The organism is Stenotrophomonas sp. PUT21 (assembly GCF_052232875.1).
Classification (GTDB): Bacteria; Pseudomonadota; Gammaproteobacteria; order Xanthomonadales; family Xanthomonadaceae; genus Stenotrophomonas; species Stenotrophomonas maltophilia_N.
On sequence record NZ_CP197645.1, the window covers coordinates 2,321,908 to 2,379,220 of the forward strand.

Annotated in this window: 47 protein-coding genes and 1 pseudogene (2 of these 48 running past the window's edge); 21 read left to right on the forward strand and 27 right to left on the reverse strand. The window is 65.8% G+C overall.

What is annotated here, in order from left to right:
* Positions 1–1,478 carry the 3' portion of a TonB-dependent receptor family protein gene (locus tag ACTT2I_RS10725; RefSeq protein WP_421099437.1) on the forward strand. Its footprint begins 655 nt before the window's first position, so only the last 1,478 of its 2,133 coding nucleotides appear in the window; its start codon lies beyond the left edge, outside the window; it ends in the stop codon at positions 1,476–1,478.
* Positions 1,479–1,500: 22 nt separating this feature from the next.
* Here the strand turns inward: ACTT2I_RS10725 and ACTT2I_RS10730 are convergent, their stop codons facing one another.
* The 3 genes from ACTT2I_RS10730 to ACTT2I_RS10740 are packed head-to-tail and all read right to left on the reverse strand — an operon-like array spanning position 1,501 to position 3,282.
* Positions 1,501–1,884 carry a hypothetical protein gene (locus ACTT2I_RS10730; protein ID WP_088434152.1) on the reverse strand — a complete coding sequence of 128 codons (384 nt, stop codon included), beginning with the start codon at positions 1,882–1,884 and terminating at the stop codon, positions 1,501–1,503.
* Positions 1,885–1,886: 2 nt separating this feature from the next.
* Positions 1,887–2,672: an SGNH/GDSL hydrolase family protein gene (locus tag ACTT2I_RS10735; protein ID WP_421099436.1), complete on the reverse strand. Its 786-nt coding sequence runs from the start codon at positions 2,670–2,672 to the stop codon at positions 1,887–1,889.
* A gap of 34 nt (positions 2,673–2,706) precedes the next feature.
* Complete coding sequence (locus ACTT2I_RS10740; protein WP_293979966.1) at positions 2,707–3,282, reverse strand: TetR/AcrR family transcriptional regulator; 576 nt, start codon at positions 3,280–3,282, stop codon at positions 2,707–2,709.
* 81 nt (positions 3,283–3,363) lie between these two features.
* On the opposite strand from ACTT2I_RS10740, the gene ACTT2I_RS10745 reads away from it, so the two are divergent.
* Positions 3,364–3,903: an acyl-CoA thioesterase gene (locus ACTT2I_RS10745; protein WP_088434154.1), complete on the forward strand. Its 540-nt coding sequence runs from the start codon at positions 3,364–3,366 to the stop codon at positions 3,901–3,903.
* A 32-nt stretch (positions 3,904–3,935) separates the two neighbouring features.
* Here ACTT2I_RS10745 and ACTT2I_RS10750 read toward each other — a convergent pair whose 3' ends face one another.
* The 4 genes from ACTT2I_RS10750 to ACTT2I_RS10765 all read right to left on the reverse strand — a co-directional run bounded on the left by ACTT2I_RS10750 (position 3,936) and on the right by ACTT2I_RS10765 (position 8,100).
* Positions 3,936–4,607, reverse strand: coding sequence for an HAD family hydrolase (locus tag ACTT2I_RS10750; RefSeq protein ID WP_421099435.1), 672 nt, complete (start codon positions 4,605–4,607; stop codon positions 3,936–3,938).
* Positions 4,608–4,621: 14 nt separating this feature from the next.
* On the reverse strand, positions 4,622–4,954 hold the full coding sequence (locus tag ACTT2I_RS10755; RefSeq protein ID WP_421099434.1) for a hypothetical protein: 333 nt from the start codon (positions 4,952–4,954) through the stop codon (positions 4,622–4,624).
* Positions 4,955–5,044: 90 nt separating this feature from the next.
* Entirely contained in the window at positions 5,045–5,491 is a 447-nt protein-coding gene (locus ACTT2I_RS10760; RefSeq protein ID WP_421099433.1) for a hypothetical protein, read from the reverse strand.
* Positions 5,492–5,628: 137 nt separating this feature from the next.
* Positions 5,629–8,100, reverse strand: coding sequence for a S9 family peptidase (locus ACTT2I_RS10765; RefSeq protein WP_421099432.1), 2,472 nt, complete (start codon positions 8,098–8,100; stop codon positions 5,629–5,631).
* A 184-nt stretch (positions 8,101–8,284) separates the two neighbouring features.
* On the opposite strand from ACTT2I_RS10765, the gene ACTT2I_RS10770 reads away from it, so the two are divergent.
* Entirely contained in the window at positions 8,285–9,061 is a 777-nt protein-coding gene (locus ACTT2I_RS10770) for a HipA family kinase (RefSeq protein ID WP_421099431.1), read from the forward strand.
* A complete protein-coding gene (locus tag ACTT2I_RS10775) occupies positions 9,039–9,431 on the forward strand; it encodes a DUF3037 domain-containing protein (protein WP_088434160.1) in 393 nt (130 codons plus the stop codon). Before ACTT2I_RS10770 ends, ACTT2I_RS10775 begins: the two co-directional genes overlap by 23 nt.
* A 29-nt stretch (positions 9,432–9,460) precedes the next feature.
* Here ACTT2I_RS10775 and ACTT2I_RS10780 read toward each other — a convergent pair whose 3' ends face one another.
* From ACTT2I_RS10780 to ligA, 8 genes are all read right to left on the reverse strand, one after another.
* Complete coding sequence (locus ACTT2I_RS10780) at positions 9,461–9,910, reverse strand: REP-associated tyrosine transposase (RefSeq protein ID WP_421099429.1); 450 nt, start codon at positions 9,908–9,910, stop codon at positions 9,461–9,463.
* Positions 9,911–10,070: 160 nt separating this feature from the next.
* Positions 10,071–12,563, reverse strand: a complete 2,493-nt coding sequence (locus ACTT2I_RS10785; RefSeq protein ID WP_421099428.1) for a membrane-bound PQQ-dependent dehydrogenase, glucose/quinate/shikimate family — start codon at positions 12,561–12,563, stop codon at positions 10,071–10,073.
* 202 nt (positions 12,564–12,765) lie between these two features.
* Positions 12,766–15,465, reverse strand: a complete 2,700-nt coding sequence (gene gyrA, locus ACTT2I_RS10790) for a DNA gyrase subunit A (RefSeq protein WP_088434163.1) — start codon at positions 15,463–15,465, stop codon at positions 12,766–12,768.
* Between the two features lie 247 nt (positions 15,466–15,712).
* Entirely contained in the window at positions 15,713–16,774 is a 1,062-nt protein-coding gene (gene mtnA / locus ACTT2I_RS10795; RefSeq protein WP_259261615.1) for an S-methyl-5-thioribose-1-phosphate isomerase, read from the reverse strand.
* 43 nt (positions 16,775–16,817) lie between these two features.
* Entirely contained in the window at positions 16,818–17,540 is a 723-nt protein-coding gene (locus ACTT2I_RS10800) for a DUF3011 domain-containing protein (RefSeq protein WP_421099427.1), read from the reverse strand.
* Between the two features lie 109 nt (positions 17,541–17,649).
* Positions 17,650–18,594 (reverse strand): EF-P lysine aminoacylase EpmA, encoded by a 945-nt coding sequence (epmA, locus tag ACTT2I_RS10805; protein WP_421099426.1) that lies wholly within the window; start codon positions 18,592–18,594, stop codon positions 17,650–17,652.
* Complete coding sequence (locus ACTT2I_RS10810) at positions 18,591–19,076, reverse strand: GNAT family N-acetyltransferase (RefSeq protein WP_088434167.1); 486 nt, start codon at positions 19,074–19,076, stop codon at positions 18,591–18,593. Before ACTT2I_RS10810 ends, epmA begins: the two co-directional genes overlap by 4 nt.
* A gap of 14 nt (positions 19,077–19,090) precedes the next feature.
* Positions 19,091–21,586, reverse strand: a complete 2,496-nt coding sequence (ligA, locus tag ACTT2I_RS10815; RefSeq protein ID WP_421099466.1) for an NAD-dependent DNA ligase LigA — start codon at positions 21,584–21,586, stop codon at positions 19,091–19,093.
* Between the two features lie 121 nt (positions 21,587–21,707).
* Here ligA and ACTT2I_RS10820 point away from each other — a divergent pair, with 121 nt between their 5' ends.
* Complete coding sequence (locus tag ACTT2I_RS10820) at positions 21,708–22,823, forward strand: pyridoxal phosphate-dependent aminotransferase (protein WP_421099425.1); 1,116 nt, start codon at positions 21,708–21,710, stop codon at positions 22,821–22,823.
* Positions 22,824–22,850: 27 nt separating this feature from the next.
* Here ACTT2I_RS10820 and zipA read toward each other — a convergent pair whose 3' ends face one another.
* From zipA to ACTT2I_RS10850, 6 genes are all read right to left on the reverse strand, one after another.
* A complete protein-coding gene (zipA, locus tag ACTT2I_RS10825; protein ID WP_088434170.1) occupies positions 22,851–23,588 on the reverse strand; it encodes a cell division protein ZipA in 738 nt (245 codons plus the stop codon).
* Positions 23,589–23,634: 46 nt separating this feature from the next.
* On the reverse strand, positions 23,635–27,138 hold the full coding sequence (gene smc / locus ACTT2I_RS10830; protein ID WP_421099424.1) for a chromosome segregation protein SMC: 3,504 nt from the start codon (positions 27,136–27,138) through the stop codon (positions 23,635–23,637).
* A gap of 926 nt (positions 27,139–28,064) precedes the next feature.
* Positions 28,065–28,517, reverse strand: a complete 453-nt coding sequence (gene rplI / locus ACTT2I_RS10835; RefSeq protein ID WP_019184347.1) for a 50S ribosomal protein L9 — start codon at positions 28,515–28,517, stop codon at positions 28,065–28,067.
* Positions 28,518–28,672: 155 nt separating this feature from the next.
* Positions 28,673–28,903 (reverse strand): 30S ribosomal protein S18, encoded by a 231-nt coding sequence (rpsR, locus tag ACTT2I_RS10840; protein ID WP_002804494.1) that lies wholly within the window; start codon positions 28,901–28,903, stop codon positions 28,673–28,675.
* Between the two features lie 11 nt (positions 28,904–28,914).
* Positions 28,915–29,355, reverse strand: a complete 441-nt coding sequence (rpsF, locus tag ACTT2I_RS10845; RefSeq protein ID WP_088434172.1) for a 30S ribosomal protein S6 — start codon at positions 29,353–29,355, stop codon at positions 28,915–28,917.
* A gap of 168 nt (positions 29,356–29,523) precedes the next feature.
* The gene (locus tag ACTT2I_RS10850) at positions 29,524–29,862 is read right to left on the reverse strand and encodes a HesB/IscA family protein (protein WP_019184349.1); all 339 of its coding nucleotides are present in this window, start codon (positions 29,860–29,862) and stop codon (positions 29,524–29,526) included.
* 186 nt (positions 29,863–30,048) lie between these two features.
* Between ACTT2I_RS10850 and asnS the strand changes: the two genes are divergently transcribed.
* From asnS to ACTT2I_RS10880, 6 genes are all read left to right on the forward strand, one after another.
* Positions 30,049–31,443, forward strand: coding sequence for an asparagine--tRNA ligase (gene asnS / locus ACTT2I_RS10855; RefSeq protein ID WP_088434174.1), 1,395 nt, complete (start codon positions 30,049–30,051; stop codon positions 31,441–31,443).
* Between the two features lie 23 nt (positions 31,444–31,466).
* A complete protein-coding gene (locus ACTT2I_RS10860) occupies positions 31,467–31,772 on the forward strand; it encodes a hypothetical protein (protein WP_293979665.1) in 306 nt (101 codons plus the stop codon).
* The gene (locus ACTT2I_RS10865) at positions 31,769–32,083 is read left to right on the forward strand and encodes a hypothetical protein (protein ID WP_088434176.1); all 315 of its coding nucleotides are present in this window, start codon (positions 31,769–31,771) and stop codon (positions 32,081–32,083) included. Before ACTT2I_RS10860 ends, ACTT2I_RS10865 begins: the two co-directional genes overlap by 4 nt.
* A gap of 6 nt (positions 32,084–32,089) precedes the next feature.
* Complete coding sequence (locus ACTT2I_RS10870) at positions 32,090–32,728, forward strand: FMN-binding negative transcriptional regulator (RefSeq protein WP_421099422.1); 639 nt, start codon at positions 32,090–32,092, stop codon at positions 32,726–32,728.
* 73 nt (positions 32,729–32,801) lie between these two features.
* Entirely contained in the window at positions 32,802–33,464 is a 663-nt protein-coding gene (gene can, locus ACTT2I_RS10875) for a carbonate dehydratase (RefSeq protein ID WP_088434178.1), read from the forward strand.
* Between the two features lie 24 nt (positions 33,465–33,488).
* Positions 33,489–34,016, forward strand: coding sequence for a 3-hydroxyanthranilate 3,4-dioxygenase (locus tag ACTT2I_RS10880; protein ID WP_088434179.1), 528 nt, complete (start codon positions 33,489–33,491; stop codon positions 34,014–34,016).
* A 985-nt stretch (positions 34,017–35,001) separates the two neighbouring features.
* On the opposite strand, the gene ACTT2I_RS10885 is transcribed toward ACTT2I_RS10880, so the two are convergent.
* Positions 35,002–36,143, reverse strand: a protein-coding gene (locus ACTT2I_RS10885; RefSeq protein ID WP_087986239.1) for an IS3-like element ISStma9 family transposase whose coding sequence is annotated in 2 segments (ribosomal slippage) — positions 35,002–35,906 and positions 35,906–36,143 — 1,143 coding nt in all. Because the reading frame shifts where the segments join, the coding sequence is not laid out codon by codon here.
* A gap of 180 nt (positions 36,144–36,323) precedes the next feature.
* On the opposite strand from ACTT2I_RS10885, the gene kynU reads away from it, so the two are divergent.
* The 5 genes from kynU (at position 36,324) to ACTT2I_RS10910 (ending at position 41,765) form a co-directional block, all read left to right on the forward strand.
* Complete coding sequence (gene kynU / locus ACTT2I_RS10890; RefSeq protein ID WP_421099386.1) at positions 36,324–37,601, forward strand: kynureninase; 1,278 nt, start codon at positions 36,324–36,326, stop codon at positions 37,599–37,601.
* A 31-nt stretch (positions 37,602–37,632) separates the two neighbouring features.
* Positions 37,633–39,000 carry an FAD-dependent oxidoreductase gene (locus tag ACTT2I_RS10895; protein ID WP_421099385.1) on the forward strand — a complete coding sequence of 456 codons (1,368 nt, stop codon included), beginning with the start codon at positions 37,633–37,635 and terminating at the stop codon, positions 38,998–39,000.
* Positions 39,000–40,439 (forward strand): exodeoxyribonuclease I, encoded by a 1,440-nt coding sequence (gene sbcB / locus ACTT2I_RS10900; protein ID WP_421099384.1) that lies wholly within the window; start codon positions 39,000–39,002, stop codon positions 40,437–40,439. Before ACTT2I_RS10895 ends, sbcB begins: the two co-directional genes overlap by 1 nt.
* Positions 40,436–41,122 carry a DUF2461 domain-containing protein gene (locus ACTT2I_RS10905; RefSeq protein WP_421099383.1) on the forward strand — a complete coding sequence of 229 codons (687 nt, stop codon included), beginning with the start codon at positions 40,436–40,438 and terminating at the stop codon, positions 41,120–41,122. Before sbcB ends, ACTT2I_RS10905 begins: the two co-directional genes overlap by 4 nt.
* 61 nt (positions 41,123–41,183) lie before the next feature.
* Positions 41,184–41,765 (forward strand): DUF2939 domain-containing protein, encoded by a 582-nt coding sequence (locus tag ACTT2I_RS10910; RefSeq protein WP_293979732.1) that lies wholly within the window; start codon positions 41,184–41,186, stop codon positions 41,763–41,765.
* A 72-nt stretch (positions 41,766–41,837) separates the two neighbouring features.
* Here ACTT2I_RS10910 and ACTT2I_RS10915 read toward each other — a convergent pair whose 3' ends face one another.
* From ACTT2I_RS10915 to ACTT2I_RS10925, 3 genes and pseudogenes are all read right to left on the reverse strand, one after another.
* Entirely contained in the window at positions 41,838–42,785 is a 948-nt protein-coding gene (locus ACTT2I_RS10915; protein ID WP_088434636.1) for a 5'-nucleotidase, read from the reverse strand.
* Between the two features lie 79 nt (positions 42,786–42,864).
* Entirely contained in the window at positions 42,865–43,635 is a 771-nt protein-coding gene (locus tag ACTT2I_RS10920) for an NAD kinase (RefSeq protein ID WP_088434637.1), read from the reverse strand.
* A gap of 278 nt (positions 43,636–43,913) precedes the next feature.
* A pseudogene (locus ACTT2I_RS10925) lies at positions 43,914–48,809 on the reverse strand (NAD-glutamate dehydrogenase); the annotation flags it as partial.
* A 374-nt stretch (positions 48,810–49,183) separates the two neighbouring features.
* Between ACTT2I_RS10925 and ACTT2I_RS10930 the strand changes: the two are divergent.
* The 3 genes from ACTT2I_RS10930 to ACTT2I_RS10940 are packed head-to-tail and all read left to right on the forward strand — an operon-like array spanning position 49,184 to position 54,279.
* Positions 49,184–49,813, forward strand: coding sequence for a TetR/AcrR family transcriptional regulator (locus ACTT2I_RS10930; protein WP_088434639.1), 630 nt, complete (start codon positions 49,184–49,186; stop codon positions 49,811–49,813).
* Positions 49,813–51,090: an efflux RND transporter periplasmic adaptor subunit gene (locus ACTT2I_RS10935; protein WP_443096674.1), complete on the forward strand. Its 1,278-nt coding sequence runs from the start codon at positions 49,813–49,815 to the stop codon at positions 51,088–51,090. The genes ACTT2I_RS10930 and ACTT2I_RS10935 overlap by 1 nt, the downstream gene beginning before the upstream one ends.
* 15 nt (positions 51,091–51,105) lie before the next feature.
* Positions 51,106–54,279, forward strand: a complete 3,174-nt coding sequence (locus ACTT2I_RS10940) for a multidrug efflux RND transporter permease subunit (RefSeq protein ID WP_088434641.1) — start codon at positions 51,106–51,108, stop codon at positions 54,277–54,279.
* Between the two features lie 242 nt (positions 54,280–54,521).
* Here the strand turns inward: ACTT2I_RS10940 and ACTT2I_RS10945 are convergent, their stop codons facing one another.
* Positions 54,522–54,815, reverse strand: coding sequence for a hypothetical protein (locus ACTT2I_RS10945; protein WP_088434642.1), 294 nt, complete (start codon positions 54,813–54,815; stop codon positions 54,522–54,524).
* Between the two features lie 152 nt (positions 54,816–54,967).
* Positions 54,968–56,152 (reverse strand): acyl-CoA dehydrogenase family protein, encoded by a 1,185-nt coding sequence (locus ACTT2I_RS10950; protein ID WP_421099421.1) that lies wholly within the window; start codon positions 56,150–56,152, stop codon positions 54,968–54,970.
* 112 nt (positions 56,153–56,264) lie between these two features.
* Here ACTT2I_RS10950 and ACTT2I_RS10955 point away from each other — a divergent pair, with 112 nt between their 5' ends.
* Both ACTT2I_RS10955 and ACTT2I_RS10960 read left to right on the forward strand, forming a co-directional pair.
* On the forward strand, positions 56,265–57,194 hold the full coding sequence (locus ACTT2I_RS10955) for an ArsR/SmtB family transcription factor (protein WP_046274305.1): 930 nt from the start codon (positions 56,265–56,267) through the stop codon (positions 57,192–57,194).
* Between the two features lie 9 nt (positions 57,195–57,203).
* A protein-coding gene (locus ACTT2I_RS10960) for a homocysteine S-methyltransferase family protein (protein WP_293982235.1) crosses the window boundary here: on the forward strand, positions 57,204–57,313 show its 5' portion. Its footprint extends 997 nt past the window's final position; only the first 110 of its 1,107 coding nucleotides appear in the window; the start codon lies at positions 57,204–57,206; its stop codon lies off the right edge, out of view.

Genomic DNA, 57,313 nt, shown 5'->3' on the forward strand with positions numbered 1-57,313 from the left:
ACGACGGCTATCAGCAACACGCCGCCGGCAAGGGCAAGGGTGCGGTGGCCAACATCGGCTGGCAGCTCACGCCGGATCTGGAGACGCGCTTTTTCCTGCGCTACCGCGAGACCGATCACGAAACCCCGGGGCGCCTGACTCGCGCGCAGATCCGCAACGACCCACGCGCGGCGAACCCGGCCAACCTGGCCATCGACGCCCGCCGCCCGCAGCCGGGCAGCACGTGGATCGGCAATACCACCACCTACACCATCGATGCAGATTCGTCGCTGCAGGCCGGCCTCGTGTACCACAAGTACCCGATGGACTTGAACGAGAGCCTGTACCGCCAGCAGCTGGACTACGCCAACCTCAACGGCACGCTGGACTACCGCCGCCGGCACGCGCTGTTCGGGCACGACAGCGTGACCACGCTCGGCCTGCGTGTGACCCACGATCTGGACGCGAACGTGCGCGAGACGCTGCGCTTTTCCAGCAACGGATACGCGGCCGGCACGCACACCCGTGACTTTGAGCATTACGGCACCGACAGCGTGCTGCACCTCGGCAATGATCTGGCGCTGAGCGACACGCTGCGCCTGCAGACCGGCATGGCGTTGATCCACACCCGCCGCGATGTGCAGGTCACCTGGCCGGCCACGCCGGAACGGCTGTCCGAGCGCCAATGGGACTATGCACCGCGGCTGGGCTTCACCTGGCAGCAGACACCGCAGACGCAGTGGTTCGGCAACCTGAGCCGCTCGGTGGAGCCGGCGCACCCGTGGTCGATGATCTGGGGTTCCAACCAGTACTTCGCCGCCGGCAACGGCGCCTCGACCGGCCGCCAGCGCGCGCCGGTGCAGCTGGACAACCAGACCGCGACCACGCTGGAACTGGGTGCGCGCGGCGACAGCGCGCTCGGCCGCTGGGAGCTGACCGGTTATTACGCGCGCCTCAACCACGAACTGCTCACCGTGGAAGTGCGGCCGGTGCCGAACCTGTTTATTGCCGAATCCAACGCCAGCCCGACCGTGCACCGCGGCATCGAAGCCGGCCTGGACAGTGCACTGTGGCAGGGTGTCGGCGGGCGGCTGTCATTGCGCCAGGCGTACACCTTCAGCGACTTCCGCTACCGCGATGATGTGCGCTTCGGCAGCAACCGCCTGCCCGGCCTGCCGCGCCACTACTACCAGGCCGAACTGCGCTACGACCACCCGGCTGGCTTCTACGCCGGGCTGAACACCGAGTACGCGTCGAAGATGTTCGTGGACTACGCCAACAGCTACAGCGCCGAGAGCCACGTAATCTTCGGCACCCGCGTCGGCTACGACGCCCCCGGCGGCCGCTGGCAGGCCTGGGCCGAGCTGCGCAACCTGACCGACCGCCACTATGCCGCCACGGTCACCCCGGGCTACGACGATGCGGGCAAGGATGTCGCGCGTTCGACGCCCGGTGATGGGCGCGGTGTTTATGCCGGTGTGCGTTGGCGCTTTGACTGAGGGCCGCGGACGGCGCGGTGCCTCACACCACCGCGCCGATCTGGAACATCGGCAGATACAGCCCGAACACCGTCACCAGCGCCCCGCCCAGCATCGCCAGCACGCCCAGCAAGGCCGCCAGGTGCGGCCGATAGAGCCCCCCCGGACCGCGCCGCCACTGCACCAGCACCAGCACCGGCGCGAACCAGATCCATCCATAGCCGTGGCTCAGCGCGCGCGTGATCCATGGCAACACCACGCCGAAGCTGGTGAATACCTCCTGGAACTGCGGGACCACGAACAGGCCGATGGCGGTCATCACGATCGCGGTGAGGCCACTGCTCAACAGGCCCACCGCCAGCAGGCCGTAGCCCCGGGAGGCCGCAGGACGCGCGGCACGTGCGGCTACCGCATAGGGATTGCTCATGGTCAGCGCGCCTGCGCCCGCGCGATGGCCGCCTCAGCCAACGGCACCATCTTCGTGTAGCCGGCTGGGGTGGGATGCACGCCGTCGGCGGCCAGGTCCGGGTCGAGGCCCCCGTCTTTGTTGGTCATGGCGGTGTGGTAATCCAGATAAACCACCCCCTGCTGCTCCGCATAGGCACGCAATGCCCGGTTGAGCGCCGTCACCTTGCCGGCGGGCTGCACGCCGGGTTGCCACGGGTAATCGCTGACCGGCAGCACCGAGGCCAGCACGATGCGGATGTTGTGGGCCTGTGCCAGTTCCACCATCGCGTGCAGGTTGTCCTCGATCATCGCCTGCGTGGTGGGTCCGGTGTTGCCGGCGATATCGTTGGTGCCGGCCAGGATCACCACCACGGCCGGCTTCAACGCAATGACATCCTGCTGGAAACGTACCAGCATCTGCGCCGTGGTCTGCCCGGAGATGCCGCGGTTGACGTAGGGCTTGCCGGGGAAGAAACCGGCGCTGCCGGTGGGCCCCCACCCTTCGGTGATGGAGTCGCCGTAGAACACCACGCGCTTCGTTCCGGGCGCGTCGGGCGCCAGCGCGGCGTTCTCGGCGCGGTAGCGCTGCAGCTGCGGCCAGTCGAGCAGGCGCTGCTGCATCTGCGTGATCTGCGCGGGGGTCGCCTTGTCGGCGGGCACCTGATACAGCGGGTTGGTCGCAGGCGACTCCTGTGCGTGTGCATTCGGCTGCAGGGCACACGCGGCAAACGTCACGGCAAGCACGGTGGAACGGATCAAGGCGGTCAAAGCGCGGCACTCCGGTTGCGGCACGCCGACAGTCTCAGCGATCGGCGACCAGGGATTCAAGCTGCGCTGCGACGCGGTCGAAGGGGCCGATGTCGCGCGTCGCGCGGCTCATCGCCACGGCGCCTTCGATGCTGGCGATGATCATGGTGGCAATGCCTCTGGCCTGTTCGGGCAGACGGCCGGCGCGGGTCAACGCCTCCGTCAGCCGCGCCTCCCAGCGCGCGAAGACATCGGCCGCCGCTCGCTGCGCATCATCGGGGGCATCGTCGATCGGCTCTTCCACTGCTGCGGCGAGCACCGGGCAACCCACATGGAAGTCCGAGCGGATCAGGCGCTCGCGCCACGCCGCCAGGAACAAGGACAGCCCGTCCGGCGCGGTGCCCTGCAGGCAGGTGTCAAGCAACGCATCCACCTTGGCGCCCGCCAGGGTCGTGGCCTCGGCCAGCACCTGCTGCTTGCCACCCGGAAAGTGGTGGTACGTCGAACCGAACGGCGCCTGCGCACGCTTGGCCACTTCGCGCACGCTGGAGGCATTGAGGCCATAGGTAGCCAGCATTTCCGCTGCCGCAGCGACCACGCGTTGCGGGGCATCGGAAGGGCGTGCACTCATGGCCGGACTCCTTGCTAAGACAGATGTCATAGATTAGCGTATTTGTATTATGACAACTGTTATAGATGAGCGCCCCTGCCCATGAATCTCTGGTTCCGCCTCCTGATCCTGCTGCTGTCCTCGCCCTTCCGCTCCAGGCTGACCGCCCCGTTGGCGGTGTCGCGACTGAACTTCCGGGTGCTGCCCAATGACATCGATAGCAACCTGCACATGACCAATGGTCGCTACTGGACGATCTTCGATCTGGGCCGGCTGGATCTGGTGTTCCGGATGGGCCTGGGCCGGGTGGCGTGGCGCTCGAAGTGGGCCCCGATCGTCAGCGGGGGCAGCATCCAGTTCCGGCGCGAACTCAAGCCGTTCCAGCGCTTCGTGCTGGAAACGCGGCTGGCCGGCTGGGTCGGCACGCGCATCATCATGGAGCAGCGGGTGCTGGTCGGCGACGAGGAAAAGGTCGCCACGCGTGCCCTGTTGATCACCGGCATCTACGATCGTCGGCACCGCCGGTTCGTTTCCACCGATCAGATGATGGAGGCCATAGGCGCGCCCATCGTGCCTTCGCCGGAACTGAGCAAGGCCGCGCAGGCGTTGCTGGCGGCGGAAGTGGCGATGAAAGAGGACTGAGGCCCGCGCTGGTCGCGCAGTGACGGGAGCGCTCAGGCGTTGCGCCAGGGAAGGATCTGCGCCTTGGTCATCATCGTCTGTTCGATCAGGCGCAGGCATTTCTCCCCCGGGCTGACCAGATACCACTGCTCACTGTTGCGCAGCAGCGGCAGATCGGCGCGATGATCGGTATAGGCCATGCGCCACGGCGGCGGATAACCGCGTTCGGTCAGCATCGGAATCTTGTTCTCGCCAAGACAATGGCGCTCGCTGACCCACCCGCCCAGAAACGGCCGCAATGTCGAGGCGACCAGCGGCACGTCCTGCAGCCCTTCGCGTTCAAGCAGCGCGCGTGCCAGGGGCTCCCAACAGCCGGTGGCGATGACGACCTGGTCGCCCTGGGCGAGATGATGGCGCAGGCGCTCCACGCCAGGCGCCAGGAACACCGGCTCCGGTCCGCCGAACACCTCCTCGGCGTGCGCAACCGCCAGGGCGACCAGCACATCACGGCGGCGCCCGAACGTGGCCATCCAGACCGCGAAGCGCACCGGCCGCCGCCGCGTGCGCGGCAGTGCCCAGAGCGGCATCAGCACGGGCAGTGCCAGCAGCACCCCGGCGATCCGCCATGGCTGGCGTCGCAACAGCGTTTTGAAGAACCGGCTGGCGGTCTCCCAGCGGGTCAGCGTCAGATCGAAATCAAAGACCACCACACTACGTTCGGACATCCGTGTCACTCCGTTCAGAAGACGCCCTGCACCTGCAGGTTGCCATCATCGGTGGGCGTCAGTACCAGCCCGTAAGCCTCGCTCCTGCGGCTGAATCCTACCGAGCAGATCGCGTCCCAGCCTTGCCCGCAATCCACCTCGGGATGCGCGGCGAACACGGGATCGCCGTCGTTGTCCGGTGCGGAAGCGACCCAGCCGGCCTTCATGAGCAGCGCCTTGGCCTGCGCGTACGGCATGCCGACGGTGATGCCGATGGCGGTCCACGACGGTGGCAACTGGGGCGTTTCCGCCGCGTGGAGGTGGCCAGCAGACAAGAGCAGCAACAACGCCAGGAACACGGATTTCATCGGCATCACATCAAGGGTGGGACTGCACAGCATAGAACGCGCGAGCGCCCACATGCTGGCAGTGGGATGGAGACTCTCACACGCCACGTCTCACCGGCCACCAGGAAGAAAACCCACCACCGCCACGACCAGGCAGACCAGCCCGCCGGCGAACGGCAGATACGTTGCCCACACCGGCGCCCCCTGGCCAACCGCGAAGGCGAACAACGCCTCCCGTACGCTTCGACCGGTCAGGAACGGAATGATGACCAGCGCCAGCAGGGGCAGCAACGATGCGAGCCCGAAGCCGATCAATACCGGACGATGATCGTTGTTGGCAAATCCCCCCAGCGGGTACAGAGCCACGCCAGTCAACAATCCGACGAAGAGCAGGATGTTGGCGGTCCAGATCGTGGTGCGGTGGCGGCGCCGCAGCGCGGCCCGGGACCAGCCACGGTAGTGCGTCTGCAATCCCCTCGCCCAGTACACCACCAGCCACGTTGCGATCACGCCGCCCGTGACACCGCCTACCGTCGGTCCCCAGGCGGGGATATCCATGTTCACGTCCTTGTGCCTTTTCTTGGCAGTGTAAGGCCGGGCCCGGTCGCGCATGCAAAAACGGCCGCCCATGGGGGCGGCCGTTGGTCTGATGCCAGGGGCTGCCGAATGACAGCCCGGGCTAGTGACGTATCACCTCAGCGCTTGGCAGGCGGCGCATTCTTCACATAGGTATCGAACCAATTGAGCATTTCCGACACCAGCTGCTCGTTGGATTCCAGAGCGGTGTACCAGTGCGGTTCGTGCGGCAGCATCACCAGGCGTGTGGTGCCGCCATTGCCACGGATCGCCTGGAACAGCTTGCGCGACTGGAACGGCTCGGTGCCCGGGTTGGCATCATCCTCACCGTGGACCAGCAGCAGCGGCAGCTTGATCTTGTCGGCGTAGAAGAACGGCGACGCCTTGAGATACACGTCCTGCGCCTGCCACACCGAGCGGCGTTCGTTCTGGAAACCAAACGGGGTGAAGGTCTTGTTGTACGAGCCGCTGGTGGCGACGCCGGCCTTGAACAGATCGGTATGCGCGATCAGGTTGGCGGTCATCAGCCCACCATGGCTGTGACCGGTGACACCGATCCGGTTACGGTCGACCACGCCCAGGTCCACCGCCTTGTCCACCGCGGCCTTGGCATCGGCTTCAAGCTGTTCCAGATACGTGTTGTAGGCGGTTTTCGGGTCACCGACGATCGGGAACGAGGCGTTGTCGATGATCGCGTAACCGGCCAGCAGCATCAGCCGGTACGGCGCCAGGCGGGTGAAAGTCTGCTGCGAACCGGACACCTGTCCTGCCTGCGCCGCGTTGGCGAAGTCGGCCGGGTAGGCGTACAGGATCGCCGGCACGCGCTGGCCCTCCTTGTACCCCGGCGGGGTGTACAGGGTGAACGACAGGTCCACGCCGTCGGCACGCTTGTAGGTGACCAGGCGCTTCTGGATCTGGCGCACTTCCGGCGTTGGATCCACCAGGTGGGTCAACGCGGCCGGCTTGGAAACGACCTGCGCTTCGCCCGGCTTGGCGTCGGCGACGTCCTCGCCAAGCAGGCGCACGAACGCATTCGGCGCATCGGTCACCGACTGGTGCCACGTGAGGAGGTGGCCTGGGATGGCGCTGAAGCCTATGAACTGCTCGTAGGCATCGGCATCGCTGCGGAAAAGACGCTCCGTCTTCAAGCTACGGAGGCTGAGCGCATCCAGGAAGGGACGATCACCCTGCGGCGACGCCCCCTGCCCGCGCAGGAAGACCGTGTTGCCTTCCTGACGCACCACGTAGGCGCCGTTGGGCAGGCGCTGGTACACGAAGTTGCCCGGATCTTCGTACAGCTCATCGCTGGAGAGATCCCACAACAGGCGGCCTTCCTGCCTGGGGTTGTCGACGTTGACGATGCGGGTCTGGCGCCAGTGGCGGTTTTCGTCGTTCTCGTCGAGGAAGGCAACGTCCGGCTGCGCGGTCCAAGCCAGGCCTTCGAAGCGCTGCGCGGTGCGGGCGATCTCGGTGGGCTTGGCGGTGAACGGGGCTTTGAGCATCAGCACGCGATCGCGATGCGGAACGGTGACTTTCCAGTCGCCCTTGTCCAGGGCTTCGGCATAAACCAGCGTGGCCGGATCGGTGGCGCGCCAATCGAAATCGCGCGGGCCTTCCGGCACGCCATGCACCGGCACACGGTCGGCCAGCGGCAGGCTGGCGATCGGCGTGCTGCGGCCCGTGGCGATATCCAGCACGGCCACGTCATTGGCGAAACGCTGGTAGGTCACTGCATGCGAGAACGGTGCCTTGAGTGTTCTGGTCAGCACATGCACGCCATCCGGAGCGGCCCCGATGCTGTCCAGCAGCGCCGGGGCACCGACGGTGCGCACGGTGTTGGAGGCGGTATCCACCACCGCCAGCTGCGACTGGCCGTAATAGGCGAACAGCGCTTCATCGTAGGCACTGGTCAGCGTATCGCGGGCTTCGTAGGTGCTGCTTTCGCCGGCCGTGCCCAGCGACTCCTGGATGTCCGGGCCGATCGCGCCCTCGGCGCTCGGCGCCGGCCCCTGCTGTGCCGGGACCAGCTTGACCAGCAGCTGCTGGCTGCCACCGAGCCACTGCACGGTGCTGCCGAAAATCGGATTGAGCGCCACGTTGGGCACCTGGCGGACCTGGCCGGTCGCTGCATCGCCGATCCACAGCTGCACGCTGTCATCGACCACGTTCTGGAACGCGAAGCGCTGGCCGTCGGCCGACCACTGCGCCATGCCGGCGCACCCGCTGGGCAGGGCCACCTTGGTGGAACGGCCGCTGGCGGTATCGACGACGGTGAAGTCGCCCACGCACGGCGGAATGCCGTAGCCACCGGGGGTGTCGTGGCGGCTGCGGTTCTTCGGCTCCAGGCGCACACCGGCCAGCTTCAGATAGGGCTGGGCGACGCGGGTGATCGACGGATAGGTCTGCGTGGTGGTCAGCAGCAGGCGCTGGCCGGTCGGGTCGACACTGGGTGTCGGCGGCGGCGGTGCCTTGAGCACTTTGAGCAGGCTCTGCGGCGGTGTGGCGTAGCCAGCAAAGGCCGGTGCGGCAAACAGCAGGCCGAGGGTGGCAACGGCAACAGCCGCAGCCAGCGAGGTACGACGAATCAGCATCCTTATCCCCTTGCAGTGTCAACGAGTGCCCGCACAGGGGCATGACCGGAATCTAGCACCGCCGGGACCGGCGCGAATGGGCCGGAAGGGCCAACCGCCCGACACTGCAAAGCCAGGCCCTCCACCGTGCCGGGTAGCGCCCCCTTACGCGTCACGCCCGGCCTTGGCCCGGCTAGAATGCCCCATGCGAACCGTGCACGCCCTCCGATATGTCACCCCGCTGCGCGAAGGCGGCTCTCTGCCCGCCGTGGTCGAGACCGACGACGACGGCATGGTGGTGCTCAAATTCCGTGGGGCCGGCCAAGGGCCGAAGGCCCTGATCGCCGAGCTGATCGCCGGCGAGATCGCGCGGACGCTGGGCCTGCCGATCCCCGAGATCGTGTTCGTCGAGCTGGACCGCGAGTTCGCCCGGACCGAACCGGACCCGGAAATCCAGGATCTGATCCGCGCCAGCGAGGGCCTGAACCTGGGCAGTGATTACCTGCCCGGGGCGATCAACTACGACCCGGCCGCCATGCAGCCCGATGCCGAGCTGGCCTCGAAGATCGTGTGGTTCGATGCGTTCACCAGCAACGTGGACCGCACCGCGCGCAATCCGAACCTGATGGTCTGGCATCGCAAGCTGTACCTGATCGACCATGGTGCGGCAATGTACTTCCATCACGACTGGGCCAGTGCCGGGGAGGCCTGCAGTAAGCCGTTCGTGCTGATCCGCGATCACGTGCTGCTGCCGTTTGCCACGCAGATCGCCGAGGTGGATGCCGGCATGGCGGTGATGCTGCCGGATGCGGAGATCGAGCGGATCGTCGGGCTGGTGCCGGACGGCTGGCTGGTGGACGAACCCGCCTTCGACAGCCCGGCGGCCTACCGCCAGGCGTATATCGATTATCTGCAGCACCGCCTTCGCCTACGCGCGGCTTTTGTACAGGAGGCCGTCCGTGCCCACACTGCACACGTATGACTATGCGGTGATCCGCGTGGTGCCACGCGTGGAACGCGAGGAATTCATCAACGTCGGCGTCATCGTGTCCTGCCCGGGCGCCAAGCATCTGGAAGCGGCGATCGAGCTGGACCTGGAACGGCTGCGCGCCTTCGCGCCATCGCTGGATATCGAAGGCCTGCAGCCGTGGCTGGATGCGATCGTGGCGATCTGCCGCGGTGACGCGAACGCCGGCCCCATCGCGCAGCTGCCTGCGCGTGCACGTTTCCATTTTCTGACCGCCAGGCGCAGCTCGGTGGTGCAGATGTCGAGCACGCATGTGGGCCGCACCGCGGATCCGTCAGGTGTGGTGGAACATCTGATGCGCAAGATGGTGCGGGTACCGGCATAGCGCCGTCGATCCTGCGCCGGCGTACCGGCTCACACCGGCCAGCGGCACCACGAAAACGGGTAGCTGTGCAGACCACGCGCCAACCCCGCACGCATGGGCGTGGACAGGATGTCGGTGGCGCAGGCGAGCAGTTGGCGCTCGTCGCACTGGGACTGGTCGTGACACCCGGGTTGCCAGATCCGGCCCTGGGTTGCGTTGCGTTGATGGAGCGCGTGCGCCGACCGCGATTTCAGCGACCTGACCACGCTGAAGAGGCGATGCTTATGGAGCCGGAACAGCCAGTGCAACCGGTCTGGCAGGACCACCCAAGCCAGCGATTCCGTGCGGTTTTCCGCATCCGAGGCACGCAGCCAGCGCACCACTTCCTGCGCGTTGGCGTGATGGTTGAAGAGGGGGGAATGATGCGTGGTGACGGTGGTGACGACGTAGCAGGCATTTGGCAGCGGACATCGTCCGTCTTGAACAGATGAACTAGGCATCCGCCCATCATGGCAGTGCATGCCGACGCGCTTAAGCAGGAGAAAACGCGGCCGCCTGTCAGATTTTTGCGTCAGGCGTTGTAGTCGCCTGACCAGCAGCCGGGCAGCGCCCGGCGCTGTGTCGGTGGCAGCGGGGGCCGCAAGAACCGCGGCCCTGCCCTCACCCTTTGGGCAGCGCGTAAGCGATCACGTAATCGCCGGCCGGGGTCTCCATGAAGTGGTGGCCGCCGGCCATGATGACCACGTACTGGCGCCCACCAAATTCATAGATCATCGGGTTGGCCTGGCCGCCCGCAGGAAGCTTGGCATGCCAGAGTTCCTTGCCGGTCTTCAGGTCGATGGCACGCAGCAGATCATCGGTGGCCGCCGCAATGAAGATCAGGCCGCTGGCCGTCACTACCGAGCCACCGTTGTTGGGCGTACCGATCTCGATCGGCAGGCCGGAGCGGATGCCGAACGGCCCATTGCCGCGGGCGCTGCCGAACGGGCGGTCCCACAGGGTCTTGCCGGTACGCAGGTCGACCGCGCGGATGCCACCGTAGGGCGGCTGCTTGCACAGCAGCTTGGTGAACGGCAGGCGCCAGCCGGCGTTGACGTCGATGGCGTATGGCGTGCCCACCTGCGGATCGCCCGCACCTTCGGCCCCGCCCTTGTCGGCGGTGATCTCCTCGCGCGGCACCCAGCCCAGCTTGTCCGCCTTGGCGCGTGGCACCAGCCGATTGTAGTTGGGCATGTCGTTATAGTTGGCCACGATCACGCCACGGCGCGGATCCACGGCCACGCTGCCCCAGTCCGAGCCCCCGTTGTAGCCGGGATACTCGATGGAATGACGGTCCGCGGTCGGCGGTGTGTAGAAGCCTTCGTAACTGGCCTTGCGGAACTGGATACGGCACACCAGCTGGTCGATCGGGGTCATGCCCCACATGTCGCGCTCGGTCAGGTCCGGCTTGCGCAGTGTGTGATACAGCGAGAACAGTTGGGTCGGCGAGCGCTGCTCCGGCTCGACACCACCGGTGGGCACCTTACGTTCCTCGGCCGGGGTCAGCAGCTTGCCGGTGCGACGGTCGAGAATATACATATCGCCCTGCTTGGTCGGCAGCAGCAGCGCCGGCACCTTGCCAGCGGCGGTCGGGTAGTCGATCAGGGTCGCCTGCGAGCCCATGTCGTAGTCCCAGACGTCCTTGCGCACGGCCTGGAAATGCCAGGCCGGCTTGCCGGTGTTGACGTCGATCGCCACCAGCGAGGTGGCGTACCTGTTTTCGTTTTCGGTGCGCGAACCACTCCAGTAATCGCCGGCCGAGTTGCCCATCGGCAGGTAGACCAGGCCGAGTTCGTCGTCGCCGGTCGCGGTGGTCCACATGTTCGGGGTGCCACGGGTATAGGTCTCACCCGGCGGCGGTGCGCCGTTGCGCTCCGGGCGGACCATGTCCCAGGCCCAGCGCAGCTTGCCGGTAACGGCATCGTAGGCCTGGATCGCGCCCGACGGGGCGTCGCGGCGCTGGCCATCCAGCACCTGGTGGCCGGTCACGATCACGCCCTGTACGATCGCCGGCGGCGAGGTGATGGAGACATAGCCGGCCGGGCTGTCGCCCATGCCGACGGTGATATCGACCTGGCCGTTGTTGCCGAAGCCCAGGCACGGCTTGCCGGTGGCGGCATCGACCGCGATCAGGCGACCATCCAGGGTGCCTTCGATGATGCGCGCCGCACAGGCGCCGCGTGGCACCTGGGTCAGCACCGGCACGCCACTGGGCACGGCCAGGTCCGCAGCCACGTCGTTCAGCGCGGTGTCCTGCGCGGTGGCCGGCACCTCGTAGTAGGAGACGCCACGGCAGGCGGCCGTGTACGGAATGGACTTGTCCTTGATCTTCGGGTCGTAGCGCCAGCGCTCGCTGCCATCGGCGGCGTTGAGCGCGACCAGCTGATTGCGCGCGGTGCACAGGTAGAGGCTGTCGCCGACTTTCAGCGGCGTGGTTTCCGCACCCCAGCGCTTCTCGGGCAGGTCACCGGTGCGGAACAACCAGGCCTGCTCAAGCTTGGCCACGTTGTCCGGGGTGATCTGCTGCAGCGGCGAGAAACGCGTGGCGGCATTGTTGCGGCCATAGGCGGCCCAGTCGCCATCCACCGGGCGGTCGGCCGGCTGCAGGGGCGCATCGGCGGTCGGTGTCAGGCCGGTGCTGGTCATCGGTTCCGGGAAGGCGCCTTCGGCCGCCGTAACACCGTGCGGCACGAAAGCCAAGGTGAAGGCCGCCACGAATACAAGCGCGAGTACTCCGGCGATGCCGCGCGAGACCTTGCGCGAGACCGGACGATCCAGCGTGGGCAACAACAGCGACAAGACGAAGCCGATGGCCACGATCAATCCCAGCCGCGGCACCCAGCGCCAGTAATTGCTGCCCGACTCCCACCATGTCCACAGCAGCGTGCCGACGAACACCAGGGCGAACCACAGCGCGCCGCTGTAACGGCCCCGCCACAGCTGCACGCCGGAGATCAGCAGGCCGATACCGGCCAGCACGTAGTACCAGGAACCCCCGAGGCTGGCGAGCCAGGCGCCGCCTGCGGTGAATACAACGCCCAGCAACAGAATGACAATTGCCAGCACAGCCACCAGCCAATGGCGACGGTGGCGGGTCTGCGTCGTGGTGGACATCGGTTTCTCCTGAAGCGCGAAGATCGCCGACGTTGCTGCCGGCCCCGCGGCTCTTATCCCACCGGGGTCGTGAACGTTGCGCGTTCTTTGCGGGGGTCGCCAACCTCGGCACAGCCGACGATGAAACCCGGCAAGCCCCTGCCCTCCAACGAAAAACGCCGGCATGTGCCGGCGTTCTCCGTGTGACTCCCACTGGCGGAGCTTACGCCTCCGGCGGTGCCACCACCGGACTGGCCTCGACGGCCGCCGGTGCATCTTCTTCCACACCCTCGTCCAGCGAGGCATCCATGCGTTCGACCGCCTGGAGCTTCTCTTCCTTGGACAGACGGATCAGCGTCACGCCCTGGGTGTTGCGGCCGACGCGCGAGATCTCCGAACCGCGGGTGCGCACCAGGGTGCCGCCATCGGAAATCAGCAGCACTTCGTCGCGCGGCCCCATCAGCACCGCACGCACCAGCTTGCCGTTGCGTTCGGTGGTCTGGATGCCGATCACGCCCTGCGTGCCACGGCCCTTGCGCGGATAATCCGGCAGCGGGGTACGCTTGCCGTAGCCGTTCTCGGTCGCGGTCAGGATGTACAGCGCGTTGTCGTCGTCAGCCCCGTTCTCGATCACGGCATCGCCGCTGTCGATCACGGTCTCGTCGGCCTGGCTCTCATCCTCGTTCTCGTCTTCGCTGCCGCCAGCACTCTCGGCCACGATCAGACTGACCACTTCCTCGCCCTTGGGCATCTTGATGCCGCGCACGCCGGTAGCAGTACGGCCCATCGAGCGGACCTTGTCCTCACCGAAGCGCACGGTCTTGCCGTTAGACGCGAACAGCAGGATGTCGCGTTCGCCATCGGTCAGGCCGACGCCGACCAGCGCATCGCCCTCATCGAGGTTGATCGCGATCTTGCCGCGCGCCAGGCGGAAGGCAAACTCGCTGAGCGGGGTCTTCTTGACGGTACCGTTGCGGGTAGCGAAGAACACGAACTGGCCTTCGGCGTACTCGCGGACCGGCAGCACGGCCTGCACCCGCTCACCGGCTTCCAGCGGAATCCAGTTGATGATCGGGCGGCCACGGGCATTTGAGCCGGCCTCCGGCAACTGATGCACCGGCAGCCAGAACACCTTGCCCGAACTGGTGAAGGTCAGCAGCGTGTCATGCGTGTTGACCAGCCACAGCTGTTCGATGAAATCCTCTTCCTTGGTCGACGCCGCGCTGCGGCCACGGCCACCGCGGCGCTGGGCCCGGTAAGCGCTGACCGGCTGGCGCTTGGCATAGCCGGCGTGCGACAGGGTGACCACCACGTCTTCCGGGGCGATCAGGTCGAGGATGTCCAGGTCTTCTTCGCTGTGGCGGATCTCGGTGCGGCGGTCGTCACCGAACTCGGTGCGCACGTTGATCAGCTCTTCGCGGATGACCTGCAGCAGACGGTCGGGATCTTCCAGGATTTCGATCAGCCCGGCGATCACTTCCAGCAGCTGCTTGTACTCATCGGTCAGGCGGTCCTGCTCCAGCCCGGTCAGGCGGTGCAGGCGCATTTCCAGGATCTGGGTCGCCTGGATCTCGGTCAGCTGGTAGCCGCCCTCGAGCAGGCCCACACCCTTGGGCAGATCATCCGGACGCGAGGCTTCGGCACCGGCGGCGCCCAGCATCGAACCGACCAGGCCCGGCTCCCACAGGCGGGCGAGCATGCGTTCGCGCGCTTCGGTGGGGTTCGGCGAGGTCTTGATCAGTTCGATCATCTCGTCGATGTTGGCCAGCGCGACGGTCAGGCCTTCCAGCACGTGCGCACGCGCACGCGCCTTGCGCAGCTCGAACACGGTACGGCGGGTGACCACTTCGCGGCGGTGACGCACGAAGGCCTCGAGCATCTGCTTGAGGTTCATCAACTGCGGGCGGCCATCGACCAGCGCCACCATGTTGATGCCGAACACCGACTCCATCTGGGTCTGCTGGTAGAGGTTGTTCAACACAACTTCCGCCGACTCGCCGCGCTTGATCTCGATGAAGATGCGCATCCCGTCCTTGTCGGACTCATCGCGCAGTTCGCTGATGCCTTCGAGCTTCTTTTCCTTGACCAGCTCGGCGATCTTCTCGATCAACCGGGCCTTGTTCACCTGGTACGGGATCTCGGTGACGATGATCGATTCGCGGCCGTTGTCAGCCACTTCGACCTCGGCCTTGGCGCGGATGCGCACACGACCACGGCCGGTCCGGTACCCGGCGACGATGCCGGCGGTGCCGTTGATGATGCCCGCGGTCGGGAAATCCGGACCCGGGATGTACTCCATCAGGCCGTCGACGTCGATCTCGGGGTTGTCGATCAGCGCAATGCAGGCATTGATGGACTCGGTCAGGTTGTGCGGCGGGATGTTGGTCGCCATGCCCACCGCGATACCGGCCGAACCATTGACCAGCAGGTTCGGGAACCGGGTCGGCATGACCGTCGGCTCCAGTTCCTTTTCGTCGTAGTTGGGCTGGAAATCGACCGTTTCCTTCTCGATGTCCGCCATCAGCTCATGGGTGAGCCTGGACATGCGGGCTTCGGTGTATCGCATTGCCGCGGCGGAGTCGCCGTCGACCGAACCGAAGTTACCCTGGCCATCGACCAGCATGTAACGCAGCGAGAACGGCTGCGCCAGACGCACCAGCGTGTCGTACACCGACTGATCGCCATGCGGGTGGTACTTACCGATGACGTCACCGACGATACGCGCCGACTTGAAGTAAGGCTTGTTGGCGTGCGCGTTGAGTTCACTCATCGCGAACAGCACGCGGCGATGCACCGGCTTGAGGCCATCGCGCGCATCCGGGAGTGCGCGCCCCACGATCACGCTCATCGCGTAATCGAGGTAACTCTTGCGCATCTCGTCTTCCAGGTTGACCTGGATGATTTCCTTGGCGGTTTCTGCCATTCGGGTTCCGTTGTCTGGTAGCGGTCCAGTCCGTCACGACCGCCCTTTCGGGGCGGTTGCGCCGGAATCTCGATTAACCGTTGGATTCTACCACAGCGGGCTGTTTTCCGCCCGCTTTTACGGGGGTTTTACCGGCAAGAATCAGGAACTTACGGGGGCGTTGCCAGCCAGCGGGCGGCAAGGCCCCGGGTATCCCGCGGCGAGCCCCCTGGGCAAGGGGACAGCCACAACGTGCCGGTGCCGTGGCTCAGCCGAAGGCGGCCTGCATATTGGCCACGGTCGGGTTCAGGATCACCCCGCGCTCGGTCACGATGGCATCGATCAGGCTGCCCGGGGTGACGTCGAACACCGGGTTCCAGGCGGCGATGCCCTCGGCCACGGTGCGGGTGCCGCCCACGCCATACAGCTCGCCCGGGTCGCGCTGCTCGATCTCGATCTGCTCGCCGTCGGCAGTGTCCATGTCCACCGTGGAGGACGGGGCCACGACCATGAACTTCACACCGTGGTGGCGGGCCGCGATGGCCAGCTGGTAGGTGCCGATCTTGTTGGCGGTATCGCCGTTGGCACAGATGCGGTCCGCACCCACGATCACCCACTGCACCGCGCCGGTCTTCATCAGGTGCGAGGCGGCCGAATCGGCGATCAGGGTGGCATCGATACCATCCTGCTGCAGCTCCCACACGGTCAGGCGAGCGCCCTGCAGCCACGGCCGGGTCTCGCCGGCGAACACACGGGCGATGCGGTGCTGGGCCATGCCGGCGCGGATGACGCCCAGCGCGGTACCGAAGCCTGCGGTGGCCAGCGAGCCGGTGTTGCAGTGAGTGAGCACGCCACTGCCTGCCTCGATCAGGCCGGCACCCAGCGCGCCCATGTGGCGGTTGGCCGCCAGGTCTTCCTCGGCGATCGCCTGGGCCTCGGCGGCCAGCACCTGCTGCCAGTCGGCACCGGCCGGGGCCAGCGCGCGGCGCATGCGGGCCAGCGCCCAGGCCAGGTTCACGGCGGTCGGGCGCGACGCGTTGAGGCGCTGCAGGGCCGGTTCGAGCTTCAGCAGCGCCTGTGCACCATCGTCGGCTTGGACCTCGTTGGCCGCCAGCACCACGCCCCAGGCGGCGGCAATGCCGATCGCCGGTGCGCCGCGCACGGTCAGCGCATGGATGGCCTCGGCCACCGCATCGCTGTCGCGGCACTCCACGTGCTCGACGATGAACGGCAGTTTGCGCTGGTCGAGCAGCTGCAGGCTCTCGCCGGTCCACAGGATCGGGCGGATATGGTCGTAACGGGCGTAATCGATATCGGTGGATGCGTTCATCGGGCCATTGTAACGGGGCGCCGATGCAGGCGGAATCGCGTGCTCAGTTGACCGCGAACTCGGCCCGGCAACCCTTGTCCACCCACACCCCGCGGCTGTCCCAGCCCCAACTGCTGCCCTGCTCGCAGGGCGTGCCCGACAGCTGCTTGTTGAGGGTGACACCGTGGGTGATGCCGGCGCCACAGAAGCGGCGCTGGCGCGACTTGGATTCGCAGACCAGGATCCGTGGCACGTTGAGGAAGCCACTGCCATCGGCGGCACCGACCTCGAACTCGCCCTGGCAACCGCGGGTCACCCAGATCTCGTTGCGGCGGTAGCCCCAGCTGTGGCCTTCGCGGCACGGCAGCGAGGTGAGCTGGCGCAGCAGGCGGACCGGTGCGCCCTGCAGCACGACCGGGCAGTTCTGCGGACGGCCATTGGATTCGCAGCGCACCACGCGGCGCGTGCGACGTTCCCCCTCGGCGCGCGACGCGGCCGCCGCGCTGCGCGCGCGGAACTCGGCGCGGCAGCCCAGGGTCACCCACACGCCGGAGCGATCGGTGCCCCACTCCGACCCGCGAACGCAGCTGTTGTCGGAGAGCTGGCGGATCAGATCGACGCCGCCTTCGGTCGGCACATCGCAATGCACCCACTCCATGTCGCGCGATTCGCACCGCACGACCTGACCGGCATAGCCGCCCGCCTGCGCGACGGCCGTTTCAGGCATCAGCGCAGTCCACAGCAACACCGGCCACAAGGGCATTCCCGCGCCTACCCACCGCTTCATCAACTCGATCCCTGCCACGCCTGAACGATCACCCGACCACCTTCGGACATCCGGTGTGATCAGAGCATCATCATGCAGGCCGCGCAAGACGCGAATGCGTCAAAACGCCTCAGGCGTGGGCGAAATCGAAGGCCAGCACATCGGCGATCCGGCCGGTGCGGTTCATCGCCATCAGCAGACGGTCCACACCCACTGCGACACCGGCGCAATCGGGCAGGCCCGGCAAGGCCGCAAGCAGGTGTTCATCCAGCGGTGGCAGGACATCGCCACGTGCCGTGCGGACGGCGTGGTCGCGGTCGAAACGCGCGCGCTGTTCAGTCGCATCGTTCAGTTCGTGATAACCGTTGGCCAACTCCACGCTGCCCAGATACAGCTCGAAACGCTCGGCCAGCGGTGGTGTACCGGGACGGATCCGCGCCAACGCTGCCTGGGTAGCCGGCCAGTCATGCACGACCGTCATGGTGTCGTGATGGAAGTGCGGCTGGATGCAGTGAGTCATCAGCAGATCGAGCCAGTCGTCGCGGGTGAGCCCGTCGGCATCGATGCGGACCGCGGCCAGTGGCGCCTGCAGTTCTTCCAGGCTGGCCTGGAACGGGTCCAGCCCGACGTGCTGCTGGTAAAGACCACGGTAATCGATGACCTCCAGCGTCGCCTCGCGCTGGACCAGCTGCAGCGCGGCGCGCACCAGCGCGGCCGTCTCGTCGATCAGGCGATGATGGTCCCAACCGACCCGGTACCACTCCAGCATGGTGAACTCGGGATTGTGGCGACCACCGGCTTCGCCATTGCGGAACACGCGGCCCAGTTCGTAGCAGTCTCCGACCCCGGCCGCGAGCAGCCGCTTGAGCGGAAACTCCGGCGAGGTACGCAGCCAGCGTTGCGGCGTGCCGGCATCGACGTGCCCACTGAAGCGGGTATGGAAGCTGTCGATGTTCGGCTCGGTATTTCCCGCGGCGGACAGGATCGGCGTTTCCACTTCCAGCACATCGCGCGTGGCGAAGAAGCTGCGGATCAGCGCATTGAGCGCGGCGCGCTGGCGCAGCGCGGCAATCATGCGCGCGCGTCCTTCAGGCGCTGGGCCAGTGGCAGGGTCAGCAGATCGCGGGTGTCATCCACATAGCCGGTGGCCAGGTACAGGCGCCGTGCCAATTCGTTGTGGTGGTTCACTTCCAGGCGCATGCGTTCCACGCCCCGCGCATTGGCCCGCTGCTCCAGAATGGCCAGCGCCTGCTTGCCGCGCCCCCGCCCGCGCGCGGCATGGCTGAGGTACAACTCATCGAGCAGCGCGAAGTGACCGCCCTGCTCCAGGCTGAAGCCCATCGCCAACGCGCCGTAGCCCACCACAGCGCCGGCCTCGTCCAGCCACAACAGCACTTCGCCATTGCGCGGATCTTCCAGCAGCGCTGCCAACGCATGGCGCACACGGGTGTCTTCAAAATCGAGTTTGTCTTCGGCGTAGAAATCACGCATCAGCCCGATCAGCAACTCGGTGTCGGCCACGGTGGCAAGGCGGAAATCGAGGGGAACGGTGTGCATGCGGTCTCTCTTGTTCAATGCTGCGCGAGGAAGGCGATCAGCTGGTCTTCGTCCCAGACCGGCACGCCCAGCTCCTGTGCCTTGGTCAACTTGGAACCGGCTTCCGCACCGGCGACCACGAACGAGGTCTTCTTCGACACGCTGCCGGCCACCTTGGCACCGAGCGCTTCCAGCCGCGCCTTGGCCTCGTCGCGATTCATCTGCGTCAGCGTGCCGGTCAGCACGGCGGTCTGGCCATCCAGGGGCCCTGCGACCTGGTCGGCCTGCTCCGGCGCCAGTGCCAGCAGCTTCTGGCGGTACGCCTCGGCCTTGAGCAGCATCGGGCCGTGGCCCTCGCTGTCCAGCCAGTCCGCAAGGCCCATCGCGACCTCGTTGGGCAGACCGGCGGCCACGAAACGCACCGGCTCGGCATCCAGCACCGAGGCGGCATCCGGCAGCATCGCCACCAGCTTCTCGGCGCGCAGACGGGTGATGCCCGGAATCTCCGCTTCCACCAGCAACTGCGCGAAATCCAGTCCGTCGCGCAGCTTGGCGATCGGCGGATGCACATCGCTGATGCGCACCTGGCCAACCTGCAACAGGGCGTCGATCGCCTCCTGGTTGCCGGCCTGCTCGAAGAAGTGGCCCAGCGAGCGCGCGACTTCACCGCCGATGTCCGGCACGCGCTTGAACAGCGGCCACGGCAGATGGCGGATCAGCTCGAGATCGCCGAACCAGGTCGCCAGGGCCTTGGCGGTGCTCTCACCGACATGCTCGATGCCCAGCGCGAACAACAGGCGCTCCAGCGTGGTGGTGCGGCTGGCGTCGATTGCGGCGATCAGGTTGTCGGCCCACTTGGTCGCGATCTTCTTCGTGTTCCAGGCGAACGTGGCCGGCATCGCCAGCGCCTGCGCGCGCCACGCCTCGTCGCTGCCATCGAGCTTCAGGATGGCCCTCAGATAGTCGCCACTGCCTTCCGGCGGCAGGTGCAGGCCGATCTGGCTGGCCAGCGCCTCGGGCGATTCGGCATCCAGCACCAGCTTGAGCTGCAGCAGTTGATCCCGCTGCAGGCGGTACAGGTCGGCCACGCCGCGCACGATGCCGGCGTCGACCAGGGTTTCGATGTATTTGCCGCCCAGGCCGTCGATATCCATGGCACGGCGCGAGGCGAAATGCGCGATCGCTTCCTTGCGCTGCGCCGGGCAGCTCAGTTCACCCGAGCAGCGCCAGGCCGCTTCGCCCTCTTCGCGGACGATCTCCGAGCCGCACACGGGGCACTGCGAAGGCATCTGCCACGGCGTGGTGCCGGCGGGACGACGGTCGGGGATCACGCTGACCACTTCCGGGATCACATCGCCGGCGCGGCGCACGATTACCGTATCGCCCACGCGCACATCCAGACGCGCGATCTGATCGGCATTGTGCAGCGTCGCGTTGGACACGATCACACCGGCCACGGCCACCGGCGCCAGACGCGCCACCGGCGTGGCCGCACCGGTGCGGCCGATCTGGATCTCGATCGCCTCCACCGTGGTGGTCTGTTCCTGCGCGGGGAACTTGTGCGCGATCGCCCAGCGCGGCGAATTGGAAATCGTTCCCAGCTGATCCTGCTCGGCCCGATCATCGACCTTGTAGACCACACCATCAATGTCAAAACCTAGGGACTCACGGCGAGCTTTCATCTCAGCGTAATAGACTGCCAGGCCTCGTCTGCCGTGAACAACAGTAACAAAATCACTTACTGGGAACCCCCAACGTCTGAGCTTTCCTAGTACTTCGTGGTGGGCCAAAACGCTCCAGTCGTCACTGTCCCGGAAAAAATCTTGCTCGAATTCAACAACGCCCACGCCATATGCAAAGAATGAAAGCGGTCGTCTTGCAACTTGGTACGGATCCAGAAGTCGAAGCGACCCTGATGCCGCATTTCTTGGATTAGCAAATATCCTATCTTCATCTCGGCGCGCGGCTTCATTGAATTCATTGAACCCTTTGTGCGACATGTAGATTTCGCCACGAACCTCGAGCACAGTCGGCAGTCCCTCAGAAGTGATCTTCTTCGGGATTTCAGAGATCATCTTTACGTTAGCCGTTACGTCTTCCCCGATCCCAGCCTTTCCTCTAGTAGCTGCACGAATCAAGCTTCCTTTTTTGTATGTAAGACTAATTGCAAGCCCGTCCACCTTCGGCTCGGCGCAAAATTTCGGCGAGAGGTCGCCTGTTTCTCGCCTGACCCTATCGACAAAGTCGTCGACGTCTTGATCAGAAAAGGCATTTGCCAGAGAGAGCATTGGAACTTCGTGCACAACGCGTGGGAATGATCGAGACAACCCTCCCCCGACGGTATGCGACGGAGAGTCAGGACTATCGAGCTCGGCATGAGTCCGTTCAAGCTCTTCAAGCTCCCGCATTAGTCTGTCGTACTCATCATCTGACATGACCAGCTCCTCAAGCGCGTAGTACGCTTCGCGAGCGCGAACGAGCTCATCACGGAGCTCTTGAATTCGGATTTTTGGTTGGCTAGTCATGTCTATCTATGCTGGGCGCGCGGCGGCGGCATTTTACCCCCAAGCGCATCACAGGATGGTGTTGAGGGCTATAGTTTGGCCATCGGATGCCTAGTCCAGAGCGCACTCACACCTAGGGGATCTACCTGTGAATCTCGCCGCGTCCCGTCGCTCCTTCCTGCAGCTGGCCGGTACCGGCCTGGCCTTGTCCGGCCTCGGCATGGTGCCCACCTCGGCCGCACCTGCGCGCGCCTTTCCCCACGCCGGTGGACCGGTGCTGCTGAACTTCAACGAATGCCCGTATGGGCCATCGCCCGCCGCGCAGGCCGCGGCGCGCGACATCGTCGCCGGCAGCGGGCGGTATCTGTTTGCTCTGGCCAGCGAGCTGCGCGACCTGTTTGCCCAACAGGAAGGCATCGGCAAGGATCACGTGCGTTTCTACCCCGGTTCGAGCGAACCGCTGAACCGGGCGGCCGTCGTATGGACCTCGGCGACAGCCGGGCTGGTCGTCGCTGACCCCACCTTCGAAGCGCTGGGTGATCTTGCTGCTGCGCGCGGGACCACCGTGGCCAAGGTGCCCTTGCGTGCGGACGGTGCGCACGACGTGCGCGCAATGGCCGCTGCCGCCGCGCGGGTCAACGCCGGGCTGCTGTATCTCTGCAATCCCAACAATCCCACTGGCTCGATCACGTCCGCCACCGACATCGCCTGGCTACTGGCCAACAAGCCTGCGCAGACCCGGGTACTGGTCGATGAGGCCTATCTGCAATACAGCGATCAGCGCTCGGTGATTGCGCAGGTGACGCAGCGCGACGATGTGATTGTGCTGCGCACCTTCTCCAAGCTCTACGGCATGGCCGGCCTGCGCCTGGGCGTGGCGGCCGCGCATCCGGACCGGCTGAAAGAACTTGCCAGCCTGGGCGACAACCCGCTGCCGGTCACCGCCCTGGCGGCGGGAGTGGCGAGCCTGCGTGAACCGGGATTGATCGCGCAGCGCAAGGCGGAGAATGCAGCGGTGCGGCAGGACACCATCGGCTGGCTGGGCAAGCGCGGCTTTACCTGCATTCCCTCGGAAGCGAACTGTTTCGTGGTCGATGTGCAGCGCGATGGCGCCGCCTTCTCCGCCGCGATGGCCAAGCACGGCGTGGTGATCGGCCGCAGCTGGCCGATCTGGCCGCAGCGGGTGCGCGTGACGGTCGGCACTGCAGCCGAGATGGCGCGGTTCCGTGCGGCCTTCGACGCGGTGGTCAGCCACACCGGGTAGAGCCGACCGTTGGTCGGCTCCCCTTGATCACCAGCGCGGAGCTTTGGTGAGCGGCGGGGCCTGGTGCTGGCGGTCGTAGGCACGCAGCTCGTCACGGATGTGCGCGATGCGCTGGCGGCCGAGGGCGTTGCGGCTGTCGTCCAGCACCACGCCATCGAGCAGCTCGCCCATGCGCTGCACGGTCGGCAGCATCTTTTCCCAGGCGTCCAGCGCGGTGAGCGGCGCCGGCAAGGTCAGGAAGAAGGCGATCGCCGGCGTTTCCATCTCGCGGATGTTGGCCATGTCGAAACTGCCCGGCTTCATGATGCTGGCCATCGAGAAGATCGGGCCGCGCTCGGGGTGGCCTTCGACCAGGCGGTGGAAGACATTCATGTGGCCGAACACCAGGCCGGTCTTCTCCGCAGCGACGACGATGTCTTCGCCACGCAGCTGCTCGCCCGCACGCGCGGCGACGAACAGCGAGACGATCTTGTCGAAATCCTGGGTGGCACGCTTGCCCAGGTCGCTGGCCGGCGCGGCGTCCACGTCCGGCAGGCCCAGCTCGGGCTGGGTCACGCCGTCTTCGCCGACGACGGGGGCAGCGCCATCGGCCGGGCTCTCGCCCTCGCCCAGCACGGGCTCGCGGCGCTGGCCGTTGGTGCCTTCAGCACCTTCGACGCGGCGGCCCTGCACTTTCTTTTTCGGACGGCCAAACAGGAAGATCGCAGCGATCAACAGCAGGCCGGCGGCCAGGATGCCGATGCGGAGCAGTGCCATGTCGGACATTCGGGGGGTCTCCGGCTAAATCATTCAGGTACTTAAGGATGGCACGTCAGGCCGCGCCCGCCAATCGTGCGGCTTCCTCCAGGTCGACACTGACCAGTCGGCTGACGCCCGGTTCGCGCATGGTCACGCCGGAAAGCTGGTGGGCGGCTTCCATCGTGGCCTTGTTGTGGCTCACAAACAGGAACTGAACTTTCTCGCTCATTTCCTTGACCATGTTGGCCAGGCGGCCGACGTTGGCTTCATCCAACGGCGCGTCCACTTCGTCCAACAGGCAGAACGGGGCCGGGTTGAGCTGGAAGATCGCAAACACCAGCGCCACCGCGGTCATCGCCTTCTCGCCACCGGACAGCAGCGAAATGCTCGACACCCGCTTGCCCGGCGGCCGCGCCATGATCGCAACACCGGTGTCGAGCAGGTCTTCACCTGTCAGCTCCAGGTAGGCGTGGCCGCCACCGAACAGACGCGGATACAGCTGCTGCACGCCGGCGTTGACGCGGTCGAAGGTGTCCTTGAAGCGGCCGCGGGTTTCGCGGTCGATCTTGCGGATGGCATCTTCCAGCGTTTCCAGCGCGGTGGTGAGGTCGGTGTTCTGCGCATCCAGGTACTCCGAGCGCTGCGAGGCCTCGCCGTATTCCTGGATGGCGGCCAGGTTGACCGGCTCCAGCCGGCGCATGCGGCCATCGATCTGATGTACGGCCTGCTCCCAGTCGGTGACACGCGCATCTTCGGGCAGGCCGTTGATCACGTCCTGCAGTACGAAACCGGCCTTCTCCACCGAGGCCGACAGCTGGTCGGCACTGAGCACCAGCGCCTGCTGGTCCAGCTTGCGCTGGGAAATCCGCTCGCGTTGCGCCAGCGCCTGTTCGTCGCGCTGGTGGCGGGTCTGTTCGAAGGTGCGCAGCTCGGCATCGATGCCATCCAACAGCGTGCGCGCCTCACCCAGCACACGGTCGGCGCGCACGCGCTCACCCAATGCGTTCTGGTGTTCGGCTTCGAGTGTCTTGACTGGCGAATCGCCCTCGTCCAGCTGCGAATGCAGTTCGCCCAGGCGCGTATCCAGCTGCCCACGCTGCGTGCTCATGCGTTCCAGCGCCTGGCTCAGCGAGGCGATCTGCGCGCGTTGCGATTCCAGGGTCAGCGCCAGCGAATGCGCCGCTTCGCGCACGTTGCGGGCCTGGTCCCGGGCCTGGTCGCGCGCATCTGTCAGCTGGCGGCGTTCGCCTTCCAGCGCGGCGCGGACCGATTCCAGGTCGCCCATGCTGGTGACCGCATCGTCCAGGCGCGAGCGTGCTTCGCGCACCTGCTCGCGACCGGCATCCAGCGTTTCCAGCAGCTGCACCAGTTCGCCTTCGATGCGATCGATGCGGGTGCGTGCGGCTTCCACCTTGCCCTGCTGGCTCTGCAGCTGGCCACCGAGCTCGGAGACACTGCGATGGGCCAGGTACAGCTGGCGCTGCGCGTCTTCGCGCTGCTGCTCACCCGCCAGCAACTGGTCACGGAAGCCGGCCAACTGCTGTTCCAGGGCCGCTTCGCGATCCTGCAGCGTTTCAATCTGCTCGCGCAGGGTGACGATCTCGCGCTCACGCAGCAGCGCGCCCTGCTTGGCCGCGCCCGAGCGCGACACACGCACCCAGCCCTCGCCCAGCCGCTCGCCACCGCGGGTGATGACCGAGTCGCCCTCGCCCAGCGTGGCCTGCAGTGCGCGCGCGCCCTCGAGATCCTCGGTGGCATGCAGGCGTGCCAGCAGGCGACGGATCGCCGTCGGGCCCTGCACTTTCGCGGCCAGCGAGGTCGGCGCGACAATCAGCGCATCCTGCTCGGCCGAGACCAGCGCGATGCGGCCTTCGCCGAGTTCGCCCAGCGCGTCCACCAGCGACTCCGGCGCATCGACCAGCACACCCTCGATCAGCTGACCGAGCGCGCTTTCCACGGCGTTTTCCCAGCCGCTCTCCACGGTCAGGCGCTCGCCAACACGCGCGCCGGAGTCCAGCCCGCGCGCCTTCAGCCATGCCACCGCGGCGCCCTGCTCCTGGCCCAGCGCGGCCTGCTGCAGCGTTTCCAGCGACGACAACCGGCCCCGGGCGGCCTGAGCCTGCTTGCGGATCTCGGCCAGCTCGGTCTGCCCGGCGCGCTGGCGATCCTGCAGCCCCGCCACGGCGTGCTTGCGTTCTTCCACCTGCTCGTTGAGCGTGTCCAGCGAGGCCTTCTGGGTCTCGTGCTGGAGGTGCAGTTCTTCGAACACCTCGGCCAGTGCGTCCAGGTCCAGCCCGGCGCGCTCGGCCTGCAACGACTCGCGGCGGCGGTCGGCTTCGAGCACCTGGCGATCCAGATAGTCCACACGGGTGCGCTCGACTTCGCCGGCGCGTGATGCCTCCGAAGTGCTGCGGGTGTGGCTTTCCCAACGCTGCTGCCAATCGGCCAGACGGGCCTCGGCATCGCGCAGGGCTTCCTGCTTGATCTCGTTCTCTTCCTGCAGCCGCTCCAGGCGCGGCTCGGCATCGTCCACCGCCTCGCGCAGCACCATCAGCTTGGCCTCATCGCCACTGATGTGCTGGCCCAGGTCGGCCAACGCCTGCTGCGCTTCATCGCGCGCCTTGTTCAAGCGCTGCGACATCTCGCGCTGATGCTGGATCTGCTGCTCCAGGCGCGCCAGCGTGCTGCCGACCTGGTAGACCTCGGCCTGCGCGGTGTTGAGCGCATCGGACGCCTCTTCGCGGCGCAGGCGACTGGTTTCGATACGCGCTTCGGCATCGCGCTGTTCGGCGATCAGCTGCTGCAGGCGAGTCTCCTCGCGCGACAGTGCTTCGCGCAGGCCGCCCAGGCGGCCATCCAGGCCGCGGTATTCCAGCGCCTTCCACTCTGCGTCCTTGACCTTGCGCTCTTCCTGCAGCCCCTGGTACTGCTCGGCCTGGCGCGCTTGGCGCTTGAGGTGCTCGAGCTGTTTGCCAATCTCCTCGCGCAGGTCGTTGAGGCGGTCGAGGTTCTCGCGGGTATGCCGGATGCGGGTCTCGGTTTCCTTGCGGCGCTCCTTGTACTTGGAGATGCCGGCGGCTTCTTCCAGATACACGCGCAGGTCTTCAGGCCGCGCCTCGATGATCTTGCTGATCATGCCCTGCTCGATGATCGAGTAGCTGCGCGGCCCCAGGCCGGTGCCGAGGAACAGATCAGTGATGTCGCGGCGGCGGCACTTGGTGCCATTGAGGTAGTAGTTGCTGCTGCCGTCACGGCTGACGGTGCGCTTGACCGAGATCTCGTTGAACGAGGCGTACTCGCCGGTGATGGTGTGGTCGGTGTTGTCGAAGATCAGCTCGACGGCGGCCTGCGAGACGGGCTTGCGGGCGGAGGAGCCGGAGAAGATGACGTCGGTCAGCGAGTCGCCACGGAGGCGGCTGGCGGAGCTTTCGCCCATGACCCAGCGCACGGCGTCGATGATGTTCGATTTGCCACAGCCATTGGGGCCCACCACGCCGGTCATGTTGGTCGGCAGGTGCAGCGTGGTCGGATCGACGAAGGATTTGAATCCGGACAGCTTGATCGTGGACAGACGCATGGCGTGATGGTTTTCCGGGCGAAGGCCTGAAGCGACCCCCACCTTGGTGGATTACGGAGCGGATTTACCCTTCAAGCCATTGATGTTGCTGGGTTTCAATGGCCCCGGGGGCGACGCGATAGCCTGAGTATAACGGGGCGGGTGTTCAGCGGGCTGCGGGGGCAGATGCCGTGGCGGCCTCGACCTGCGCCAAACCGAAGCCGAAGCCGAAGCCGAAGGCAAAGGCAAAGGCAAAGGCTGCATTCCAGCTTGATGCGAGGCGGGACGCCGTGGGTGGGGTGGCGGGACCCGCCGTGAGCCCGTCCATGGGGGCTCATAAGGCGCCATCCATGGCGCCTTATGGTCCCGCCACCCCACCCACGCCATCCCGTAGATAGAGGGCTGGTGTGCGGGCTGAGAGCCAAGGCATGGGAGCCTTGGATTGGATTGGATTGGATTGGATTGGCCTGACCCGATCGGAGCGACTCAAACCGAGCTGAGCCGCCATGATCTGCGCGTCGGATGGGGGCAGAGCCACGCCATGCGTGGCGGGGGGACGGGGGGACGGCAAAGCAAGCGCCTCCACGCATGGCGTGGACCCGGCCAAGGGCGTAACGCGGGATATGATAATCGCTGGCACTACCTGCCACACGCCGCGGAAACCCGCTCTGCCAACCGCTCGCACCGGCTACCTGGCTGGAGGGTGCCGGGTAGCCCGCCGGGACCGTAAGGCGCCATGGATGGCGCCTTACGAGCCCCCATGGATGGGTTCACGGCGGGTCCCGGCCCGGGCTACCCGGCGCCCTCCCACCCGTACCCTCAAGGCGCCAAGCCGTTGCCGTTGCTGTTGCTGTTGCTGTTGCCGCCACGACACCAGCAATCGCCAAAAACAAAAACGGGCACCCTCGCGGGTACCCGTTTCAGTGACACCCGCCTTTCGGCAGGGATCAGGCCTTTTCGGCTTCCACAACCACCTTGACGGTGGTTTCCACGTCGGCGTGCAGGTGAACAGTCACCTCGTACTCGCCCACGTTGCGGAAAGCGCCTTCGCCCAGGATCACTTCGCTCTTTTCCAGCGGCAGGCCGGCAGCGGTGAAGGCTTCGGCGATATCGCGCGGGCCGACCGAACCGTACAGCTTGCCTTCCGTCGAAGCGTTGGCAGCGATGGTCACGCTCTTGCCTTCCAGCTGCGCCTTGCGGGCTTCGGCATCAGCGTGGATCGACTGGGCCTTGGCTTCGTAATCAGCGCGCTTGGCTTCGAACTCAGCCACGTTGGTCGCGGTGGCCGGAACGGCCTTGCCGGTCGGGACGAGGAAGTTGCGGCCGTAGCCCGGCTTCACGTCGACCAGATCGCCCAGACCGCCGAGGTTGGTGACCTTCTGAAGAAGAATCAGCTTCATGGTGTAGCTCCAAATATGTATTCGTTAGCGAGGCTCAGGCCCCGCAGCGGATGGCTGTCCGAATATCCGAACGGCGAATCCTGAGACCGCCCGACGCGTTACAGCGCGGGCGGCAGGATCCGCGAAAGCGGCGACCGCACGGCCGCCTGCCTTCATCAGACGTCGTGGTTGTCGGTGTACGGAATCAGGGCCAGGAAACGGGCGCGCTTGACGGCCGTTGCCAGCTGGCGCTGGTACTTCGACTTGGTACCGGTCACGCGGCTCGGCACGATCTTGCCGTTCTCGGTGAGGTACTGGCGCAGGGTGTTGAGATCCTTGTAATCGATCTCCTTCACACCTTCGGCCGTGAACTTGCAGAACTTGCGACGACGGAAGAACTTGGACATGTCAGTGCTCCTTAAGCGGCCGAAGCGGCGTCATCGCCGGCATCGGTGTCAGCGGCGGCGGGGGTGGTTTCACCTTCTTCGTCATCACGACGACGACGCTCGCCACGCTCGGGCTTGTCGCCCTTCTCGTCCTTGCTCTTCATGATCAGCGACTGCTCGGTGTCAGCTTCGTCACGCTTGATGACGAGGTTGCGCAGCACGGCGTCGTTGAAGCGGAAGCTTTCCACCAGCTCGCTCAGCACGGCCTGGTCGCACTCGATGTTGAGCATGACGTAGTGGGCCTTCACCAGGTTCTGGATCGGGTAAGCCAGCTGACGACGGCCCCAATCTTCCAGACGGTGGATGGTGCCGTTGCCGTTCTCGACCAGCGCCTTGTAGCGCTCGATCATGGCCGGGACCTGTTCGCTCTGGTCCGGATGGACCAGGAACACGACTTCGTAATGACGACTCATGTGTTTTTACCTTTCGGATGTGGCCCTTTGAGGGCCGGACAGCCCCCCGCAGGTGAACGCGGTGGGGCAAGGGTCCTGCCCGGAATCAGGCAGGAAGCCGCGCATTGTGGCAGCAGAAGGGGTCGCAAGGCAAGCCGGGCGGGCTGGACAGGCCCGGCGCGCCGGCGATCAGGCCTTGTCGGCCTCGGTCGTGAAGCTCTCGCCGCAGCCGCATTCAGCGGTGGCGTTCGGGTTCCTGAACGTGAAGGTCTCGCTCAGCCCGTGCTTGCCGAAGTCGATCTCGGTGCCGTCCACCAGTTCCAGACTGGTGGCGTCCACATAGATGCGGACCCCGTCCTGCTCGAAGACGGTGTCGCCCTCGCGCTCATCGCGGGCCAGATCGGTGATGTGGCCCCAGCCGGAACAGCCGGTGCGGGTCACGCCGAAACGCAGCCCCAGCGCGCCGGGGGTCTGCTCGACGAACTTCTGCACACGGGCAAAGGCAACAGGGGTAAGGCTTACGGCCATGACAGGCAACTCCAGCGGATCGTGATCATTATAAAGGGTATGGCGCGGCCCGGTTTGGGCGGCCGTCGCTGCGGTTCACGTGGCGCGCAGCCCCGGAGCGCGCGCGAGAAATGCCTCGCAAGCCGAACACCGCACCCGTTAAACTCCGTGTTCAGAGATCGAGTCGATCAACAGAGGATTCAAGTCATGACGGTGGTCAGCGTTGAACATGCGCTTGCCGGGAAGATCCCGGAAGGCGGCGAGGCAACAGTACGCGGATGGGTCCGCACGGTGCGCGGCTCTGCGGCGCTTGCCTTCGTCAATGTCACCGATGGCTCCTGCTTCGCCCCCATCCAGGTGGTGGCCAATGACACCCTGGCCAACTTCGACGACATCAAGAGCCTGACCCCGGGCTGCTCGGTGATCGCCCGCGGCACCCTGGTCAAATCCCAGGGCAAGGGCCAGTCCTTCGAGATCCAGGCCAGCGACATCGAGATCGTCGGCCTGGTCGAAGACCCGCTGACCTACCCGATCCAGCCCAAGCCGATGAGTCCGGAGTTCCTGCGGGAAGTGGCGCACCTGCGCCCGCGCACGAACCTGTTCGGTGCGGTCACCCGCATCCGCAACTGCCTGGCCCAGGCCGTCCACCGCTTCTTCCATCAGAACGGCTTCAACTGGATCAGCACCCCGATCGTGACCACGTCCGATGCCGAGGGCGCCGGCCAGATGTTCCGGGTCTCGACCCTGGACATGGCCAACCTGCCGCGCAACGAAAAGGGCGAGGTGGATTTCAGCCGCGATTTCTTCGGCAAGGAAACCTTCCTGACCGTGTCCGGCCAGCTCAACGTCGAGGCCTACTGCCTGGCGCTGAGCAAGGTCTACACCTTCGGCCCGACCTTCCGCGCCGAGAACTCCAACACCACCCGCCACCTGGCGGAGTTCTGGATGATCGAGCCGGAAATCGCCTTCGCCGATCTGGCCGAAGATGCGCGCCTGGCCGAGCAGTTCCTGAAGTATCTGTTCCGCGCGGTGCTCGATGAGCGTGGCGACGACCTGGCCTTCCTGGCCGAGCGCGTGGACAAGAACGCGATCACCAAGCTGGAAGGCTTCATCAACGCCCCGTTCGAGCAGATCGACTACACCGAAGCGGTGAAGCTGCTGCAGAAGGCCGACAAGAAGTTCGACTTCCCGGTCGAATGGGGCCTGGACCTGCAGACCGAACACGAGCGCTGGCTGACCGAAGAACATATCGGCCGCCCGGTGGTGGTGACCAACTACCCCGAGCACATCAAGGCGTTCTACATGCGCCTGAACGACGACGGCAAGACCGTCGCGGCGATGGACGTGCTGGCCCCGGGCATCGGCGAGATCATCGGCGGCAGCCAGCGCGAAGAGCGCCTGGATGTGCTGGATGCGCGCATGGCGCAGTTCGGCCTGGACCCGGCGCATTACGGCTGGTACCGCGATTTCCGCCGCTACGGTTCGGTGCCGCACGCCGGCTTCGGCCTGGGCTTCGAGCGCCTGGTGGTCTACGTCTGCGGGCTGAGCAACATCCGCGACGCGATCCCCTACCCGCGCGCACCGGGCAGCGCCGAATTCTGATCGACCTACGGAGGCACTGAACCATGACCCTGTTCTTCGCGCTGTGTTTCGTCGGCGTGGCGATCGCCGGGTTCAGTGCCTTCGTGATCTTCTGGCCGCTGACCCTGGTCCACATCCGCGACCGCCACCCGGCGCTGGCGGATCGCTTCGGCACGGGCGCGTTCCTGCGCCTGGATGCGCTGCGTTGGCTGCTCGGTCGCGATTATCGCCAGAGCAGCGACCGCTCGCTGACCGGCCTGGCCACGCCGGCCTGGCTCTCCCTGCTTACGCTTCTTGCCGGACTGGGCATGGCTGCCCTGCTCTGGCTGCTTTCGATGGTAATCACATGAACGACAACACCTCCCACCACGACGAGTGGTTCCTGGCCAGCCTTGGCAACACGCTGATCTGGGCCCGCCTGCGCGTGCGCCCGGCCGGCACCGCCGAGGTGCTGGACAGCGACGGCAACACGCTGAGCTACGACAGCGAAGACACCGCACGTTCGCAGCTGTTCGACGCGGAGTTCGTCGCCTACGACGGCCTGGATGAAGAAGACGCCCTGGTGCGCGGCTTCTCGCTGCATGAAGTGCAGCCGCCGCAGGCCGACAGCGATGATGCCCTGCACGGCCGCATGATCCAGAGCCTGGGCGCCCGCGCGTAACCGACGATGTTCATCCCGTCCGCCTTCGTCGAGACCGACCTGATCTGGCTGGACCGGCTGCTGGCGCGCGATGCATTCGTCACCCTGGTCACCACTGGCGCCGACGGGCTGCCGCAGGCCACGCGGATGCCGGTGCTGTACCGGCGCGACGCCGATGGCATCCTGATCGAAGGCCACTGGGCCAAGCCCAACCCGCAGGCGGGCCATGCCGGCCCCGCGTTGATGCTGGTGCACGGCCCGCACGCGTATGTGTCGCCGGGCTGGTATCCGGACAAAGTCGCGCAGGCGCGTGTGCCGACCTGGAACTACGCCGCCGCGGAGCTGCGCGGCATGCTGGAGCCGGTCAGTGACGATGACGCACTGATCGCGATGCTGGACGGCCTGAGCGCGCACTACGAAGCGCAGGTCGGCGGCGACTGGGACCTGCTGCCGATCGAGCCGCGCCAACAGCGCATGCTGGGCGGCATTGTCGGTTTCCGTTTCCGCCCGGCGCAGGTGCAGATCAAACTCAAGCTCAGCCAGAACCATCCCGAGGCCAACCAGTCCAGCGTGATCGACGCGCTGTCGGCACTGGACGCCCCGGCGTCACGCGAGCTGGCGCAGTGGATGCGCTGGCGCCGCGAGGGCGGCACCGCCGCCGACTGACCTTCCCCCTCCTGCGACGACGCGGCCGCCCTGGCCGCGCCTTGCCCCCACCCGACGTCAGGGACCCCGCACGATGAAAGACATCCACAAGCTGCTGCAGAACAACCGCGAATGGGCGGACCGGATCGAAAAAGAAGATCCGGAATTCTTCCACCAGCTGGCCAAGCAGCAGCACCCGGAATACCTGTGGATCGGTTGTTCCGATTCGCGCGTGCCGGCCAACCAGATCATCGGCATGGCGCCGGGCGAAGTGTTCGTCCACCGCAACGTGGCCAACGTGGTGGTGCACACCGACCTGAACTGCCTGAGCGTGATCCAGTACGCCGTGGATCAGCTGAAGGTGAAGCACATTCTGATCGTGGGCCACTACGGCTGCGGCGGCGTGCACGCCAGCTTGAACAACACGCGCGTGGGCTTGGCCGACAACTGGCTGCGTCATGTGGGGGATGTGGCGCAGAAGCACGCCGTGATCATGGATGCGATCGAGGATCCCGACCTGAAGCATGCGCGCCTGTGCGAGTTGAACGTGATCGAGCAGGTGGTCAACGCCTGCCGCTCGACGATCGTGCAGGACGCCTGGGCACGCGGCCAGAAACTGATGGTGCACGGCTGGGTGTACAGCCTGAAGGATGGCCGGGTGCGCGAGATGGGCATCGACGTGGGCGCACCGGAAGAGCTGCAGGCCGCGTACGAAAAGGCCCTGTCCTACGTTCCGCGCCACGGTCGGCGCGACTGATTTTTCCTCTTACGGACAGCGCCCATGCTTGCCTCCCCCATCAATCTGCTCGGCTGGATCGAGGAACACCGGCATCTGCTGAAGCCGCCGGTCGGCAACAAGATGATCGAGAACGGCGACTTCATCGTGATGGTGGTCGGCGGCCCGAACAGCCGGACCGATTTTCATTACGACGAGGGCCCGGAGTGGTTCTATCAGCTTGAAGGGGAGATGACGCTGAAGGTGCAGGAGGATGGCGCGGTGCGCGACATTCCGATCCGCGCGGGCGAGATTTTCCTGTTGCCGGGCGGCGTGCCGCATTCGCCGCGCCGCCCGCCGGGCGGTGTGGGTCTGGTGGTGGAGCGCAAGCGGCTGGCGCATGAGCGCGATGGGTTGATGTGGTTCTGCGAGCGGTGCAATCACAAGTTGTACGAGGAGTTTTTCGCGCTGGAGAACATCGAGACGGATCTGCCGAAGGTGTTCGATCGCTATCACTCTTCGCTGGAGCTGCGCACGTGCGATGCGTGTGGGCATGTGGATCCGCTGCCTGAGAAGGTGGCTGTTGAGGGGTGATGGTTCGCTCGCTTTAAGGCGTCAGCACCTGAGGGCTTGAGAGGCTGAGAGCTTTAGAGCTTTAGAGCTTTAGAGCTTTAGAGCTTTAGAGCTTTAGAGCTTTAGAGCTTTAGAGCTTTAGAGCTTTAGAGCTTTAGAGCTTTAGAGCTTTAGAGCTTTAGAGCTTTAGAGCTTTAGAGCCGGCGGTTGAGGTGCCTGCGAGTGGGCCGGCGGGGGTGGGTTTCCGGGACCCGCCGCAAGTAAGTCCATGTAGGCTCGTAGTGCGGCATCCATGCCGCACACGGTCCCGGAAACCCTCCCCCACCGACCCCTCCACACTGCATCGGCTTGCACGGAAAGAGCAGAGTCAACTACAGGCTCTTGCTTCTGCTGCCCCTGCTTCTGCTTCTCCTTCTTCTTCTGCTGTTGTTCCTGCTTCTGCGCCCCGGTCACAGTCCATCCACAGAGGCAAATCAAACTGCGCTGTTCCCAACGCCGCCGACCGCCGCGCAGGTATCAATGAGCGCGTCTGCATCTGCGTCTGCGTCTGCGTCTTCCTCTTCGTCTTCGTTTCGTCCTCGCTTGCGTCTGGGCGTGGGTCCGCTCTGAAAGTTGACGCGAACACCGGCCAAATCGGTAAGCAAGCGCCGCTGTTGTGTTCGGTCACGGCCGGCAATACCAGGCTGCAGCGAGTGGATGCATCGTCCATCGCTGTTGGCTCGTCTACCCTCAGCCCTCCAGCTGCGCCAAAGCACAGTCCAAGGCATCGCCCCCGCCTTTCCCATGCGCCCCAGCCAACTGTCAGCGGGTCGGTGTGGGTGAGTCTGCAGGACCGTGTGCGGCATGGATGCCGCACTACGAGCCTACATGAACGTACTTGCGGCGGGTCCAGCAGACCCACCCACACCGGCCCGCACACTGGAACGTCACTCCGGACGCTTTGGCTTTCGCTTTGGCGTGGAGTCCACCTTCCACCTTGAATCGCCCAGGGTTTTGTAGACAGTCGTCAGCCGTTTAGTGCGTACTGCTTCTCGAACTCTACCGGGGACAGCCCGTCGTTGGAACTGTGCCGCCGTTTTGGGTTGTAGAACATCTCGATGTACTGGAAGACGTCGGCCCGTGCCTCGTCGTGATTGCTGTAGATCCTCCGCTTAATACGCTCCCGCTTCAGTAGCTGGAAGAAGCTCTCCATCGCTGCGTTGTCATGGCAGTTTCCTCGTCGACTCATGCTGCACACGATGTCGTGCTCGCGCAGGAAGCTCTGCCAGTCTTCGCTGGTGAACTGGGTTCCCTGGTCGGAGTGAAGCAGAAGCCCGGGGCTTGGCTTGCGCCGCCACACTGCGGCCAATAGCGCCTGCAAAACCAGGTCCGTATGTTGAGTTGGTCGGGTTGCCCATCCAACGACCTGACGCGAAAACAGATCAAGCACTACCGCCAAGTACAGGAAGCCGTCGTACGTGCGGATGTAGGTGATGTCCGTGACCCACGCGCGATTTGGCTCATTGACTTTGAAGCCGCGAGCCAGAACGTTCTTGGCGACTGATCCAACAGGGCCGCTCAATGGGCGTGGTCGCCGACCGTAGCCGACCATTGCCCGCAGCCCCTCGCTCTTCATCAAGCGTGCCACGCGATGACGACTACACGTCTCGCCAAGCTCGCGCAGATCTGTGGTCACTTTGCGGTGGCCATACACAGAGCCGCTTTCCAGCCAGCTGTGCTTGATTAGGCCGAGCAATCGCTGATCGTCCTTGTCGCGAGCGCTTGCCGGCTCTTTTAGCCAGGCGTAGTAGCCACTGCGATGGACGCCAAGCATCCGACACATCGCCGCGAGGCCGAACTCATCTGCGTGTTGCTTCATGAAGGCGTACTTTGCTCTTACCCCTTTGCAAAGTACGCGGCGGCTTTTTTTAGGATGTCTCGCTCTTCAGTGACCCTGCGTAGCTCAGCCTTGAGGCGGCGCACTTCCGCGTTCTGGTCCTGCTCGACACGCCGGCCAACATCGCCTTTGCCTTGTTGCCGCTTCCAGCCGTAAAGACTGTGGATCGACACGCCCAGTCGCTCGGCAACCTCCGCTACCGGACGGCCGTACTCAACAATCTGCCGTACCGCCTCGATCTTGAACTCATCGGTGTACCGCTTCGTGCTCATAACCACCTCCGCCTAAGCCATAGTTTATGGCTGCGAGGTGTCTACGGAACCCTGGGCGATTCACCTTGAGCGCCAGCTGCCAGCCACCAGCCCACGCCAAATCAGCACCGCAAGCCAGATTCAGCCCACACCCCCACCACCCGGATAAACTGTCGGCTCACTGACACCGCCGGTTGCACCATGTCCGAGATCCTCAGCCGCACCCATGCCGTTGCCCTGGACGCCGCCGATCCGCTGCGCGCCCTGCGCAACGAATTCGTCTTCCCCCAGCACAACCACCGCGACCAGACCTACTTCGTCGGCAACTCGCTGGGTCTGCAGCCGCGCGGCGCACGCGCCGCCGTGCAGGAAGTCATGGACAAATGGGCCTCGCTCGCCGTCGAAGGCCACTTCACCGGCGACACCCAGTGGCTGCACTACCACCGCCTGGTGAGCGAACAGCTCGCCCGCGTCGTCGGCGCCCTGCCCAGCGAAGTCGTGGCGATGAACACCCTCAGCGTCAACCTGCACCTGATGATGGTCAGCTTCTACCGGCCCACCGCCGAGCGCCCTGTCATCCTGATGGAGGCCGGCGCCTTCCCCACCGACCGGCACGCGGTGGAATCCCAGCTCCGCTTCCATGGCTTCAACCCCGATACCGATCTTGTTGAAGTGCAGCCCGATGAGCCCAACGGCACCATTTCGCTGCAGGCCATCGAACGCGCCATCACCGAGCATGGCCCGCGCCTGGCGCTGGTGCTGTGGCCCGGCGTGCAGTACCGCAGCGGCCAGGTGTTCGATCTGGAGGCCATCACCCGCATGGCGCGCCTGCAGGGCGCCCGGGTCGGTTTCGATCTGGCCCACTCGGTCGGCAACGTGCCGCTGCAGCTGCACGACATCGCACCGGATTTCGCCGTGTGGTGCCATTACAAGTATCTCAATGCCGGTCCCGGCGCCGTCGCCGGTTGCTTCGTGCACGAGCGCCACCACCGTGACGCGACCCTGCCGCGGTTCGCCGGCTGGTGGGGCCATGAAGAAGCCACGCGCTTCAAGATGGCGCCACAGTTCGTGCCTGCGGTCGGTGCCGAAGGCTGGCAGCTCAGCAACCCGCCGGTTCTCGGCCTGGCGCCACTGCGCGCTGCGCTGGACGTGGTGGACAAGGCCGGTGGCATCGACGCGCTGCGCACCAAGTCGCTGCGCCTGACCGGCCTGCTCGATGCCCTCGTGCGTGCCCGCCTGTCCGGCGTGCTCGAGGTGCTGACCCCGTCCGAACCCGAGCGCCGCGGCTGCCAGCTCTCGCTGCGCGTGGCCGGTGGCCGTGAGCGCGGCCGCAGCCTGTTCGAGTACCTGCAGACCGTGGGGGTGCTGGGCGACTGGCGCGAGCCCGACGTGATCCGCATCTCGCCGGCACCGCTCTACAACCGCTACCTCGACCTGCACCACTTCGTCGAGGAAGTGGAAGCCTGGGCCGGTCTTTAAGCCGGCCCTCCCCGCCCCCACGGATATCGTCTTGATCGCTACCCCCTCCCGCTCGCTGAGCATCATCGGCGCAGGTCTGGCCGGTTCGCTGCTCGCCATCCTGCTATCCCGCCAGGGCTGGCAGATAACCTTGTATGAGCGCCGCGGCGATCCGCGCGTGAGCGATTACGAGTCCGGCCGTTCAATCAACTTGGCGCTCGCCGAGCGTGGTCGGCACGCGCTGCGCCAGGCCGGTGTCGAAGACGCAGTCATGGCCAAGGCGGTGATGATGCGCGGGCGCATGATCCATCCGCGCGCGGGCGAGCCGCAGCTGCAGCGCTACGGGCGCGATGACAGCGAAGTGATCTGGTCGATCCACCGCAAGGACCTCAACACCACGCTGCTGCAGCTGGCCGAAGATGCGGGCGCCACCGTGCATTTCCACCGCCGCCTGCATACCGTGGATTTCGATGCCGGCTACGCGCGCTTCATCGATGACCGCGACGACCAGCCGCACGACATCCGCTTCGATACCCTGATCGGTGCCGACGGTGCCGGCTCGGCACTGCGCGCGGCGATGAACCGCAAGCAGCCGCTGGACGAGCGCATCGACTTCCTGGACCACTCCTACAAGGAGCTGGAGATCCCGCCGACCGACGATGGCGGGTTCCGGATCGAGGCCAATGCGCTGCACATCTGGCCACGCGGGCACTACATGTGCATCGCGCTGCCGAATGACGAAGGCACGTTCACGGTCACGCTGTTCCTACCCAACGAAGGTGACCCGAGCTTTGCGACGACCAACAGTGGGGCCGAGGCCGAAGCGCTGTTCGCGCGCGACTTCCCCGATGCACTGGCGCTGATCCCGAACCTGCGCCGTGATTGGGAACAGCATCCGCCCGGCCTGCTCGGCACGCTGCATCTCAAGCATTGGCACATGAAGGGCCGCGCGGTGCTGATCGGCGATGCCGCGCACGCGATGGTGCCGTTCCACGGCCAAGGCATGAACTGCGCCTTCGAAGACTGCATCGCGCTGGCCGCGCACCTGCTGGAGCAGGACTCGCTGGCCGAGGCCTTCGCCGCCTTCGAAACGGACCGCAAACCGAATGCCGAAGCGATCCAGCAGATGGCGCTGGAGAACTACCTGGAGATGCGCGACCGTGTGGCCGATCCACAGTTCCTGCTGCAGCGCGAACTGGAACAGGCGCTGCAGGCGCGCTGGCCGACCCGCTTCGTGCCGCATTACACGATGGTCACCTTCCTGCGTACGCCGTATGCCGTTGCGCTGGCGCGCACCGACCTGCAGCGGCGCATGCTCGAAGACGCCACCGCCGGGCACGACAGCCTGGCGCATATCGACTGGGCCGCATTGGAGCGGCTGATCCACGAACAACTTCCCATCCTGGAGGGCGCGCACTGATGGCCGACAGCTTCCTGTTCTATGACCTGGAAACTTTTGGTCAGGACCCGCGCCGCACGCGCATCGCGCAGTTCGCCGGTATCCGTACCGATGCCGATCTGAACATCATCGATGAGCCGGTGAGCTTCTACGTCAAGCCGGCCGATGACCTGCTGCCCTCCCCGATCGCCACCCTGATCACCGGCATCACCCCGCAGCACGCGCTCGACGCCGGGGTCACCGAGGCCGAAGCGTTCGCGCGGATCAACGATCTGATGGCGCAGCCGGGCACCTGCTCGCTGGGTTACAACACGCTGCGCTTCGATGATGAGTTCGTCCGCCACGGGCTGTTCCGCAACTTCTACGATCCCTACGAACGCGAGTGGCGCAACGGCAATTCGCGCTGGGACCTGCTGGACATGATGCGGCTGCTGCATGCGCTGCGCCCCGATGGCATCGTCTGGCCGCAGCGCGAAGACGGCGCCACCTCGTTCAAGCTGGAGCATCTGGCCACGGCCAACAACGTGCGTCAGGGCGATGCGCACGAGGCGTTGTCGGATGTGCATGCAACGATCGGCCTGGCCAGACTGTTCAAGCAGGCCCAGCCACGGCTGTGGGACTACGCGCTGAAGCTGCGCGACAAACGCTTTGTCGGCAGCCTGCTGGATGTGGACGCGATGCAGCCGGTGCTGCACATCTCGATGCGCTACCCGGCCCAGCGCATGTGCGCCGCACCGGTGCTGCCACTGGCGCGCCATCCCTTCATCAACAACCGCATCATCGCGCTCGATCTGGAGGGCGATATCGAGCCGCTGCTGGACCTGCCGCCGGAGACCATCGCCGCGCGCCTGTACACCCGCGCCGCCGACATGGCCGAGGGCGAGCAGCGCGTGCCGCTCAAGGAAGTCCACCTCAACAAGGTGCCGGCGCTGGTCGCGTGGAACCATCTACGCCCGGCCGACCACGCACGCCTGGGGATCGACCCGGCCGTGATCGAGGCCAAGGCCGAGCGCCTGCGCCAGATCGGCCCGGCCCTGGCCGAGAAGGTCCGCCAGGTGTATTCGGGCGAGCGCACCCTGGCGCCGAGCGATGTCGATGCGTCGCTGTATGACGGCTTCCTGGCCGACGGCGACAAATCCCTGATGGCCCGCATCCGCACCAGCCCACCGGGCGAACTGGCCAGCTTCGCCGAGCGACTGCGCGACCCGCGCATGCCCGAACTGCTGTTCCGGTATCGCGCCCGGAATCACCTGGACACCTTGGACACCACCGAGCGCTCACGCTGGAACGATTATCGTCGCCAGCGCCTGCTCGGCGATGCGTCGCTGGGCGAACAGACCCTGCCGCAGTTCACCGCCCAGCTGGATGCACTGGCCGCAGAGCATGCCGACGATGCCGGCAAGCTCGCCCTGCTGCAGCAGCTGCGCGACTGGGGCACCCACCTGCAGAGCAGCCTATGAGCACCTATTTCAGCCCGGCGACCTTCACGTTCCTGCGTGGCCTGGCCCGCAACAACGACAAGACCTGGTTCAACGAGCACAAGCCGAAGTACGAAGCGCACGTCCGCCAGCCGTTCCTGCGCCTGATCACCGATCTGCAGCCGGACCTGGCCGCGGTCAGCGAACATTTCCGCGCCGACCCACGCACCGTGGGTGGCTCGCTGTTCCGCATCTACCGCGACGCGCGCTTCTCCAACGACAAATCGCCGTACAAGAGCTGGCAGGGCGCGCGCCTGTTCCATGAGCGCCGCAAGCAGGTGCCGGCCCCGTCGTTCTACATCCATCTGCAGCCGGGCGAGAGCTTCGTCGGCGCGGGGTTGTGGCATCCCGAGCCGGCCACACAGCGCAAGGTGCGGCACTTCATCGTCGACAACCCCGGCAGCTGGAAGGCCGCCGCGCATTCGCCGGTGCTCCGCAGGAAGTTCGATTTCGAGGAAAGCGAAAAGCTGGTGCGCTCCCCGCGCGGGTTCGAGCCGGATTTCGAGTTCATCGACGATCTCAAGCACCGCAACTGGGTGTTCTGGCGCTCGCTGGACGACGCCACGATGACCGGCCCGCGGCTGCGCCAGACCATCGCGGCCGATCTGGTCACGCTGGCGCCGTTCGTGGATTACCTGTGTGCGGCGCTGGACCTGGAGTTCTGAGTTTCACGTGCATTGACACCGGCTGCGGCAAGCTGGTCACCATGACGACAAGGCAGACCCGATGAAGAAGCTGCTCTGGTTGCTGGTTGCCCTGCTGCTGGTCCTGGCCGGCGTTGTGTTCAGCGGCCCCTATGTGACCGTCCATGGCCTCAGCCGTGCGATCGAACAGCGCGATACCGCCAAGCTGGACCGCTATGTCGATTTCCCGATGCTGCGTGCCAACCTGCGCGCCCAGCTCAGCGACTACGTGGTGCGTCGGGCAGGCCCGGACATGCAGTCCAGCCTGTTCGGCGCGTTGCTGCTTTCGGCCGGTGACCGCCTCAGTGCGACCGCCGTGGATGCGCTGGTGACCCCGACCGGCATCGGCGCGCTGCTGGAGGGCCATACCCTGTGGAAGCGTGCCAGCAACGACCTGGACAGCCCCAGCAACGACGCCTACGCCGGGCCACGGCCGGCGCGACCGCTGAAAGGTGCCACCCATCATTTCGAGTCGCTGTCGCGTTTTACCGCCACCACCTACACGCCGCAGGGGGCACCAGTGGTATTCATCCTGCAGCGCTCGGGCCTGCGCTGGCGGCTGGTCGACATCCGGCTGCCGCTCGATCCGGACACCACCGCGCCGTCGGTCCTGCCGATCCGGTAGGTACCCACCGTTGGTGGGTACATGGCCGCCACCGTTGGCGGATACCTGGCCCACGTGCATCCGTGCGGTGCATCAACCGTCGTTGGCGACCCCATGCGGCACATGCCCGGCCGCCACGCTCTGATGCTGCAGCGCGCTGTCGATGTTGTGCTGGGAATCGTCGAAGAAGATATCCGCGCCGAACGCCTCCAGGAACGGGCCCTTGTGGCGGCCGCCGAGGAACAGCGCTTCGTCCAGACGCACGCCCCACTCGCGCAGCGTGCGGATCACCCGCTCGTGCGCCGGCGCCGAACGCGCCGTCACCAGGGCGGTACGGATCGGCGCATCCTCGCCCGACGGGAACACGGCCTGCAGCGTGTGCAGGGCCGAGAGGAAATTGCGGAAAGGGCCACCGCTGAGCGGCTCGCGGGCGTTCTCGCGCTCATGGCGGCCGAACGCTTCCACGCCCTGCTCGCGCGAGATGCGCTCGCTTTCATCGCCGAAGATCACCGCATCGCCATCGAAGGCGATGCGCAGCTGGCCCAGCGGACGGCCCAGATCGACCTGCTCGGCCGCGGCAATCGTTTCGCCCGGCGGCTTGGGCAGGATGGTGGCCGCAGCGATCCCGTGCAGGAGCGCACGGCGCACCGATTCCGGGTTGGCCGACAGGAACAGATCGGTGCCGAACGGCTTCACATACGGCCAGGTCGGCTCGCCCGCGGTGAAGGTCGCGCGGATGATGCCCAGGTCGTAGTGCTGGATCGAATTGAAGATGCGCAGGCCGGTATCGGCCGAGTTGCGCGAGAGCAGGATCACTTCCACCCGCGGCTGTTCCGGTGACTGGCCCTGGTTGAGCGCGAGCAGCTTGCGCACCACCGGGAAGGCCACGCCGGGGCGCAGTACGTCATCCTCGTGCTTGCGCTGGTACTCGGCGTAGGCATCCACGCCTTCGGCCTCGAACAGGGCGTGACCCTCTTCCAGATCGAACAGGGCCCGCGAGGTCACGGCAACGGTCAGCAAACGGGGGGTGTTGTCGCCCATGGCAATCAGCAATCCAATGCGGCCGCAGCGGCCGGCCAGCCATTCTCCCACAGAGCATGGCCGCCACGGCCGTGTGCCCTCAGAACATGAACTGCTCGCTCAGGATCCGGTCTTCCAGATTGTGTTCCGGGTCGAACAGCATGGTGACGCGGCGCTCGCGCGATTCACGGATGGTGACTTCCACGACATCGCGGGTTTCGTGCGAATCGGCGGTGACGCTGACCGGGCGCTTGTACGGATCCAGCACGCGGAACCGCACTTCGGTATCGGCCTTGAGGATCGCGCCCCGCCAGCGGCGCGGACGATAAGGCGCCAACGGCGTCAGTGCGATGGTGTGCGAGCCCAGCGGCAGGATCGGGCCGTGCGCGGAGTAGTTGTAGGCAGTGCTGCCGGCCGGGGTGGCCACCAGCACGCCGTCACCGATCAGCTCGGCCACGCGCTCCTGCCCATTGAGGTCGATGCCGATGTGCGCGGCCTGGCGGGTCTGGCGCAGCAGCGATACATCGTTGTAAGCCAGCGAACCGGTGGTGGTGCCGGACTCGGTCAGTGCCAGCATCTCCAGCGGCCGCAGGTTGGCCGGCTCGGCGGCTGCCAGGCGCGCCGGCAGATCGTCATCACGGAACTGGTTCATCAGGAAGCCGACCGTGCCCAGCTTCATGCCGAACACGGGCCGATCCAGCGCGCCGTAGCGATGCAGGGTCTGCAGCAGGAAGCCATCACCGCCCAACGGGCACAGCACCTCGGCCTGCTCGGGCGCGTAGTCGCCGTAGCGGGCCCGCATCTGTGCCAGGGCGAGCTGCGCCGCTTCGGTGGAGCTGGCCATGAAGGCGATACGGGGGGTGTCGCTCATCGGTGAATCCGGATGGGGTATGCCGGCAAGAGCATAACCGTTCGTGCCGGTCGCAGGCCCGCACGAACGGAAACGAAAACGGCCCCGCCGAAGCGGAGCCGTGTGTTTCTCATGCAATGCAGTTACCAGACCCCGCCCATCCCTCTGGAGCAGAGCCCCCCCCCTGAGTCAGGGGGGCGCGCCGAAGGCGCGGGGGGCTGGGCGCATGGTTTGCATGGGGCCCACGGTTTGCAGGTCAACCCGTGGGGCGTCAGCGCGAATGCGCTCACGCACCATGCTTACGCACCATGCGAAGCCAGCTGGCCCAGGCGCTGGACCGCGACCGAAACGGTCGGGTAGTCCAGGGTCTTCTGCTCGGCCAGCTCGGCCAGCATCGCCAGGGTGAAGCGCAGGCTGCTGTCATCGCGGCCCATCCAGGCGGCGACCTTGGCTTCGGCGCTGCTGCCCTTCATCGACAGGACCTGGGCTGCCAGGTTGCGATGGTGGGCGGCCAGCTCGTCGCGCAGCACGCCACGGGCCACGGCGTGCCAGCGGCCGTTGACCTCCAGCGCGTCGATCTGCTCGAACAGCCACGGCAGCTGCAGGGCGTCGCCCAAGCGGAAGTGGACCTTGGAGACATCCACCGGCTTGAGCTTGCGGGTGCGGGCCAGTTCGATGATGTCGAACGCCGGCTCCAGGAACTGCAGTTCCGAGAGCTGCTGCGACAACGCCGGCGGTAGGCCCTTGTCCTTCCACTCCTGCACGCTGGCCTCGTAAGCCGGGCGCTGCGAATCCGGCAGCACGCCCGAGGCGTCGCGGATGTCGTTGAACGCGGCCTGGTAGCGGTTGACGGCTTCGGTGATGCCCGGCATGGCGCCCGGGCGCGACAGCAGCCAGCGCACGAACGAACGCTGCAGCTTCCAGATCACTTCCAGCGCGTCGATCTGCACCGACTCCGGCAGGGTGCCGTCGAGGGCGTCGATCTGTGCCCACAGGGCGCGTGCGTCCAGCGTTTCACGGCTGATCGTGTACGCCTTGGCAACCTCGGCCACGGTGCGGCCGGTGTCTTCCTGCATGCGCATCAGGAAGGTGGCGCCCATGCGGTTGATGGTCTGGTTGGTCACGGCCGTGGCGATGATTTCGCGCTTCAGGCGGTGACGCTCCATCGCATCGGCGTACTTCTTCTGCAGCGGCGTGGGGAAGTAGCGCTGCAGTTCCTTGGACAGGTACGGATCTTCGGGAATGTCCGACTCGAGCAGCTGCTGGAAGGCCACCAGCTTGGAGTAGGACAACAGCACCGACAGTTCCGGACGGGTCAGGCCCTGGCCACGCGCCTTGCGTGCGGACAGTTCCGCATCCGAGGGCAGGTACTCGATCTGGCGATCCAGCAGACCCTGCTGTTCCAGCGTGCGGATGAAGTGCTGCTTGGAACCCAGGCGCTTGACCGCCATGCGTTCCATCAGGCTCAGCGCCTGGTTCTGACGGTAGTTGTCCATCAGCACCAGTGCGGCCACTTCGTCGGTCATCGAGGCCAGCAGCTTGTTGCGCTGTTCGACGGTCAGCTTCTTGGCCCGCACTACATCGTTGAGCAGGATCTTGATGTTGACTTCGTGATCGGAGGTGTCCACACCGGCCGAGTTGTCGATGAAGTCGGTGTTGAGCAGCACGCCGGCCTGGGCGGCTTCGATACGGCCCAGCTGGGTCATGCCCAGGTTGCCGCCCTCGCCCACCACCTTGCAGCGCAGCTCGCCACCATTGACGCGCAGCGCGTTGTTGGCACGGTCGCCGACATCGCTGTGCTGCTCGCTGGCCGCCTTGACGTAGGTGCCGATGCCGCCGTTCCAAAGCAGGTCGACCGGCGCCTTCAGGATCGCGCTCATCAGATCGTTCGGGGCCATCGACTTGATGCCCTCGTCCAGCCCGAGCACGTCACGGACCTGCGGGGTGATCTCGATCGACTTCAGCGTGCGCGGGTACACGCCGCCGCCCTTGCTGATCAGCTTGGCATCGTAATCGGCCCAGCTGGAGCGCGGCACGGTGAACAGACGCTCGCGCTCGACGAAGGTCGTGGCCGCATCCGGGTTCGGGTCCAGGAAGATGTGGCGGTGATCGAACGCGGCGACCAGGCGGATGTGGCGCGACAGCAGCATGCCGTTGCCGAACACGTCGCCGGACATGTCGCCCACGCCGACTGCGGTGAAGTCCTGGCTCTGGCTGTCACGGCCCAGCGCACGGAAGTGGCGCTTGACCGACTCCCACGCACCGCGTGCGGTGATGCCCATGCCCTTGTGGTCGTAACCGACCGAGCCACCGGAGGCGAACGCATCGCCCATCCAGAAACCGTGCGCCACGGCCAGGCCGTTGGCGATGTCGGAGAAGGTCGCGGTGCCCTTGTCGGCCGCCACCACCAGGTACGGGTCGTCCATGTCGTGGCGGACCACGTCCACCGGCGGCACGATCTTGTTGTTGACGATGTTGTCGGTGATGTCCAGCAGGCCCTGGATGAACAGCTTGTAGCAGGCCACGCCGTTGGCGAACACCGCATCACGGTCACCATTGACCGGCGGCATCTTGGCGAAGAAGCCGCCCTTCGCGCCGACCGGCACGATCACGGTGTTCTTGACCATCTGTGCCTTGACCAGGCCCAGCACCTCGGTACGGAAGTCTTCGCGACGGTCCGACCAGCGCAGGCCACCACGGGCCACGGCACCGAAGCGCAGGTGGGTACCTTCCACGCGCGGGCCGTACACGAAGATTTCGCGGTACGGGCGCGGCTTGGGCAGGTCCGGCACCAGGGCCGAATCGAACTTGAAGCTGATGACGTGGCCCGGGCGGCCCTCGGCATCGGTCTGGTAGTAGCTGGTGCGCAGGGTCGCATCGATCACGCCCATGAAGCTGCGCAGGATTCGGTCTTCATCCAGGCTGGAGACGCGGTCCATCAGCTTCAGCAGCGCATCGCGCGCGGCGTCCATCTGCACGGTACGGTCGCCCTTGCGTGCATCGACCACGGTCTTGAGCACTTTCAGGGTGGCTTCGTCACCGCCGGCGAGCACGTTCAGGTGTGCGCGCAGCTGTGCCTGGCCCTCGGCGATGGCGTCCTTGCTCTCGTTGCCGGTGGCCGGATCGAAGCGGGCTTCGAACAGTTCCACCAGCAGGCGGGCCAGCAGCGGGTAACGGGTGAAGGTGCCTTCCACATAGGCCTGCGAGAACGGCACGCCGGTCTGCAGCAGGTACTTGCAATAGCCACGCAGCATCGCCACCTGGCGCCAATGCAGGCCAGCGGCGAGCACAAGGCGGTTGAAGCCGTCGTTCTCGGCATCGCCGTGCCACACGCGGGCAAAGGTTTCGCCGAAGGCTTCATCGACGCTCGGCGCATCGATCGCACCGGCCACCGATTCCACTTCGAAGTCCTGCACGTAGACCGGCGCGTTGTCGACCGTCAAACGGTACGGACGCTCGGCGATCACGCGCAGACCCATGTTTTCCATCATCGGCAGCGCGTCGGACAGCGGGATGTCATCCAGCTGGCGATACAGCTTCAGGCGCAGGCCATCGCCGCCTTCGCGCTGCACGGCCTGCAGACTCAGGCGCAGATCGTCCGGGCCGGTCAGCGCATCAAGCTGGCTGACGTCGTTGGCGGCGATCTCGGTGCTGGAGTCTTCGATGTAACCGGCCGGCAGCGCCTTGCCGATACGCGCGGCGATGCGCAGGCCTTCGCTTTCACCATGACGGGCGACCAGCGCTTCGCGCAGATCGTCCTGCCAGTTGCGCAGCACCTGGGCGAGCTTCTGCTCCAGTTCGCTGGTGTCCACTTCCAGGGTCTGGCCGGCCTTCGGGCGGACGATCAGATGCACCTGGGCCAGCGGCGATTCGCCGAGCACGACCGAGCTGTCCACGTACTCGCCCTGCAGGGCGTCCTTGAGCATGGCTTCGATGCGCAGGCGCACATCGGTGTTGAAACGTTCGCGCGGCAGGTACACCAGCGCGGAAATGAAACGGCTGTACTTGTCACGGCGCAGGAACAGACGGCTGCGCACGCGCTCCTGCAGGCCCAGCACGCCCATGGCGGTGCGGAACAGTTCGTCCTCGCTGGACTGGAACAGCTCTTCGCGCGGCAGGGTTTCCAGAATGTGGCGCAGGGCCTTGCCGCTGTGGCTGCTCGGCGCCAGGCCGGACTGGCTCATCACGTATTCGTGGCGCTGGCGCACCAGCGGGATTTCCCACGGGCGGCGGTTGTAGGCGCTGGAGGTGAACAGGCCCAGGAAGCGCTGTTCGCCGATGATCTTGCCCTTGGCATCGAATTCCAGAACGCCGATGTAATCCATGTAACCGGAGCGATGCACGCGCGAACGGGCATTGGTCTTGGTCAGGATCAGCGCGTCCTTCAAGCCGGTCGTGGCATTGAGGCCCTGCGCGGCGAGGGTCTTGACCGGACGTGCGGCGGACTTGTCCTGCCCGCGCATCAGGCCCAGGCCGGTGTCGTTCAACGGCGCCAGCACGTCTTCCTTGCCCTGCTTCTCGACGCGGTATTCGCGGTAGCCGAAGAAGGTGAAGTGGTTGTCGGCAGCCCAGCGCAGGAATTCCTGCGCTTCGGCGCGCGAGGCGGCATCGACGGGCAGCTGGCGGCTGCCGAGGTCGTCGGCCAGGCTCTGCGCCTTGGCACGCATGGCGTCCCAATCGCGGACGATGGCACGCACCTCGTCCAGGGCCTTGATGATCGCCTTCTCGACGTCGGCCATGGCTTCGGTCGGCTGACGGTCGATCTCCAGCAGCATCACCGATTCGGCGGTGCCGTCACTGACCGCGGTGAGCTTGCCGGCCTTGTCACGCGCGAAGCGGATCACCGGGTGACCCAGCACGTGCACGCCGATGCCATGTTCGGCAAGCGACATCGTCACGGTGTCGACCAGGAACGGCATATCGTCGTTGACGATCTGCAGCACCGTGTGCGGCGACTCCCACCCGTTGCTCTTGAGCGTCGGGTTGAACACGCGGACGTTGGCCTTGCCGGACTTGCGCACACGCGCAAACTCCAGCGTGTCCGCTGCCAGTGCGGCCCACTCTTCGGCGCTGTGGTGCGGGAACTCGTCCGCCTCCATGCGCTTGTAGAAGTCGGCGGCAAAAGCCACTGCCTCGGCCTGCCCGGCCGACGGGTAGCGCTTGCGCAAGGCCGTGTACACCGGCTCCAGCGAGAAGCCCACTGGCGAAACAGTCTGCGTATCGGCTGGTTTGGATTTATTTTTCACGGTCTTGGCTGCTGGTTTTTGCGGTTTCATGGCAGAGCGGTGCGTGTTGCTCAGTTGGGAAAATGAAATTGTAGGCCTACCGCACAGAAATACCTTGCTGCAGGACGGAATAAGGTGATTCGGGTTGGGTCCCGTTTACATCGGCGATGTCAATTCGGCGAAGTACGGATCAACGCATCGGCGCTTCATCCGTCGCAGCATCGGCCGCTTCCGTTGCAACTTGACGTTGGTCATCAAACGGCACGGAAAGACAAGGCTTCTACAATTCTGAACTGGACGGTATAGTCCACCGCGTGACTCCCCCACCCCCCGCCGCCGGCACCATGGACGCGCGCGATCATCGCGTGTTCGATGCCGTGCGCGAACTGCTGGCCAGCCAGGGCATGCAATTGAGCATGGACGCGGTGGCCCAGCACGCCGGGTGCTCCAAGCAGACGCTCTACAGCCGCTATGGCAGCAAGCAGGAACTGCTGCGCCGGGTGATGCAGCGGCATGTCTGCCGGGCCACCGCCGGGCTGCGCTCACTGGACGGTGATGACCTGCGTGGCAGTCTGCTGCAGTTCGCCAACGACTACCTGGATCATTTCAATCAACCCCACGTGGTCCAGGCCCGAAGGCTGATCGCAACAGAGTCCAGCCAGTTCCCCCAGGAAGCCCGTACCCTCTACCAGGACGGCGCCGGGGCGCTGGCACTTCACGTTTCTGAATGGCTTGCAACACGTTCCGCCCGAGGCCAATTGAGGCATGACGACCCGCACTTCATGGCTGAACTGCTATTGAGCATGATCGCCGGCTTGGATTTCGAGAAACAGCGCTTCCATATCCCCCATCGCGCTGACGCCGCCGTGCGCCGCCGCTGGGCAGAATTCTCCGTCGACAGCTTCCTGCGCGCGTTCGCTGCGCCCGAAGCCGCCACGGCTTCGCATTCAAACCAACACCGGAGCTTCTCCTGATGATCGCCCCACTCCGCACCTTTGCCCTGACGTGCGCAGTCGCCCTCGCGTTGACCGCCTGCAAGAAGGAAGAGCAGCAGGCCCCGCCGCCTCCGGAAGTGGGCGTGATCGAGGCCAAGCCGCAGACGCTGCCGCTGCAGCGTGAACTGGTCGGCCGCCTGTCGCCGTTCCGCAGTGCCGACGTCCGCGCCCGCGTGCCGGGTGTGCTGCTCAAGCGTGTCTATCAGGAAGGCTCGGATGTGAAGGAAGGCCAGGTGCTGTTCCTGATCGACCCGGCCCCCCTGCGTGCCGCGCTCAACGCCGCACAGGCCGAGCTGGCCTCGGCCCAGGCCACCGCCGCCAATGCCAAGGCCGCCGCCAACCGGGCCCGCTCGCTGGCACCGCAGGCCTACGTGTCCAAGTCCGACCTGGACGCCGCCGAAGCCACCGAACGCACCGCCGCTGCGGCCGTGCAGCAGGCCCAGGCCTCGCTGGCCAGCGCGAGGATCAACCTCGGCTATGCCGAAGTGCGCTCGCCGATCAGCGGCCGCGCCGGCAAGCAGCAGGTCACTGAAGGTGCCCTGGTCGGCCAGGGCGATGTGACCCTGCTGACCACCGTGGACCAGCTCGACCCGCTGTATGTGAACTTCTCGATGAGCGTGGACGAGCTGACCCAGATGCGCGCGGCCCAGGCCAAGGGCGCAGTGGCCCTGAGCGGGGACGGCAAGTCCACCGTGCAGGTGAAGCTGGCCGATGGCACGGTCTACGACCAGCCGGGCACGCTGGACTTCTTCTCGACCACGGTTGACCCGGCCACCGGCGCGGTCTCGCTGCGCGCGGTGCTGCCGAACCCGCAGCAGATCTTGCTGCCGGGCGCCTTCGTCAGCTTCCAGGCGACCCTGGGTGAGCGCAACAACGCCTACCTGGTCCCGCTGCAGGCGCTGCAGCGCGACACCACCGGCGGCTACGTGCTGGTGGTCGGCAAGGACGGCAAGGTCGTCCGCAAAAACGTGAAGAGCGAAGGCCAGCAGGGCAGCAACTGGCTGGTCAGCGGCGGTCTGGATGCCGGCGATCAGGTGATCGTGGCCGGTGTGCAGAAGGTCAAGGAAGGCGAACCGGCCAAGGCCGCCCCGTGGAACCCGGCTGCCGGCAACGGCAACGGCCAGGCCCCGGCGGGTGCGGCTCCGGCAGGCGCCGCTCCGGCCGCTGCCGCCAAGCCCGATGCTGCGGCCGCCCCGGCCGACGCCGCCGACACGAAGTCCGACGCCGCTCCGGCTGCCGAACCGAACAAGCAATAACGGGAATCCTCCGTCATGCCTAAATTTTTCATTGAACACCCGGTATTCGCCTGGGTGGTCGCGATCCTGATCTCGCTTGCGGGCGTGATCTCGATCCTGGGTCTGGGCGTGGAGTCCTACCCGAGCATCGCACCGCCCCAGGTGACGGTGAGCGCCACCTACCCCGGCGCCAGCGCCGACACCGCCGAAAAGTCGGTCACCCAAGTGATCGAGCAGCAGCTGACCGGTATCGATCACCTGCTGTACTTCAGCTCCTCTTCGGCCTCCAACGGCCGCGTCACCATCACCCTGACCTTCGAAACCGGCACCGATGCCGATATCGCCCAGGTCCAGGTGCAGAACAAGGTCTCGCTGGCGACCCCTCGCCTGCCGACCGAAGTGACCCAGCAGGGCGTGGTGGTGGCCAAGGCCAACGCCGGCTTCCTGATGGTGGTGGCCCTGCAGTCCGACAGCGCTTCGATCGACCGCGACGCGCTGAACGACATCGTCGGCTCGCGCGTGCTCGACCAGATCTCGCGTATCCCCGGCGTGGGCAGCACCCAGCAGTTCGGTTCCGAGTACGCCATGAACATCTGGCTCAACCCGGAAAAGATGCAGGGCTACGGCCTGTCGGCCACCCAGGTGCTGGCCGCGATCAAGGACCAGAACGTGCAGTTCGCCGCCGGTTCGCTGGGCTCGGATCCCTCGCCGGAAGGGCATTATTTCACCGCGACGGTCTCGGCCGAAGGCCGCTTCAGCTCGCCGGAAGAATTCGAGAACATCATCCTGCGCGCCAATAGCGACGGCTCGCGCGTGCTGCTCAAGGACATCGCCCGGATCGCCTTCGGTGCGAACAACTACGGCTTTGATACCCAGTACAACGGCAAGCCGACCGGTGCCTTCGCGATCCAGCTGCTGCCGGGCGCCAACGCACTGAACGTGGCCAATGCGGTCACCGCCAAGATGGACGAACTGTCCCCGAGCTTCCCGGCCGGTGTCAGCTGGTTCTCGCCGTACGACAGCACCACCTTCGTGAAGATCTCGATCGAGGAAGTGGTCAAGACCCTGATCGAAGCGGTCGTGCTGGTCTTCCTGGTGATGCTGATCTTCCTGCAGAACTTCCGCGCCACGCTGATCCCGACCCTGGTCATCCCGGTCGCGCTGCTGGGCACGTTCCTGGGCATGAGCATCATCGGCTTCACCATCAACCAGCTGACGCTGTTTGCGATGGTGCTGGCGATCGGCATCGTGGTCGATGACGCGATCGTGGTCATCGAGAACGTCGAACGCATCATGACCGAGGAGAAGCTGCCGCCCAAGGCGGCCACCCAGAAGGCCATGACCCAGATCACCGGCGCGGTGGTCGCCATCACCGTCGTGCTGGCCGCGGTGTTCATTCCGTCGGCCCTGCAGGGCGGCGCCGCCGGTGAGATCTACAAGCAGTTCGCGCTGACGATCGCCATCGCGATGGCCTTCTCGGCGTTCCTGGCACTGGGCTTCACCCCGGCGCTGTGCGCGACGTTCCTCAAGCCGACGCACAACGACAACCCGAACATCGTCTACCGCACATTCAACAAGTACTACGACAAGGTCAGCAACACCTACGTGGGCCACATCACCTCGGCGGTGAAGCACGCCCCGCGCTGGATGATCCTGTTCGTGGTGCTGACCGTGCTGTGCGGCTTCCTGTTCACGCGCATGCCGGGCAGCTTCCTGCCCGAAGAAGACCAGGGCTATGCGCTGGCGATCGTGCAGCTGCCGCCGGGCTCGACCAAGTCGCAGACCAACCACGCCTTCGCGCAGATGCGCGGCATCCTGGAAAAGCAGGATGGCTTCGAAGGCATGCTGCAGGTGGCCGGTTTCAGCTTCGTCGGCTCGGGTGAAAACGTGGGCATGGGCTTCATCCGCCTCAAGCCCTGGGCGGACCGCGATATCACGGTGCCCGAGTTCATCAACAACATGAACGGTGCGTTCTTCGGCATCAAGGAAGCGCAGATCTTCGTGGTCAACCTGCCGACCGTGCAGGGCCTGGGCCAGTTCGGCGGCTTCGACATGTGGCTGCAGGACCGTGGCGGCGTGGGCTATGACCAGTTGACGCAGGCCCGCAACATCCTGCTCGGCAAGGCGGCGCAGGAAAGCGACCTGCTGACCGGCGTGCGCCCGAACGGCCTGGAAAACGCCCCGCAGCTGCAGTTGCACGTGGACCGTGTGCAGGCGCAGACCATGGGCCTGTCGGTGTCGGACGTGTACAGCACCATCCAGCTGATGCTGGCCCCGGTGTACGTCAACGACTTCTTCTATGAAGGCCGCATCAAGCGCGTGACCCTGCAGGCCGATGGCCCGTACCGCACCGGTGCGGAGTCGTTGAACAGCTTCTACACGCCCAGCACGTTGCAGACCAATCCCGACGGCACGCAGGCGATGATTCCGCTGAGCACCGTGGTGAAGTCCGAATGGGTGTCCGCACCGCCGTCGCTGAGCCGCTACAACGGCTACTCGGCGGTCAACATCGTCGGTTCGCAGGCAGCCGGGCGCAGCTCGGGCGAGGCGATGCAGGCGATGGAGCGGATCGTCAACGACGACCTGCCGGCCGGCTTCGGCTATGACTGGTCGGGCATGTCCTACCAGGAAATCCTGGCCGGCAACGCGGCGACGCTGCTGCTGGTGCTGTCCATCGTGGTGGTGTTCCTCTGCCTGGCCGCGTTGTATGAGAGCTGGTCGATCCCGGTGGCGGTGCTGCTGGTGGTGCCGCTGGGTGTCCTGGGCGCGCTGGCCTTCTCGCTGACACGTGGCCTGCCGAACGATCTGTACTTCAAGATCGGCCTGATCACCGTGATCGGCCTGGCCGCGAAGAACGCGATCCTGATCGTGGAGTTCGCCGTGGAACAGCGGGCCGCGGGCAAGAACCTGCGCGAGGCGACTATCGAAGCCTCCCGGCTGCGTTTCCGCCCGATCCTGATGACCTCGTTCGCCTTCATCATGGGCGTGGTGCCGATGGCCATCTCCACCGGTGCCGGCGCCAACGCACGTCACGCGATCGGTACCGGCGTGATCGGCGGGATGGTGTTCGCCACCTTCCTGGGTCTGCTGATGATCCCGGTGTTCTTCGTGGTGGTCCGCCGCATGCTGGGCGACAAGCTGGACGAACCGTCCAAGGAGTTCCTGGAACGCCAGGGCGAAGCCAATACGGCGCACCGTCCGGACCGTTGATGGACGACAGGGGCAGCCGCGGTTGCCCCGCCGCCAGGTGACCACCGTGGGCGGTCACACTGAAATGCAAAAGCCCCGGCGCGAGCCGGGGCTTTTTTGTATGCGGTGCGCGCCGGGTACTGTGGCTCACGCGAGGCATGCATATGGGGACGAAGTAGTGCCGGCCGCTGGCCGGCTGCTCCGGGCACCTGCCAGACAAGGACCGCCTGGGTGCCACCAGCGGCCGGCACTACCAAACGGCCTCAGCGCAGCAGTGCCACCGCTGCACAGGCGACCACGATCGCCAACGACGGCCACTGCATCGGCATGTAGAAGAAATGATGGCGGGCATGCTCGCCCGCCGCGCGCGGGCCGCGATTGAGCACGATGCCGAGCACGACATTGATCGCTGCGCCGATGCCGAATCCGATCAACAGCTGCGCCAGTGAAGTATTGCCCTTGGCAACAGCAGGATCCGGCCAGAGCCACATCAACAGCAGTAGGGCGGCAATGGGGGTGAGCAGGGTCAGGAACCCTGCACCTCGATAAATGACCATGGAGTGACCTGCGGAACGGGACCGCATATTCTGCACTACCCCACGTGCCGACCAAGGGTCGGCACTTACTCGGTCGGCACCTGCCCGGTTGGCGGGCGCAGCGCGACGGCCTACGCCCGCGGGCCACGACGGTGGGTCGTGGCCCCGCTACCTCAGCGCAGACCCGTCTCGTTGCGCGCGATCACCAAGCGCTGGATTTCCGAGGTGCCCTCGTAGATCTCGGTGATCTTGGCATCACGGAAGTACCGCTCCAGCGGCATTTCCTTGGAATAGCCCATGCCGCCGTGGATCTGCACCGCTTGGTGGGTGATCCACATCGCCGCTTCGGAGGCGGTCAGCTTGGCGATCGCCGCTTCATTGCTGAAACGCTTGCCCTGGCCCTTCACCCATGCCGCGCGCAGCGTCAGCAGCAGGGCTGCGTCCAGCTTGCATTTCATGTCGGCAATCTTGGCCTGGGTCATCTGGAAGGTGCCGATCGCCGCGCCGAAAGCCTTGCGGTCCTTCACGTATTCGATCGTCGCTTCATACGCAGCACGCGCGATACCGATTGCCTGCGAGGCGATACCGATACGGCCTGCGTCCAGCACGCCCATGGCGATCTTGAAGCCCTCGCCTTCCTTGCCGACCACGTCATCGGCGGCCGCCACGTAATCCTGGAACTCGATCTCGCAGGTCGCCGAGGCACGGATGCCCAGCTTCGGCTCGGTCTTGCCGCGGTGGAAGCCGGCCTTGTCCGTGTCAATCATGAACGCGGTGATGCCACGCGCGCCCTGGTCCGGATCGGTCATCGCAAACAGCACGATGTACTTGGCAACGGGGCCGGAGGTGATCCAGCTCTTCTTGCCGTTGATCACATAGGTGCCGTCGGCCTGCTTGACCGCGCGGCAGCGCATCGCCGTGGCATCCGAGCCGGACTGCGGCTCGGTCAGCGCGAACGCACCGATGGCCTCGCCCTCGGCGATGGCACGCACGTACTTCTGCTTCTGCGCTTCGCTGCCATGGGTCAGGATGCCGTTGCAGAACAGCGAATTGTTGACCGACATGATCGTCGAATGTGCAGCGTCTCCGGCGGCGACCTCCACCATCGCCAGGACGTAGGCGATCGGGTCCATGCCCGCACCGCCGTAGGCTTCGGGCACTTCAATGCCCATCAGACCGTTCTCGCCCAGCAGGCGGATGTTCTCCAGCGGGAACTCGCCGGTGCGGTCGTGGTGTTCGGCGCTGGGCGCGATTTTCTCCTGCGCGATACGGCGCGCAACGTCCTGCAGCATCAACTGCTCTTCGGTAAAGCTGAAATCCACAACACCCTCCCGGGTACAGAGTGATAAGGGCCGCAGTGCGCGCGGCCCGGTCGGGCGATTGTACCGGGGGGCGGGGAAAGGACGCCTGACTTGACCGCACCGCCGCCAAAGGACGAAAATATCTCTATATCGCGATAGGTAGATATTTATGGATCTCGAGGACTGGTCCGTCCGGCTGAAAGTGTTCGCCGACGCCACCCGGGTGCGCCTGCTGGCGCTGCTGGAACAGGAAGAACTCACTGTGGCCGAGCTGTCGGCCATCACCACGCTGGCACAGCCGCGGGTGTCCACCCATCTGGCCCGGCTCAAGGAAGCCGGCCTGGTCCGTGACCGCCGCTCGGGCGTCTCGGCGTATTACCGCTTCGATGACGCCGCGCTGGATCCGGCGCAGCGCGCATTGTGGCATGCCCTGAGCACCGGCAGCGATGACCCGCTGCTGCGCCAGGATGCTGAACGCGTGGCCGCGGTCATGGCCAGCCGCGCCGCCGACCAGAACTGGGCAGACAGCGTTGCCGGCGACATGGAACGCCATTATTCCCCCGGCCGCACCTGGGAGGCGCTGGCGCGCACCGCGCTGCCGCTGCTGGAAACCGGCGATGTGCTCGATATCGCCTCTGGTGACGGCGTATTGGCCGAACTGGTCGCCCCGCACGCCAAACGCTATGTCTGCATCGATACCAGCGCGCGCGTGGTTGCCGCCGCCAGCGAGCGCCTGCGCCGGCTGGCCAACGTGGAAGTGCGCGAAGGCGACATGCACGCCCTGCCCTTCCCTGACCAGAGCTTCGATCTGGTGGTGCTGATGCACGCGCTGACCTATGCGGCCAAGCCGGCCCAGGCCGTCGCCGAGGGCGCGCGTGTGCTGCGCCCGGGCGGTCGCCTGCTGCTGTGCAGCCTGGCCCGCCACGAACACCGTGCGGCCGTGGACGCGTATGGCCACGTCAACCTTGGTTTCAGCGACAAGGAACTGCGCAAGTTCGTGGAGAAGGCCGGCCTGGTCGTCTCCAGCCTGGAGACGGTGACCCGCGAGAAGCGCCCGCCGCATTTCGAAGTCATTTCGCTGATTGCCAGCAAGCCCTGAGGTCTGCCCATGCCATCCCTGCCCTGGCTCCACCCCGACCGCGTGCATGCGCTGGAAACGGCGCTGGCCCAGCGCATCCTGATCATCGATGGGGCCATGGGCACGATGATCCAGCGGCA

What these genes read in the sequence shown, in the direction of transcription:
- ACTT2I_RS10730 (WP_088434152.1), bottom strand. Translation starts at nt 1,884, where the DNA reads ATGAGCAATCCCTATGCGGTAGCCGCACGTGCCGCGCGTCCTGCGGCC.
- ACTT2I_RS10740 (WP_293979966.1), bottom strand. Translation starts at nt 3,282, where the DNA reads ATGAGTGCACGCCCTTCCGATGCCCCGCAACGCGTGGTCGCTGCGGCA.
- ACTT2I_RS10745 (WP_088434154.1), top strand. Translation starts at nt 3,364, where the DNA reads ATGAATCTCTGGTTCCGCCTCCTGATCCTGCTGCTGTCCTCGCCCTTC.
- ACTT2I_RS10750 (WP_421099435.1), bottom strand. Translation starts at nt 4,607, where the DNA reads ATGTCCGAACGTAGTGTGGTGGTCTTTGATTTCGATCTGACGCTGACC.
- ACTT2I_RS10755 (WP_421099434.1), bottom strand. Translation starts at nt 4,954, where the DNA reads ATGAAATCCGTGTTCCTGGCGTTGTTGCTGCTCTTGTCTGCTGGCCAC.
- ACTT2I_RS10760 (WP_421099433.1), bottom strand. Translation starts at nt 5,491, where the DNA reads ATGGATATCCCCGCCTGGGGACCGACGGTAGGCGGTGTCACGGGCGGC.
- ACTT2I_RS10765 (WP_421099432.1), bottom strand. Translation starts at nt 8,100, where the DNA reads ATGCTGATTCGTCGTACCTCGCTGGCTGCGGCTGTTGCCGTTGCCACC.
- ACTT2I_RS10770 (WP_421099431.1), top strand. Translation starts at nt 8,285, where the DNA reads ATGCGAACCGTGCACGCCCTCCGATATGTCACCCCGCTGCGCGAAGGC.
- ACTT2I_RS10780 (WP_421099429.1), bottom strand. Translation starts at nt 9,910, where the DNA reads ATGCCTAGTTCATCTGTTCAAGACGGACGATGTCCGCTGCCAAATGCC.
- ACTT2I_RS10785 (WP_421099428.1), bottom strand. Translation starts at nt 12,563, where the DNA reads ATGTCCACCACGACGCAGACCCGCCACCGTCGCCATTGGCTGGTGGCT.
- gyrA (WP_088434163.1), bottom strand. Translation starts at nt 15,465, where the DNA reads ATGGCAGAAACCGCCAAGGAAATCATCCAGGTCAACCTGGAAGACGAG.
- mtnA (WP_259261615.1), bottom strand. Translation starts at nt 16,774, where the DNA reads ATGAACGCATCCACCGATATCGATTACGCCCGTTACGACCATATCCGC.
- ACTT2I_RS10800 (WP_421099427.1), bottom strand. Translation starts at nt 17,540, where the DNA reads ATGAAGCGGTGGGTAGGCGCGGGAATGCCCTTGTGGCCGGTGTTGCTG.
- epmA (WP_421099426.1), bottom strand. Translation starts at nt 18,594, where the DNA reads ATGATTGCCGCGCTGCGCCAGCGCGCCGCGCTCAATGCGCTGATCCGC.
- ACTT2I_RS10810 (WP_088434167.1), bottom strand. Translation starts at nt 19,076, where the DNA reads ATGCACACCGTTCCCCTCGATTTCCGCCTTGCCACCGTGGCCGACACC.
- zipA (WP_088434170.1), bottom strand. Translation starts at nt 23,588, where the DNA reads ATGTCCGACATGGCACTGCTCCGCATCGGCATCCTGGCCGCCGGCCTG.
- smc (WP_421099424.1), bottom strand. Translation starts at nt 27,138, where the DNA reads ATGCGTCTGTCCACGATCAAGCTGTCCGGATTCAAATCCTTCGTCGAT.
- rplI (WP_019184347.1), bottom strand. Translation starts at nt 28,517, where the DNA reads ATGAAGCTGATTCTTCTTCAGAAGGTCACCAACCTCGGCGGTCTGGGC.
- rpsR (WP_002804494.1), bottom strand. Translation starts at nt 28,903, where the DNA reads ATGTCCAAGTTCTTCCGTCGTCGCAAGTTCTGCAAGTTCACGGCCGAA.
- rpsF (WP_088434172.1), bottom strand. Translation starts at nt 29,355, where the DNA reads ATGAGTCGTCATTACGAAGTCGTGTTCCTGGTCCATCCGGACCAGAGC.
- ACTT2I_RS10850 (WP_019184349.1), bottom strand. Translation starts at nt 29,862, where the DNA reads ATGGCCGTAAGCCTTACCCCTGTTGCCTTTGCCCGTGTGCAGAAGTTC.
- asnS (WP_088434174.1), top strand. Translation starts at nt 30,049, where the DNA reads ATGACGGTGGTCAGCGTTGAACATGCGCTTGCCGGGAAGATCCCGGAA.
- ACTT2I_RS10860 (WP_293979665.1), top strand. Translation starts at nt 31,467, where the DNA reads ATGACCCTGTTCTTCGCGCTGTGTTTCGTCGGCGTGGCGATCGCCGGG.
- ACTT2I_RS10865 (WP_088434176.1), top strand. Translation starts at nt 31,769, where the DNA reads ATGAACGACAACACCTCCCACCACGACGAGTGGTTCCTGGCCAGCCTT.
- ACTT2I_RS10870 (WP_421099422.1), top strand. Translation starts at nt 32,090, where the DNA reads ATGTTCATCCCGTCCGCCTTCGTCGAGACCGACCTGATCTGGCTGGAC.
- can (WP_088434178.1), top strand. Translation starts at nt 32,802, where the DNA reads ATGAAAGACATCCACAAGCTGCTGCAGAACAACCGCGAATGGGCGGAC.
- ACTT2I_RS10880 (WP_088434179.1), top strand. Translation starts at nt 33,489, where the DNA reads ATGCTTGCCTCCCCCATCAATCTGCTCGGCTGGATCGAGGAACACCGG.
- kynU (WP_421099386.1), top strand. Translation starts at nt 36,324, where the DNA reads ATGTCCGAGATCCTCAGCCGCACCCATGCCGTTGCCCTGGACGCCGCC.
- sbcB (WP_421099384.1), top strand. Translation starts at nt 39,000, where the DNA reads ATGGCCGACAGCTTCCTGTTCTATGACCTGGAAACTTTTGGTCAGGAC.
- ACTT2I_RS10905 (WP_421099383.1), top strand. Translation starts at nt 40,436, where the DNA reads ATGAGCACCTATTTCAGCCCGGCGACCTTCACGTTCCTGCGTGGCCTG.
- ACTT2I_RS10910 (WP_293979732.1), top strand. Translation starts at nt 41,184, where the DNA reads ATGAAGAAGCTGCTCTGGTTGCTGGTTGCCCTGCTGCTGGTCCTGGCC.
- ACTT2I_RS10915 (WP_088434636.1), bottom strand. Translation starts at nt 42,785, where the DNA reads ATGGGCGACAACACCCCCCGTTTGCTGACCGTTGCCGTGACCTCGCGG.
- ACTT2I_RS10920 (WP_088434637.1), bottom strand. Translation starts at nt 43,635, where the DNA reads ATGAGCGACACCCCCCGTATCGCCTTCATGGCCAGCTCCACCGAAGCG.
- ACTT2I_RS10930 (WP_088434639.1), top strand. Translation starts at nt 49,184, where the DNA reads ATGGACGCGCGCGATCATCGCGTGTTCGATGCCGTGCGCGAACTGCTG.
- ACTT2I_RS10935 (WP_443096674.1), top strand. Translation starts at nt 49,813, where the DNA reads ATGATCGCCCCACTCCGCACCTTTGCCCTGACGTGCGCAGTCGCCCTC.
- ACTT2I_RS10940 (WP_088434641.1), top strand. Translation starts at nt 51,106, where the DNA reads ATGCCTAAATTTTTCATTGAACACCCGGTATTCGCCTGGGTGGTCGCG.
- ACTT2I_RS10945 (WP_088434642.1), bottom strand. Translation starts at nt 54,815, where the DNA reads ATGGTCATTTATCGAGGTGCAGGGTTCCTGACCCTGCTCACCCCCATT.
- ACTT2I_RS10955 (WP_046274305.1), top strand. Translation starts at nt 56,265, where the DNA reads ATGGATCTCGAGGACTGGTCCGTCCGGCTGAAAGTGTTCGCCGACGCC.